Origin of the sequence: Candidatus Williamhamiltonella endosymbiont of Tuberolachnus salignus, from assembly GCF_964019775.1 — a bacterium.
Classification (GTDB): domain Bacteria; phylum Pseudomonadota; class Gammaproteobacteria; order Enterobacterales; family Enterobacteriaceae; genus Hamiltonella; species Hamiltonella defendens.
In genome coordinates, this window is sequence record NZ_OZ026471.1 from 576,715 (window position 1) to 634,385 (window position 57,671).

53 protein-coding genes, 1 tRNA gene and 3 pseudogenes (1 of these 57 running past the window's edge) are annotated in these 57,671 nt (G+C 39.3%); 22 read left to right on the top strand and 35 right to left on the bottom strand.

The window, feature by feature from the left end; genetic code table 11:
• On the bottom strand, positions 1-695 hold the 5' portion of the coding sequence (rsgA, locus tag AACL23_RS02745; RefSeq protein WP_100096124.1) for a small ribosomal subunit biogenesis GTPase RsgA. It extends 367 nt beyond the left edge of the window; the window shows 695 of its 1,062 coding nt (coding positions 1-695); its start codon is at positions 693-695; the stop codon falls past the left edge of the window.
• Positions 696-804: 109 nt separating this feature from the next.
• Between rsgA and orn the strand changes: the two genes are divergently transcribed.
• From orn to uspA, 3 genes are all read left to right on the top strand, one after another.
• Complete coding sequence (gene orn / locus AACL23_RS02750; RefSeq protein WP_012738187.1) at positions 805-1,362, top strand: oligoribonuclease; 558 nt, start codon at positions 805-807, stop codon at positions 1,360-1,362.
• Between the two features lie 340 nt (positions 1,363-1,702).
• Positions 1,703-2,518: a glutamate racemase gene (murI, locus tag AACL23_RS02755; RefSeq protein WP_100096123.1), complete on the top strand. Its 816-nt coding sequence runs from the start codon at positions 1,703-1,705 to the stop codon at positions 2,516-2,518.
• Positions 2,519-2,601: 83 nt separating this feature from the next.
• Positions 2,602-3,051 carry a universal stress protein UspA gene (uspA, locus tag AACL23_RS02760; protein ID WP_095034421.1) on the top strand — a complete coding sequence of 150 codons (450 nt, stop codon included), beginning with the start codon at positions 2,602-2,604 and terminating at the stop codon, positions 3,049-3,051.
• Positions 3,052-3,093: 42 nt separating this feature from the next.
• On the opposite strand, the gene AACL23_RS02765 is transcribed toward uspA, so the two are convergent.
• Entirely contained in the window at positions 3,094-4,227 is a 1,134-nt protein-coding gene (locus AACL23_RS02765; protein ID WP_100096122.1) for a multidrug effflux MFS transporter, read from the bottom strand.
• 32 nt (positions 4,228-4,259) lie between these two features.
• Between AACL23_RS02765 and AACL23_RS02770 the strand changes: the two genes are divergently transcribed.
• Entirely contained in the window at positions 4,260-4,772 is a 513-nt protein-coding gene (locus AACL23_RS02770; RefSeq protein ID WP_100096121.1) for a hypothetical protein, read from the top strand.
• On the opposite strand, the gene AACL23_RS02775 is transcribed toward AACL23_RS02770, so the two are convergent.
• Positions 4,764-6,443, bottom strand: a complete 1,680-nt coding sequence (locus AACL23_RS02775; RefSeq protein WP_339049996.1) for a hypothetical protein — start codon at positions 6,441-6,443, stop codon at positions 4,764-4,766. The two genes, AACL23_RS02770 and AACL23_RS02775, sit on opposite strands and share 9 nt — an antisense overlap.
• 661 nt (positions 6,444-7,104) lie before the next feature.
• Between AACL23_RS02775 and folB the strand changes: the two genes are divergently transcribed.
• Positions 7,105-7,503 carry a dihydroneopterin aldolase gene (gene folB / locus AACL23_RS02780; protein WP_100096118.1) on the top strand — a complete coding sequence of 133 codons (399 nt, stop codon included), beginning with the start codon at positions 7,105-7,107 and terminating at the stop codon, positions 7,501-7,503.
• On the opposite strand, the gene rplY is transcribed toward folB, so the two are convergent.
• Together rplY and AACL23_RS02790 are read right to left on the bottom strand one after the other, a co-directional pair.
• Positions 7,465-7,764 (bottom strand): 50S ribosomal protein L25, encoded by a 300-nt coding sequence (gene rplY / locus AACL23_RS02785; RefSeq protein WP_012738177.1) that lies wholly within the window; start codon positions 7,762-7,764, stop codon positions 7,465-7,467. The genes folB and rplY overlap by 39 nt on opposite strands.
• Positions 7,765-7,884: 120 nt before the next feature.
• Positions 7,885-8,337, bottom strand: coding sequence for an SRPBCC family protein (locus AACL23_RS02790; RefSeq protein WP_100096117.1), 453 nt, complete (start codon positions 8,335-8,337; stop codon positions 7,885-7,887).
• A gap of 311 nt (positions 8,338-8,648) precedes the next feature.
• Between AACL23_RS02790 and infA the strand changes: the two genes are divergently transcribed.
• Positions 8,649-8,867: a translation initiation factor IF-1 gene (gene infA, locus AACL23_RS02795; protein ID WP_100096116.1), complete on the top strand. Its 219-nt coding sequence runs from the start codon at positions 8,649-8,651 to the stop codon at positions 8,865-8,867.
• A gap of 83 nt (positions 8,868-8,950) precedes the next feature.
• Here the strand turns inward: infA and clpA are convergent, their stop codons facing one another.
• The 3 genes from clpA to mdh all read right to left on the bottom strand — a co-directional run bounded on the left by clpA (position 8,951) and on the right by mdh (position 12,626).
• The gene (gene clpA / locus AACL23_RS02800; protein WP_012738173.1) at positions 8,951-11,239 is read right to left on the bottom strand and encodes an ATP-dependent Clp protease ATP-binding subunit ClpA; all 2,289 of its coding nucleotides are present in this window, start codon (positions 11,237-11,239) and stop codon (positions 8,951-8,953) included.
• A 27-nt stretch (positions 11,240-11,266) separates the two neighbouring features.
• The gene (gene clpS, locus AACL23_RS02805; protein ID WP_012738172.1) at positions 11,267-11,584 is read right to left on the bottom strand and encodes an ATP-dependent Clp protease adapter ClpS; all 318 of its coding nucleotides are present in this window, start codon (positions 11,582-11,584) and stop codon (positions 11,267-11,269) included.
• A 103-nt stretch (positions 11,585-11,687) separates the two neighbouring features.
• Positions 11,688-12,626, bottom strand: coding sequence for a malate dehydrogenase (gene mdh / locus AACL23_RS02810; protein WP_339050004.1), 939 nt, complete (start codon positions 12,624-12,626; stop codon positions 11,688-11,690).
• Between the two features lie 263 nt (positions 12,627-12,889).
• Between mdh and aroC the strand changes: the two genes are divergently transcribed.
• Positions 12,890-13,954 (top strand): chorismate synthase, encoded by a 1,065-nt coding sequence (gene aroC / locus AACL23_RS02815; protein ID WP_012738170.1) that lies wholly within the window; start codon positions 12,890-12,892, stop codon positions 13,952-13,954.
• A 76-nt stretch (positions 13,955-14,030) separates the two neighbouring features.
• Here the strand turns inward: aroC and tsaD are convergent, their stop codons facing one another.
• Positions 14,031-15,032 (bottom strand): tRNA (adenosine(37)-N6)-threonylcarbamoyltransferase complex transferase subunit TsaD, encoded by a 1,002-nt coding sequence (gene tsaD, locus AACL23_RS02820; protein WP_100096114.1) that lies wholly within the window; start codon positions 15,030-15,032, stop codon positions 14,031-14,033.
• Between the two features lie 222 nt (positions 15,033-15,254).
• Here tsaD and AACL23_RS02825 point away from each other — a divergent pair, with 222 nt between their 5' ends.
• From AACL23_RS02825 to ung, 3 genes are all read left to right on the top strand, one after another.
• Complete coding sequence (locus AACL23_RS02825) at positions 15,255-15,965, top strand: Bax inhibitor-1/YccA family protein (RefSeq protein ID WP_100096113.1); 711 nt, start codon at positions 15,255-15,257, stop codon at positions 15,963-15,965.
• Between the two features lie 302 nt (positions 15,966-16,267).
• Positions 16,268-17,626 (top strand): ATP-dependent RNA helicase SrmB, encoded by a 1,359-nt coding sequence (gene srmB, locus AACL23_RS02830; RefSeq protein ID WP_339050008.1) that lies wholly within the window; start codon positions 16,268-16,270, stop codon positions 17,624-17,626.
• Positions 17,598-18,269 (top strand): uracil-DNA glycosylase, encoded by a 672-nt coding sequence (ung, locus tag AACL23_RS02835; protein ID WP_171967629.1) that lies wholly within the window; start codon positions 17,598-17,600, stop codon positions 18,267-18,269. Before srmB ends, ung begins: the two co-directional genes overlap by 29 nt.
• A 256-nt stretch (positions 18,270-18,525) precedes the next feature.
• Here the strand turns inward: ung and ptsG are convergent, their stop codons facing one another.
• The 13 genes from ptsG to rluC all read right to left on the bottom strand — a co-directional run bounded on the left by ptsG (position 18,526) and on the right by rluC (position 30,409).
• On the bottom strand, positions 18,526-19,959 hold the full coding sequence (gene ptsG / locus AACL23_RS02840; RefSeq protein WP_012738165.1) for a PTS glucose transporter subunit IIBC: 1,434 nt from the start codon (positions 19,957-19,959) through the stop codon (positions 18,526-18,528).
• A 238-nt stretch (positions 19,960-20,197) separates the two neighbouring features.
• Positions 20,198-20,995, bottom strand: a complete 798-nt coding sequence (locus AACL23_RS02845; protein ID WP_171967628.1) for a metal-dependent hydrolase — start codon at positions 20,993-20,995, stop codon at positions 20,198-20,200.
• A gap of 29 nt (positions 20,996-21,024) precedes the next feature.
• Complete coding sequence (holB, locus tag AACL23_RS02850) at positions 21,025-22,008, bottom strand: DNA polymerase III subunit delta' (protein ID WP_012738163.1); 984 nt, start codon at positions 22,006-22,008, stop codon at positions 21,025-21,027.
• A 4-nt stretch (positions 22,009-22,012) separates the two neighbouring features.
• On the bottom strand, positions 22,013-22,645 hold the full coding sequence (tmk, locus tag AACL23_RS02855) for a dTMP kinase (RefSeq protein ID WP_339050016.1): 633 nt from the start codon (positions 22,643-22,645) through the stop codon (positions 22,013-22,015).
• Positions 22,642-23,661 (bottom strand): endolytic transglycosylase MltG, encoded by a 1,020-nt coding sequence (gene mltG, locus AACL23_RS02860; protein WP_339050018.1) that lies wholly within the window; start codon positions 23,659-23,661, stop codon positions 22,642-22,644. Before mltG ends, tmk begins: the two co-directional genes overlap by 4 nt.
• A 202-nt stretch (positions 23,662-23,863) precedes the next feature.
• Positions 23,864-25,105, bottom strand: a complete 1,242-nt coding sequence (gene fabF, locus AACL23_RS02865) for a beta-ketoacyl-ACP synthase II (RefSeq protein ID WP_012738160.1) — start codon at positions 25,103-25,105, stop codon at positions 23,864-23,866.
• Positions 25,106-25,169: 64 nt separating this feature from the next.
• The gene (gene acpP, locus AACL23_RS02870; protein ID WP_100096108.1) at positions 25,170-25,421 is read right to left on the bottom strand and encodes an acyl carrier protein; all 252 of its coding nucleotides are present in this window, start codon (positions 25,419-25,421) and stop codon (positions 25,170-25,172) included.
• A 365-nt stretch (positions 25,422-25,786) separates the two neighbouring features.
• A complete protein-coding gene (gene fabG, locus AACL23_RS02875) occupies positions 25,787-26,524 on the bottom strand; it encodes a 3-oxoacyl-ACP reductase FabG (RefSeq protein WP_095034436.1) in 738 nt (245 codons plus the stop codon).
• Positions 26,514-27,488, bottom strand: coding sequence for an ACP S-malonyltransferase (gene fabD / locus AACL23_RS02880; RefSeq protein ID WP_095034437.1), 975 nt, complete (start codon positions 27,486-27,488; stop codon positions 26,514-26,516). Before fabD ends, fabG begins: the two co-directional genes overlap by 11 nt.
• Before the next feature lie 19 nt (positions 27,489-27,507).
• A complete protein-coding gene (locus tag AACL23_RS02885; protein ID WP_100096107.1) occupies positions 27,508-28,452 on the bottom strand; it encodes a beta-ketoacyl-ACP synthase III in 945 nt (314 codons plus the stop codon).
• Between the two features lie 219 nt (positions 28,453-28,671).
• Positions 28,672-28,842 (bottom strand): 50S ribosomal protein L32, encoded by a 171-nt coding sequence (gene rpmF, locus AACL23_RS02890; protein WP_095034438.1) that lies wholly within the window; start codon positions 28,840-28,842, stop codon positions 28,672-28,674.
• A 16-nt stretch (positions 28,843-28,858) separates the two neighbouring features.
• Positions 28,859-29,389, bottom strand: coding sequence for a YceD family protein (locus AACL23_RS02895; protein WP_339050023.1), 531 nt, complete (start codon positions 29,387-29,389; stop codon positions 28,859-28,861).
• Between the two features lie 69 nt (positions 29,390-29,458).
• Positions 29,459-30,409 carry a 23S rRNA pseudouridine(955/2504/2580) synthase RluC gene (gene rluC / locus AACL23_RS02900; protein WP_100096105.1) on the bottom strand — a complete coding sequence of 317 codons (951 nt, stop codon included), beginning with the start codon at positions 30,407-30,409 and terminating at the stop codon, positions 29,459-29,461.
• 418 nt (positions 30,410-30,827) lie between these two features.
• Here rluC and rne point away from each other — a divergent pair.
• The 3 genes and pseudogenes from rne to erpA form a co-directional block, all read left to right on the top strand.
• Positions 30,828-33,360: pseudogene (gene rne / locus AACL23_RS02905) on the top strand (ribonuclease E); the annotation flags it as partial.
• Between the two features lie 312 nt (positions 33,361-33,672).
• Positions 33,673-34,797 carry a dihydroorotase gene (pyrC, locus tag AACL23_RS02910; protein ID WP_407079241.1) on the top strand — a complete coding sequence of 375 codons (1,125 nt, stop codon included), beginning with the start codon at positions 33,673-33,675 and terminating at the stop codon, positions 34,795-34,797.
• Between the two features lie 57 nt (positions 34,798-34,854).
• Entirely contained in the window at positions 34,855-35,199 is a 345-nt protein-coding gene (gene erpA, locus AACL23_RS02915; protein WP_012738073.1) for an iron-sulfur cluster insertion protein ErpA, read from the top strand.
• A gap of 31 nt (positions 35,200-35,230) precedes the next feature.
• On the opposite strand, the gene cgtA is transcribed toward erpA, so the two are convergent.
• From cgtA to mutY, 4 genes are read right to left on the bottom strand one after another with little or no spacing between them, the layout of a single operon-like run.
• On the bottom strand, positions 35,231-36,319 hold the full coding sequence (gene cgtA, locus AACL23_RS02920; protein ID WP_100096103.1) for an Obg family GTPase CgtA: 1,089 nt from the start codon (positions 36,317-36,319) through the stop codon (positions 35,231-35,233).
• Positions 36,320-36,322: 3 nt separating this feature from the next.
• Positions 36,323-37,402, bottom strand: coding sequence for a membrane-bound lytic murein transglycosylase MltC (gene mltC, locus AACL23_RS02925; RefSeq protein WP_095034441.1), 1,080 nt, complete (start codon positions 37,400-37,402; stop codon positions 36,323-36,325).
• 32 nt (positions 37,403-37,434) lie between these two features.
• Positions 37,435-37,707 carry an oxidative damage protection protein gene (locus AACL23_RS02930; RefSeq protein WP_012738076.1) on the bottom strand — a complete coding sequence of 91 codons (273 nt, stop codon included), beginning with the start codon at positions 37,705-37,707 and terminating at the stop codon, positions 37,435-37,437.
• A complete protein-coding gene (gene mutY, locus AACL23_RS02935; protein ID WP_100096102.1) occupies positions 37,700-38,794 on the bottom strand; it encodes an A/G-specific adenine glycosylase in 1,095 nt (364 codons plus the stop codon). The genes AACL23_RS02930 and mutY overlap by 8 nt, the downstream gene beginning before the upstream one ends.
• Positions 38,795-38,919: 125 nt before the next feature.
• Here mutY and trmB point away from each other — a divergent pair, with 125 nt between their 5' ends.
• Entirely contained in the window at positions 38,920-39,645 is a 726-nt protein-coding gene (trmB, locus tag AACL23_RS02940; RefSeq protein WP_012738078.1) for a tRNA (guanosine(46)-N7)-methyltransferase TrmB, read from the top strand.
• 6 nt (positions 39,646-39,651) lie between these two features.
• Here the strand turns inward: trmB and AACL23_RS02945 are convergent.
• Positions 39,652-39,727: transfer RNA gene (locus AACL23_RS02945), tRNA-Asn, on the bottom strand.
• Between the two features lie 125 nt (positions 39,728-39,852).
• Positions 39,853-40,725, bottom strand: a complete 873-nt coding sequence (gene rsmI / locus AACL23_RS02950; protein ID WP_100096101.1) for a 16S rRNA (cytidine(1402)-2'-O)-methyltransferase — start codon at positions 40,723-40,725, stop codon at positions 39,853-39,855.
• Positions 40,726-40,938: 213 nt separating this feature from the next.
• Here rsmI and envC point away from each other — a divergent pair, with 213 nt between their 5' ends.
• The 3 genes from envC (at position 40,939) to AACL23_RS02965 (ending at position 44,778) form a co-directional block, all read left to right on the top strand.
• On the top strand, positions 40,939-42,186 hold the full coding sequence (envC, locus tag AACL23_RS02955; protein WP_339050033.1) for a murein hydrolase activator EnvC: 1,248 nt from the start codon (positions 40,939-40,941) through the stop codon (positions 42,184-42,186).
• A gap of 104 nt (positions 42,187-42,290) precedes the next feature.
• Entirely contained in the window at positions 42,291-42,743 is a 453-nt protein-coding gene (locus tag AACL23_RS02960) for a DUF441 domain-containing protein (protein ID WP_012738082.1), read from the top strand.
• 37 nt (positions 42,744-42,780) lie between these two features.
• Positions 42,781-44,778 carry a tRNA(Met) cytidine acetyltransferase TmcA gene (locus tag AACL23_RS02965; RefSeq protein ID WP_422389639.1) on the top strand — a complete coding sequence of 666 codons (1,998 nt, stop codon included), beginning with the start codon at positions 42,781-42,783 and terminating at the stop codon, positions 44,776-44,778.
• Positions 44,779-44,937: 159 nt separating this feature from the next.
• Here AACL23_RS02965 and gltX read toward each other — a convergent pair whose 3' ends face one another.
• Complete coding sequence (gene gltX / locus AACL23_RS02970) at positions 44,938-46,341, bottom strand: glutamate--tRNA ligase (RefSeq protein ID WP_012738083.1); 1,404 nt, start codon at positions 46,339-46,341, stop codon at positions 44,938-44,940.
• 81 nt (positions 46,342-46,422) lie between these two features.
• Entirely contained in the window at positions 46,423-46,722 is a 300-nt protein-coding gene (gene fis, locus AACL23_RS02975; RefSeq protein ID WP_012738084.1) for a DNA-binding transcriptional regulator Fis, read from the bottom strand.
• Between the two features lie 203 nt (positions 46,723-46,925).
• Here fis and rpsT point away from each other — a divergent pair.
• Positions 46,926-47,186: pseudogene (gene rpsT, locus AACL23_RS02980) on the top strand (30S ribosomal protein S20); the annotation flags it as partial.
• A 242-nt stretch (positions 47,187-47,428) separates the two neighbouring features.
• Here rpsT and nhaA read toward each other — a convergent pair.
• The 5 genes and pseudogenes from nhaA to sthA form a co-directional block, all read right to left on the bottom strand.
• A pseudogene (gene nhaA, locus AACL23_RS02985) lies at positions 47,429-48,596 on the bottom strand (Na+/H+ antiporter NhaA).
• A gap of 78 nt (positions 48,597-48,674) precedes the next feature.
• Positions 48,675-49,790, bottom strand: coding sequence for a molecular chaperone DnaJ (gene dnaJ / locus AACL23_RS02990; protein ID WP_012738088.1), 1,116 nt, complete (start codon positions 49,788-49,790; stop codon positions 48,675-48,677).
• 124 nt (positions 49,791-49,914) lie between these two features.
• A complete protein-coding gene (gene dnaK / locus AACL23_RS02995) occupies positions 49,915-51,822 on the bottom strand; it encodes a molecular chaperone DnaK (protein ID WP_100096098.1) in 1,908 nt (635 codons plus the stop codon).
• 77 nt (positions 51,823-51,899) lie between these two features.
• Complete coding sequence (ppa, locus tag AACL23_RS03000) at positions 51,900-52,460, bottom strand: inorganic diphosphatase (RefSeq protein ID WP_012738090.1); 561 nt, start codon at positions 52,458-52,460, stop codon at positions 51,900-51,902.
• Between the two features lie 112 nt (positions 52,461-52,572).
• Positions 52,573-53,979 (bottom strand): Si-specific NAD(P)(+) transhydrogenase, encoded by a 1,407-nt coding sequence (gene sthA / locus AACL23_RS03005; protein ID WP_339051564.1) that lies wholly within the window; start codon positions 53,977-53,979, stop codon positions 52,573-52,575.
• 184 nt (positions 53,980-54,163) lie between these two features.
• Between sthA and fabR the strand changes: the two genes are divergently transcribed.
• From fabR to glnQ, 4 genes are all read left to right on the top strand, one after another.
• A complete protein-coding gene (fabR, locus tag AACL23_RS03010; RefSeq protein ID WP_164703685.1) occupies positions 54,164-54,778 on the top strand; it encodes an HTH-type transcriptional repressor FabR in 615 nt (204 codons plus the stop codon).
• Between the two features lie 504 nt (positions 54,779-55,282).
• On the top strand, positions 55,283-56,026 hold the full coding sequence (gene glnH, locus AACL23_RS03015; protein ID WP_339050042.1) for a glutamine ABC transporter substrate-binding protein GlnH: 744 nt from the start codon (positions 55,283-55,285) through the stop codon (positions 56,024-56,026).
• Between the two features lie 34 nt (positions 56,027-56,060).
• Entirely contained in the window at positions 56,061-56,717 is a 657-nt protein-coding gene (gene glnP / locus AACL23_RS03020) for a glutamine ABC transporter permease GlnP (RefSeq protein ID WP_100096097.1), read from the top strand.
• Complete coding sequence (gene glnQ / locus AACL23_RS03025) at positions 56,714-57,439, top strand: glutamine ABC transporter ATP-binding protein GlnQ (RefSeq protein WP_095034449.1); 726 nt, start codon at positions 56,714-56,716, stop codon at positions 57,437-57,439. Before glnP ends, glnQ begins: the two co-directional genes overlap by 4 nt.
• The last annotated feature ends 232 nt before the right edge of the window (positions 57,440-57,671 follow it).

Sequence of the window (57,671 nt, forward strand, 5' to 3'; positions counted from 1 at the left end):
AACAAAGTGTTCAATAAACTGGATTTTCCTACGCCCGATTGACCAGAAAAAATACTGACACGGCCTAATAAATTTGCTTGTAAATCAGCGATTCCTTCACCTGTTTGAGCCGACACTTCAAGAACAGTGTAATGAATATTTCGATAAATATTCAGCCTGAGATTGATTTTTTTTCGTTCATTGGGTGTTAATAAATCAATTTTATTTAAAAGGAGGAGCGGCTTTATATTTAAACTTTCAGAGACCACCAAATAACGATCAATCATATTAAGTGATAAATCAGGGATCACTGCTGAGACTATGACGATCTGATCGATGTTCGCTGCCATCGGTTTAATACCGTCATAAAAATCGGGGCGGGTTAAGACAGATTTTCGTTCATGAACGGCTTCTACAATACCTTTTACGTTGCGGTTTTCTTGCCTTGGTATACCAGGTCTCCAGATCACTCTGTCACCTGTCACTAAAGAAAGCACGTTCCTTCGGATATGACAGCGTTGTTGTTGACCCTGATGACCTTCTACATCTGCGTGCTGACCAAAACGGCTAATGACGACCCCTTGTTGTGGTTCACCAAATTGAGCATCGTCTAATTGATTGTTTTTATCGTCCGTGAGAGATGTCGGATGGAGTCGATATTGATGATGAGCCTGAATACGGCGGTGTTGATTTTTTGAGAGTTTATTTTTTTTCACAATATCTTTATTTTTAAATTGAAATCGCCATTTGATTATAGGTTAAACTGTATCAATCATAATACATGATTATTTTTTTAATACTAAAAGTAAGGTAGTTAATATAAGTATGGTCAAAAAATCTATCAATCATCACCAAAATTTAATTTGGATTGATTTGGAAATGACAGGGTTAGATCCTGAGCGGGATAGCATTATTGAGATTGCCACTTTGGTGACCGATGCCGATCTCAATATTCTCGCAGAGGGGCCTGTGATACAAATTTATCAATCCGATCAACAGATAGCGTTAATGAACGATTGGAACATATGTGTTCATACAAAAACAGGGTTAATTGAGCGTGTCAAAAACAGTCTCTTTTCGACAGCGGATGCAGAATCCGCCACGCTTGAATTTTTAAGAAAATGGGTGCCTGAAGGTCAATCACCGATTTGTGGTAATAGTGTGGCTCAAGATAGACGTTTTCTTTATCGTTATATGCCAAAATTGGAGGCATATTTTCATTACCGCTATCTTGATGTGAGTACTTTAAAAGAATTAGCTGCCCGTTGGAAACCTGAAATATTGCCTGGATTTAAAAAGAAAAATACACATCAGGCTTTGGAAGATATAAGGGAGTCTGTTTCTGAATTAGCCTACTATCGCGAACATTTTATTCAGAGATAAACGGTCATCAATGAGAATGGGCTCTGTGAATTTGATGAAAAATTTATTAACAGACTTATCCACATTTTATTTTTTGATTCATTTTGGATGAATTATTTTTTCCGTATTGTTATTTTATTGATTTATATATTTAAAAAATTGATTTTTTTATTTTCCAAGAGGGAATTGATCAAAATATATTTATTTTATCCACAGAAAAAATTAACGTTGATTTTTATATCATTTATTCTTTTTACGAAAAGAAAAATTAATAGTAATCAATATTTTTAATAAATTGGAATTTTCGCACTAAAAAATCTGCTTACCTTTTTTAAAAACCAAGATTTTTGTATGGATTATGATGACTTCTCAAATGAATTTTTATGATCGTGTCAGTGTGTTGATTCTTGATTCTGGGATAGGTGGTTTATCCGTATATCAAGAAATGCAAAAATTATTGCCTCACATTCATTATATTTATTGTTTTGATAATGAAGGTTTTCCGTATGGCGAAAAATCTGAAATTTTCATTTTAGAGCAAATAGTCAGAATCATGACTGCTATACAAAAAAAGCATTTTTTAAATTGCGTTATTATTGCCTGTAATACAGCGAGTACTATTGTTTTACCTATTTTGCGTCAACGTTTTTCTTTTCCTATTATAGGTGCGGTTCCTGCGATCAAACCTGCTGCACATATCACCCGTAATGGTGTTTTGGGTTTGCTGGCAACGCCAGCAACGATAAAACGCCCTTATACTTTAGATTTAATAAAACGATTTGCTAAAAATTGCCAGGTGGAACTATTAGGATCATCTGAACTCGTTTATTTGGCAGAAAAAAAAGTGCTGGGAACAGAAATTTCTATCAATATGTTTAAAAAAATTTTACAGCCATGGCTGAACCTACAAAAAGTACCAGATACGATTGTACTTGGTTGTACCCATTTCCCCTTTATCATAAATGAATTAAAGCAAATTTTTTTAAACGCGAGCATGATCCATTCAGGGGCAGCAATAGCCAAACGTGCTTTTTCTCTCATTGGATCACAACAAAATACCTCTGTGCATTCATTTAAAAATAAGGCTTATTGCGTTAAAAAAAATGGGGAGACGGAAAGCTTATCCCCTATTTTAGAAAAATATGGATTTTCAGTTTTAGAAGAGTTGTCACTCTAGCATTCTGCTATAAATTTATTTATTAAAAATATCAATAAATTAAAATACAAAAATCACAATTTAATATAAAGGAGATTTTCATCATGGCCTATCAACATATTTTGATTGCAGTTGATCTTTCTGAGGAAAGTCAAATTTTGTTAGAAAAAGCAGTTTCCATGGCAAAACCCTATCATGCCAAAATTTCTCTCATACACGTGGATGTGAATTACACCGATCTTTATACAGGTTTAATAGATCCGCCTTTTGGGGATGTTCAAAAACATATTGCTGAGGAAACGAAAAAAAAATTAACTCAGTTATCCCAAAGTACCGATTATTTTATTACTGAAACCTTAATCGGAAATGGGGCATTCGCGGAAGTTTTGGTGGATGCCGTCAAAAAATATGAAGTGGATTTAGTGCTATGCGGACATCATCAGGATTTTTGGAGTAAGTTGATGTCCTCCACTCGTCAGCTGCTGAGTGTTGTCCATGTCGATATGCTGATCGTACCTCTAAGAAAAGCAGACATCACCGAGAATCAAAATTAAAACTTAATTTTGAGTGGAGGTAATCATACTATTTTTTTATTTTCAATGACTGATTGAAGATGGCCGGCATAACCAGGCTATCATCGCACAAGCGGTAAGAACAAGGCCCAACTGCTGTACCACACCAGCCAGCCCTAGCATCAGAGCTAACAATAAATAGTAAACCAGCCCGAACAGCGCTCCTGCAGCGCCTGTCTGCTCACTATATTGACGCAAAGCATGGCTCAGTATATTGGGAATCGCGATTCCATAAGCAACAACCACCCCGACTACAGGCACCAAAATCCACGGAGAGCTCTGTAAACCCCATGCGGCAATGCCGGATAATAGTGCCAAACTGCAAGCATGACGCACCAGTTGTTCCGTGTGTTTGTTTGAAGCCAACAACTTGCGGTTTAGCAGGCTGCCAAAAAGGGATGAGAACATCAGTAAAAATCCAGTCCAACCAAAAGCCTTGGAATCCCAACCGAACTGTTCGAAAAGAAATGGTGCAAGACTGTAATAACTGAATATCATTGTATTGAGCAATGAAATCAGCATGGCATTTCGCCAAAATGAGCTGTCTCGCGCCATGCGTACAGCCAGACTGAGCATACTGTGTCCGATCGTATTTTCAGGCCGCGTTTCCGGCAGAGCAATAGCCGTCAGCACGAGCAGCAATATCGAGAACGATGACAGAGCAATAAACACCCCCATATGCCCGTAAAGACTCACCAGCCAGCCTCCGCTCAACAACCCAAACACCGGGCTCACTGCCAGCGCTGCGCCTATGATCGAAAATACGCGAGCCAATGCGGTTGACTTATAACTGTCTCTCAACATGGTTTGCACCAAGACCGAACCTGCAGCGGCACCCAAAGCTGCCACCATACGAGCCAGTAGCAACATGTTGAAATTGATAGCCACTATCGCGAGGGCTTCCCCTAAAGCATAGAAGGTCAGACCAATCATCATGGCGGGGCGTCTACCAATGCGATCGCTCAACCAGCCCCATAATACGACTCCGATGGCAAAGGAGACAAAGTAGACTGACAGTGTTTGAGCCGCTTGCTCACTGCTGACTCTGAACGAAGAAGCAATATCTGGTAGCGCCGGGCTGTAAATGGTTTGCACCAATTGTGGAAACATGATCAACAATATTAATAGCCACAGTGGAGGCTGATTTATGTTTTGCATGAAAAATCCTTAATCGTAGTGAAATGAGTGCCATGATAACGAAACCAAATATGTTAATGGAAATCACAAAGAGTAGACAGGTTGTTATAAAAAAGGATAATTCAAAAATTGAATGTTTTAATACCAGTTTGGAAGAAAAAAAGTTTTCATTGCTTATTCGGGCAGAAAAAGCAGCGCAAAAAACAACAGATGCAAAAACTAAAGTAATGGCACTTGTTAATTCAGAAAAAAATCGCGGAATGGACAAGATGCAAGAAGGCGGGGTCTCCACATTGGCCTTTATTTGGGCCGTTATCGACAACAGAAAAGCCAGAGAATTTAAGGAAAGTTTTATTTTACCCTATCTGTTACAGGAAATGACCCAGGTCTTGAGCACTACCCTCTCCGCCGACCACCTGGCCCTCAAATATGGTTTGTCTCAACGGCAAGTCTTGAATGTGATTCGATGGGCTCAAACATCCTCTGATTTAACTCAGGCACACCCCCCTATACTCGATAAAACAGATGAGGGGCGTCATAATCTGATGTCTGTTAAATCAGGTTGAAGCTGACGATGCTCTCTTAATCTCAGACACAATAAATGTTTCAGGCGTTACATATTCAGAGTCAGCATATTTCAAAAAAAAGTCATTTAATTGATTGGAGTTTTCTTTTAGCCAAATTCTAAAGATACCGATATTCGGTTCAGCAAAATATACGGCTTTTTCTTGCTTATCATTTTTTTCATCGCTAATGACAAAAGAAATTGCATGACCATTTCCAGGTTTATAAAATAAACGGATGTCTAATGATTTGTTTTCAGTAGTAGCCCAAACCTGTTTTTCTAGAAAAGCAACGGTTGACTTTAAGTTTTCTGCTGGGGCATCTTCAACCCAAAAATGATCGAGTTCTTTATACTCTATATCTCTTTCTTTAAGGTATTGTTTGGCTTTGTGCAATGAGTTTACCCTGTGGTGTAATTCATTTAACCCATGCACATATGGCAAATTAATTTTCCCTTTTCTCTGACCTTCTGAGGGATCCAGATAGAGCTTTTTTAGGAATACTTCAACCCTCTCGCCTGCTAAAACACTCAGAGAAATTGCAGTGGAGATGCCAGCGCAGATCCCATCACCAGGGCAAGCTATATCAAAACGACCTTTACCTTGACTGAACGGCATGATCAACTCAACGCCTGGGGCTGATTTAAGTAAGCCTTCCCTTTGTGCTCTTAATTTTGAACGAATAGATTCAGCCTTTGAAGAAAAAACTTTTATCGACCCATCTTTGGACAATTTCACTGTGTTTCCCCTAAGCCCCTTATTCTGCTCGAAAATAGATGTCATCTTATCTCTGTATTCATCTGCTGTTACCGGTGTACCAGCTAACTCAATGATGAACAAATCAGTTCTCCTTAAAAGGCGAAATATGCCAGCCGAATCTATTGCATTGATACCAGTCCTACTGATGTTCAGATGGGCTAATTTTGGAAGCAGCTTATCCATGTTGTGAGGCAACTGAGTCAGAATAGGATTGTCATTCAATTGTAATGAAGTTAGGTGGTTAAACTTTTTCTCCAGTAATAGTGTAGGCAAATGTGTTAAATGGCACTCAGATAAATCGAGCGTACGGATTGGGAGGTGCGCCTTACGAATTTTTCGTAAAGCTGAATGGATTAAACTTTCATCTGTAATACCTTTACAGTCCAGTTTTCCTGTTCGGGCTACCTCGTCGAGCTTATCTTGCAAAAACTTATTTTTAGTCCTTGTTCTTGGTGGCACTGGCGGTTTCTGTAGCCTTGGTGTCACTGACTTTGAGAGTAGGTTCGCTTCGTGTTCTTGTTTTAACTCTTTGTATTTTTGCTTTGTTTCTCCTGTTTTTTCTGGTACCGATGGGGGGATCTTTTCCCCTTCAGTACTTGTTGCTCTTGGCAATACTGGCTTCTGTAGCTCTGGTGCCACTGACTTTGAGAGTAGGTTCGCTTCGTGTTTTTGTTTTAACCTGTCGTATTCTTTCTTTGTTTTTGCTGTTTTTTCTGGTACCGCTGGGGGACGCTTTTTCCCTTCAGTACTTGTTGCTTTTGGCGATGGCAGTTGCGCTTTCGGTTCAGTGGTATTTGTGACAGACTGTAGGCCTTCAAATGCTTTTTCGGATGGTTTTTTTGTTGTAAGGCCTTCAAACATAGTCTTTATTTCAAAAAAATTGCTACTGTTAGGATTTACACTAGTTGGAGCCATAATATCTTCTCTTATATTTTATGTTAGTAAGTTAAATGAATAAGACTTAGGCAAAATTGAGGATTAATATCCCATCGAACACACATGTAGTGCTTATTTAGATATTTTTTCTTAAAATATATGAGGCTTGCTTAAGTTCTAATGAAAATAAATTTTAGAGAAGAGTTTAAGATTTTTTAAAAAAATCCACTTTCAAAAACCGCTCATTTTCTTTTTTTTAATTTTTTTCATTAAAATTCCTTTCGTAATAAGTGAATCACCCTAAGGTTTTTTGTCCTTAGGAGTCTTAATGTCTTTGCTCAGCACCCTGTCTCGCTCTGCCACTATTAACAAAGTCAATCTTAGGATAATCTCTGTTTTTTTGAGGAGGATGATAAAAAATGAGAAACAGGAATTATCATCCATCAAACATCAAAGATGTGTGATTTTATCAAAATTGAGCATGATATGATTAAGTATCATAAGAGAACAGGCCTTTCCGTACGATATTTGGGCACCAAATACTAAACCAAAACAATCTCATTCAGGCAATAAGGTAATGACAACACTGATGTCAGGTTTCAATAAAAGCAATAACCATCCATTAAAACAAGGAATGCCTCAGCGTAGCCATGAATTCATCTCTCAAATGCTGACGGCTTTAGAAAATTAAAAGGGGAAAATGGACATTTTATTTATCGAGGCCTTGCGCATATTCACACTGATAGGAGTTTATGATTGGGAAAAAACCCTACGACAAGAGCTGATATTTGACATCAAAATGGGGTATGAGAACAGAAAGCCTGCCAGCAGCGATAAGGTCGAAGATTGCTTAAATTACGTCGATATTTGTGATTCGGTGCAGCAACACGTCACAAGACAGCGTTTTGAATTAATTGAACGGGTGGCAGAAGAGGTCGCCGATCTTTTATTGCAGCGTTTTTCTTCCCCTTGGGTGTGGATCAAAGTCAGCAAACCCCGCGCAGTCTCCAGCGCGGGCAATGTGGGGGTTATTATTGAACGATCAAAATTGGCTACGTCATCAGACTTCATTCGCCCGTATGAAATCCATATGCGTTAATTTAGGCTTAAACGGATGTCTCTGAATAGCTTGAATCTTTACTTTCGTTTTTTCTTCTCCAACCTCAAGTGTCAGTATTTCATTATAAAACGCGGGATTGGCTTCAAGGTTTTTCACGACATCATGATCCAGGACAATAGACACAGGAGGAAGGCTACCTCCATAAACAGTGGCGGGGAATAGGCCGGCTTTACGGAAGCGACGACTGGCCGCCGTGCCTTTTTCTTCTTTTTGACGTAATTTAGCATTAATGACGATCATTTTTTTCTCTCTTTTTGAAGCGTGAATCAACTTTGATGATACTGAGGAAATTTTTATAAAAAAGTGGCGCATTCTAACGAATGCTTTGCCCGGCAGCAAACTTATTTGAAAAGATCTCTTTTAAAAGGCAATTCTTTCATCAACCCCGTAAATTACTTTGGCACGCTTGGTGAAGGCCTCCAGCATATTTTCACCCAAATCTTTAAATAGTCCTCCAAATGCTAATGCAAGTAATTTGTTAGTGAATTCAAAATCAAGATGAAAGTCAATTTGACAGGCCCTGGGGCTTAAGGCTGTCAATTTCCAACTTCCTGTCAGTGCTCGGAAAGGACCTTCAATCAATTCAATATTGATACTACGATTAGTCATTAAAGTATTACGGGTGATAAAAGTTTTATGTATACCCGCTTTAGCAATTTTTACTGCGGCTATCATTTCATTATCAGTGACATTGATGACTTTACTGCCTACACAGCCTGGTAAAAATTCAGGGTAAGCACACACATCATTAATCAGTTTATACATCTTATCAGCACTAAAAGGGATCAATGCAGAACGATGAATTCCTAGCATCATAATTTCCTAAAAAGATAACGTATGATAAATCAAAAACGAATCATACTATTTTCCGTGCTTCAATAAAAATCAAGCTACACTTGATGTCCGGTTTTTTAGAGGGCTGCAATGTCTTAATAGGCGTCACTGAAAACATTCAAAAACAATTCATAAATAAAAAACAAAATAAATCAATTTATTATTCATATATCAAGTTTTTTTCAGATGCGATTGCCCTGGAATAATTCCACGATCCTTTACAAAATCGGCATTTTTCGGCATTATCTGCCCGCATTTTAAAATGAAGGTAATGATATTAAGAGGAGCTTATGGCTAAAGAAGAAAATATTGAAATGCAAGGAACAGTGCGAGATGCCCTGCCGAATGCGATGTTTAGGGTTGAATTAGAAAACGGCCACCATGTCACGGCGCACATTTCAGGCAAGATGCGTAAAAACTATATCCGTATATTGACTGGTGATAAAGTCACTTTAGAACTCACACCTTATGACCTCAGCAAAGCCCGCATCACTTTCCGTAGCCGGTAAAAAGTGTTTCGTGTTTCGCTTTTCGAAATAGCTACAGGATAGGCTCTGTCTTTTTTATCTCACTATTAGTGAGTGATTTTCGGCTAATGAAGAACGTTTTCCTTTTTGGTTTTAAGTTCTTCGGTACTACAAAACTGACAAAGCAGCTGGTTTTTTTCTTTATCTAATACCACAGTGACCGATCCCCCTTCTACCAAGGCCCCAAATAAAAGTTCATTCGCAAGAGGCTTTTTGATGTGCTCCTGAATAGTTCTTGACATTGGCCTGGCTCCCATGGATTTATCGTAACCCTTCTCAGCCAGCCAATCACGAGCATCGTCACTGACTTCCAGTGAGACGCCTTTTGCATCAAGTTGTGCCTGCAATTCAACAATAAATTTATCCACTACCTGTTGGATCACGTTTATAGAAAGACCATTAAACCAGATGATATTATCAAGTCGATTACGAAATTCAGGGGAAAAAATTTTTTTCACTTCCAACATGGCATCAGGGCTGTGATCCTGCTCAGTAAACCCAATCGATTTTCGCTCTGTTTCTCTTACACCTGCATTGGTTGTCATCACAAGAATGATATTGCGAAAATCCGCTTTTCGCCCATTGTTATCAGTTAACGTACCGTTATCCATCACTTGTAAAAGCAGGTTAAAAATATCTGGGTGCGCTTTTTCAATTTCATCTAATAATAATACGGCATACGGATGCTTGATAACAGCATCAGTCATTAGGCCGCCTTGTTCGTAACCCACATAGCCTGGAGGCGCTCCAATTAAACGACTCACTGTGTGATGCTCAATATATTCCGACATGTCAAAACGTAATAATTCGATATCCAGCGCTTTAGATAGCTGTAAAGTGACTTCTGTTTTTCCTACCCCTGTAGGGCCCGCAAATAAAAAAGCACCCACAGGTTTGTTCTCATTGCCTAACCCTGCCCTGCTCATTTTAATGGCTTCTGTCAGCATAGAAATGGCTTCATCTTGACCAAAGACCAACATCTTTAAACGATCATTCAAATTTTTTAATACTTCTTTGTCATTGACTGAAACCGCTTGTTCGGGTATACGCGCGATACGAGCAACTACAGATTCAATATCTGATACATTGACCGTCTTTTTTCGCTTACTCAGTGGAAGCAATCGGCTAGAAGCTCCTGCTTCATCTATGACATCAATGGCTTTATCCGGTAAATGACGATCATTGATATATTTCGCAGATAGAATGACGGCCGCTCGCACTGCTTTTGAGGTATAACGGACATCGTGATGTGCTTCATATTTTGTTTTTAATCCATTAATAATCTGGATCGTTTCTTCTGTTGTGGGTTCAATAATATCAATTTTTTGGAAACGACGCGCTAAAGCCCTGTCTTTTTCAAAAATCTTACTAAATTCTTGATAAGTCGTTGAACCCATCACACGAATTTTTCCGTTAGAAAGAAATGGTTTTAATAAATTGGCGACATCTATTTGCCCCCCTGAAGCTGCACCTGCTCCAATAATGGTATGAATTTCATCAATAAATAAAATACTGTTTTCATCCTCTTGCAGGGTTTTTAACAAGGCTTTGAAACGCTTTTCAAAATCTCCTCTATATTTTGTGCCAGCTAATAAAGAGCCAATATCTAAAGAGTAAAGAACGCATTTTTTAATAATCTCAGGTACATTTTCTTGTACAATTTTCCACGCCAAGCCTTCTGCAATCGCGGTTTTACCTACCCCAGATTCCCCTACCAACAAAGGATTATTTTTTCGACGACGACACAATACCTGTACAGTGCGTTGTAACTCTTTGGCTCGGCCAATTAAAGGATCAATATGACCAGATTGAGCCAGATGATTTAAATTAATGAGCGCGCTTTCAATATTCTCGCTGGATGATGAAGCGCCAGGATCTTTAATCACGGAATTTTCTGTGGTTTCTTTGTTTTCTGAAAAATCTTTACGTATACCATGAGCAATAAAATTGACGACATCCAAACGAGTGACATCATGTTTACGCAGTAAATACACTGCTTGTGATTCCTTTTCGCTGAAAAGAGCGACTAAAACATTAGCACCTGATACTTCGCTGCGCCCAGAGGACTGAACATGAAAAACGGCACGTTGCAATACGCGTTGAAAGCCCAGGGTAGGCTGAACATCACATTCTTTATCGCTTAAAGGAAATACAGGTGTGGTTTTTTCAATAAAAATTTCGAGTTCTTTGTGTAAAACCAGCAAATCAACGTGACAGGCTTCTAAAGTTTCTTTTGCTGATGTATTCGTTAACAGAGCCTGTAATAAATGTTCCAGGGTCATGAATTCATGTCTATTCCTACGTGCCGTAGCAAAAGCAATATTCAAAGTCAGTTCAAGTTCTTGATTAAGCATATTCTTTCCTCTCAATAGATACGTTGCTCAGGCTTTTTCCAGGGTGCAAAGAAATGGATGCTCGTTTTCTCTGGCATATTGATTTACAGATGCTACCTTCGTTTCCGCCACCTCTGCCGTAAAAGTGCCGCAAATCGCCTTTCCCTGATAATGAACTTTAAGCATCAATGCTGTTGCCTGTTCAAGGTTATAAGAAAAGAAGTTTTGGAGCACATCAACCACAAATTCCATCGGAGTATAATCGTCATTATTCAATATCACTTTATACATATCAGGTGGCTTGACAGCACTTATTTCCTGCTCATTTAATAGGTGTTCAAAATTCAACCCGCCGTTTTTATTCATTTTGTTACTCTTTAACTATGTTTGATATTTTAATAAAAAGGTTAGATTTTATCTCTCACAAAAAAACGAAAAAATTATTTGAAGCTCTTTTTTTTAAAAATTTTTATTGATTAAATTGTTCAGCGAGCTCTATGTCTTTGTTTAATTCATCCAACATTTTTTCTAAATGCTTTTGTTCAAAAGCGCTTAACGCCCCTATTTCTTTATATTCGGCAATACCATTTTCATTTAAAAGAACAGGTTGTACAAAAAAACGAGGATACTGTTTACGATCGCTTTCAACATAAGCGTATTCTACAATCCCTTTTTCACCATTTAATGCACGAACTAATGAAAAACAAAATAAGGCAGCTGCATAAGCCATGGACAAAGTAGCAGACCCTCCCCCTTCTTTTGCTTTTACGACCTCTGTACCTGCATTCTGGATACTCTGAGTCAGAGTCTTTATTTCGCTTTCAGTCAAACTGATATCAGGTATTTGGGATAATAAAGGTAAAATAGTGACACCTGAGTGCCCACCAATCACAGGCACTTTAATATTTTCTGATACCTTGTTTTTTAGTTTAGCAATGAAACTCCTTGCTCGAATAATATCTAATGTCGTGATACCAAATAATTTATTTTTGTTATAAACACCGGCTTTTTTAAAAGTTTCGGCCGAAATAACAACTGTGCTGTTCACTGGATTGGTGATAATCCCGACCAATGCTTTTGGACAAGTATGTGCAATGTCTTCTGTTAATTTTTGAACAATACCTGCATTTACGTCAAATAAATCTGAACGCGCCATTCCTAGCTTACGTGCTATACCCGCTGCAATTAAAACAATATCTGCACCTAAAAGTGCAAGCGTCGGATCTTTACCACTAAAACCATTCACCGTCACATCTGTTGGGATATGGCTAAGATCAACTGCAACCCCTGGGGTAATCGAATTAACATCATAAAGCGCAAGCTCTGAACCTACAGGAAGCTGGGCCTTTAGTAAAAGAGCAAGCCCTTGACCAATGCCTCCTGCTGCACCAAGAATAACTATCTTCATTTCACTGATTCCTCATTATTTAAAATAATATTAGACCTGTTTCAAAACTTATTGTAAACGTGCGACTGACTGTCGGAATTCCTATCTTATTTTTAGGTGAAAATTAAGTGAGTCCAAGGTAAAATAAAAATAATTTGAATGCCTTTTTGAGCGAAAAGATAAGGCGATTTATCTGACACAATTCATCTTCATAAAAATAAAAATTCATATCCTCCAGATTAAGTGTGAGTCACTACAAAATCAGCTTTAAAAAGGGAGCTTAAATGGCAGGCAATAGTATAGGGCAAATTTTTCGTGTGACTACATTTGGTGAATCTCATGGTGTCGCTTTAGGCTGTATTGTTGATGGTGTTCCTCCAGGATTATGGCTTTGTGAAAATGATTTACAGATAGATCTAAATCGCCGACGCCCAGGCATGTCACCCTATACCAGTTCGCGTCGCGAATCCGATCAGATTCGTATTCTTTCAGGCATTTTTGAAGGTAAAACCACAGGTTCTAGTATTGGATTGCTGATCGAAAATAAAGACGCTCGTCCACAAGATTATCAATCGATAAAGGATCTGTTTCGACCGGGTCATGCAGATTACACCTACCAAAAAAAATATGGCATACGGGATTATCGTGGCGGAGGGCGGGCCTCTGCACGTGAAACAGCAATGCGTGTTGCAGCAGGTGCGATTGCAAAAAAATATCTTTTTGAGCATTTCAGCATTGAAATACAGGGCTATTTATCTCAGATAGGTACGATTTGTTGTGAATTTAAAGAGAAAGAATGCATTGAAGCTAACCCTTTTTTTTGCCCCGATCCTCATAAGGTGGAGGAAATTGCCGAATTAATATGTGCTCTAAAAGAAAGAGGGGATTCCATCGGAGCTAAAATCACAATAATGGCTAAGAATTTGCCTGTCGGTTTAGGCGAGCCTGTGTTCGATCGCCTTGATGCAGATTTAGCTCATGCACTCATGAGCATTAATGCGGTTAAAGGGCTAGAAGTAGGTGAGGGGTTTTCTTTTGTGAACAAATTGGGGAGTGAAAGTCGTGATGAAATGACGTCTTCTGGTTTTTCAACGAATTATTCAGGAGGCATTTTGGGTGGGATCAGCAGTGGGCAACCTTTGCTGGTTCATCTGGCACTAAAACCCACTTCCAGCATTGCAATACCCGCCAAAACGATTAATCAACAAGGCGAAACAGTTGAAATGACTACTTCTGGCCGCCACGATCCCTGTGTGGGTATTAGAGCAGTGCCTATCGCTGAATCGATGCTCGCCATCGTGTTGATGGATCATTTGTTACGTCATAGAGCTCAATGTGGTCATTTTTAAAGACCTAATGTATTGCTATTTGATTCTGATATCGACTCTAAAGTTGACAATAAAAAAATTACGTCCTCTTTTGGGGCTACTGTGAAAGTGCCCATTTTGGATGTACACAAATACTCAAATCACTTCGGCTGCCTTCTTGAATATGCCGCCACCCTGCATAAGCTATCATGGCTCCATTGTCCGTACAAAATTGAGGCCTTGCATAAAATACCTTTCCTTGTCGTTCGTGCATGATGACACTGAGTTTGCTTCGTAGTTTTTCGTTTGCACTCACCCCTCCTGCTAAGACTAATCTGGTTAAACCCGTTTGCTCTAATGCGCGTTCAGATTTGATCGCCAAAGTATCGATAACGGCTTTTTCAAAAGCGTAAGCAATATCACAGCGAGTTTGCTCGTCTTGGTGGTTCGCACGAATAGTAAGAGATGCCGCAGTTTTTAAACCTGAAAAACTAAAATCAAGCCCGGGTCTATCGATCATCGGGCGTGGAAATATAAAACGATCAGGATGTCCCTGCTGGGCTAAATGTGCCAACATTGCGCCTCCTGGATATTCCAGGCCCAGCAATTTCGCCGTTTTATCAAAAGCTTCTCCGACTGCATCATCTAAAGATTCCCCTAAAAGCGCATATTTTCCTATCGCATTCACCTGGACCAACTGGGTATGACCTCCAGAAACGAGCAGTGCAATAAAAGGAAAATCTGGCACCTGATCCTCAAGCATTGGCGCCAATAAATGGGCTTCCATATGGTGTACCGGCACTGCGGGAACATTCCAAGCGAAAGCCAATGCGCGTCCAACACTTGCACCGACTAATAACGCGCCGATTAATCCCGGCCCTGCCGTATAAGCTACGGCATCGATTTCTTGAGGAGAGACGCAAGCTTCCTTTAGCGTGGCTTGAATGAGAGGGACGATTTTACGAATATGATCTCGTGATGCCAATTCAGGCACAACCCCGCCGTATTGCGCATGTAATTTCACTTGACTGTACAATTGATCGGCCAATAAGCCAGATTCTGAATCATAAATCGCAACGCCTGTTTCATCACAGGATGTTTCTATACCTAAAACACGCATCATTTTCCTATCTTGTTATTGAAAAAGAGGTTTAACATCCACATTATCTCACTTAAACAGGCAGAATATGATATTGATTCATAGAGACTCTCTGCTTTAAATGAAGAATTTCGCCTTAGCTGTGAAATTTCTATGGTATTCTTACCATAAAGGTGAGTTTTGATTATAAAATTCTCCTCTTACTTCAAATCTTATTTATTCACATCATTAAAGGTAACCATCATGAATCGCTATTCAAAGTCTAATGGTTCTATTATTGAGGGCCGTAGCACAGGTATACAGGCGTATATGTCTCAAGTATACGGCTGGATGACCTGCGGTTTATTGTTGACCGCATTCGTTGCTTGGTATGCGGCTAACAACCCAGCCATCTTAAATTTGATCTTTTCGAGCCAAATCGTTTTTTTGGGTCTTATTATTGTGCAGCTAGGATTGGTTTTTGTGATTTCAGGTATGCTCCACAAGCTCAGTGGGGCTATGGCCACCAGCCTTTTTATGTTGTATTCCGCATTAACAGGCTTGACGATATCCAGTATCTTTGTTGTTTACACCCAGTCGTCTATCGCCAGCACTTTTGTGATCACAGCAGGCATGTTTGGTGCGATGAGTTTTTATGGTTATGTCACAAAGAGGGATCTCACTGGTTTAGGTAATATGTTATTTATGGGTGTTATTGGTATTTTACTGGCTTCCATCGTTAACATCTGGCTTAAAAGCAGTGCACTGATGTGGGCTGTAACCTATATCGGCGTTGTGCTATTTGTAGGTTTAACGGCTTACGATACCCAAAAATTAAAAAATATGGGTGAACAATTAGACAGTAATGATAAAGAAGGGTTTCGTAAATATTCTATCGTAGGTGCTTTAACGCTTTACATTGATTTTATTAATTTATTCTTAATGTTAATACGGATTGTAGGTAATCGACGTTAATTCTTAACCCATCTTACTGGGCTGATCTGCAGCCCTATCAAGAAAACTCTTTCAAATCAGAAAAATGAATATTCTATATACAAATTTCTACCCACGTTACGGAGATGGTCATGATATTTACATAAAAAATTTGGCTAGCATCACACAGGCGGACCTTTATTTTGCTTGCCCTGGATCTAGCAATCTCTATATGGATTTAAAACAAGCTGATAAATAACTTTATCCTAATCTCAAAGGTTATATCCAATTTTAGATGCCCTCAATTCCATAAAGACTTAAAAACACCACCAGGTAAAAAAGAGATGATGAGCCCGCCTTTTTGTGAATTTGATTTAGATCCCTGTTTACTGCGCGCGTTAGAAGATAAAGGTTACCTTTCCGCCACAGCGATTCAAACAACCGTGATCCCAAAAGCAATGGAAGGACGAGATCTATTGGGCTCAGCTCCAACGGGCACCGGCAAAACGATCGCTTTTTTGATTCCAGCACTTCAACATCTTCTTGATTTTCCTAAAAAAAAACCAGGCCCCCCTCGTATTTTGATACTCGCCCCTACACGTGAATTAGCCATTCAAGTAGCAGATCAAGCGACTGAACTGGCAAAATACACCTCATTAAAGGTCGCCAAAATCACAGGAGGAGTGGCATACATGAACCATACGGAAATCTTCAGTACAAATCAGGACATTCTGGTGGCCACTACAGGGCGATTGCTGCAATACATCAAAGAGGAAAATTTTGATTGCCGGGCAGTGGAAATATTAATACTCGATGAAGCGGATCGCATGCTGGACATGGGTTTTGCTCAGGATATTGAAGTTATTTCTGCTGAAACTCGTTGGCGTAAACAAACTTTACTTTTTTCTGCCACGCTAGAGAGCGCCACGATTCGTGAATTTTCTGAGCGTGTGCTCCGTGATCCCATTTACTTAGAAGCGGCGCCTTCAGTACGAGAACGAAAAAAAATCCTTCAGAGTTATTATCGTGCAGACAATCTGCCGCATAAGATCGCTTTACTCTGTTACTTATTGAAAACCCCTTCTGTACAAAAATCCATCATTTTTGTACGTACTCGTGAAAAAGTACATGAACTTGTTCATCGCCTTCAATCAGAAGGCATTCATAGTGTATATTTGGAAGGGGAGATGGTGCAAACCAAACGTACAGAAGCTATTGCTCGTTTAAATAGTGGTCGCATTCAAGTTTTGGTTGCAACCGATGTTGCGTCTCGTGGCTTAGATATTGAGGATATTAGCCATGTCTTCAATTTTGATATGCCCTATACCGGAGATGTTTACTTACATCGAATCGGCCGAACGGCTCGTGCAGGTCGTAAAGGGACAGCTATTTCACTGATTGAAGCCCATGATCACTTATTATTAAAAAAAGTAGAGCGATATCTTAAAAAAACGATAAAACCAAGAATAGTGGATGAATTACGGCCCACAACGAAAGCACCAAATGAAAAACAAGCAGGGAAACCTTCTAAAAAAGTGTTAGCAAAACGTGAAGAACAAAAAAAAGCCAAAAAAGAAAAAACGAAAGTGAAAGTGAAAATACGTCATCGTGACAAGAAAAACCTCGGTAAGCGTCGAGAGCCTAAAAATTTAAAAAAAAATAAGGAAAATGGCAATGCCAGCTTCTCTTCTCACCTGGCGTGATGTGATAGGCGCAGAAAAAAAAGAATTTTATTTTAAGGATACTTTGGCCTCTGTAGCTGCCGAACGTCGTGCAAATAAAATGATTTACCCTTCTCCAGAAAATGTATTTAATGCCTTTCGTTTAACGGAATTTGGAGAGGTAAAAGTCGTGATTATTGGGCAAGATCCCTATCATGGGCCTAATCAGGCACATGGTTTATCTTTTTCTGTTTTACCAGGTATTGTTTTGCCGCCTTCCCTGGTGAATATCTATAAAGAGCTGCTCAATGACATTATAGGTTTTGTATACCCTAATCACGGTTGTTTAGAAAACTGGGCAAAACAAGGGGTTTTATTGCTGAATACTGTTCTGACAGTCGAAGCGGGGCGAGCGCACTCTCATGCGCATCTTGGCTGGGGTATTTTTACTGATCGTGTGATTGCAGCTCTGAATCAGCATAATCATCGGATTATTTTTTTACTCTGGGGTTCTCATGCACAAAAAAAAGGAGAAATCATTGATACTCAGCGTCATTTTATTTTAAAAGCGCCGCATCCATCGCCTCTATCTGCTCATCGAGGATTTTTTGGATGCAAGCATTTTTCAAAAACGAATCAACTGTTAGAACAGCAGGGATTATCACCTATCAGCTGGCAACCCTAATACCAAAAGCACCGATATTTCTGCCTCTGAATCGGTTAGAGTTTATAAAACCATGACAATTAAATTTATAAGATAAATCATCAATCATTTTTTAAAATAAAATTAATTATCATACTGTATTTATTTTCAATTACTTAAATACAGTTGCCGCCATCATGATAACTCCTAAATAAAAAAATTTTTATCTAATATTTCAATAACTAACATGTTATTCAAAGAATTCATCAAAAATTTAAAAATAATTTAATTTTTAAAATTAATTATTACGAATATATTCATCCATATCCGTTTTTAAATTATCAGATTGAGTTCCAAAGATAGCCTGAACCCCTGAGCCGGCGATCACTATTCCTGCAGCGCCCAGCTTTTTTAAGCCTGCTTGATCTACTTTAGAAACATCGGCCACACTGACACGTAAACGGGTAATACAAGCATCTAAATTGATGATGTTCTCTTTTCCTCCAAAGTTTTCAACTAAGGCCTCAGACATTTGCTTACCATTTTGAACATCTATTATGGTTGAGATCAGTTCTCGGCCAGGTGTTTTTAAATTCCATTTAGTAATCAAAAAACGGAAGCTCGCGTAATACACTAAGGCATAACAAGCACCAACCAGAGGAAATAGCACAGTTCGATGGCCATTACCGCTCAAAAGAATAAAATCAATTAAACCTTGAGAAAAACTAGTACCACTGGTCATACCGAGAGCAATACAAAGAGGAAAAGCCAATCCTGATAAAATCACATGAATAACATATAAGACAGGGGCTACAAACATAAATGAAAACTCTATTGGTTCCGTGATCCCTGTCAAAAATGAAGTCAATGCCGCAGAAATCATAATACCGCTGACCTTTATGCGATTTTCTGGCTTTGCTGAATGCCAAATTGCAATCGCAGCAGCAGGGAGGCCATACATTTTAAAAAGAAAAGCGCCTGCCAGTTTACCCGCTGTCGGATCACCGGCCATGTAACGAGGAATGTCGCCGTGAAAAATTTGTCCAGCAGAGTTCGTGTATTCTCCCACCTGCATCTGAAAAGGCACATTCCAGATATGATGTAGACCAAAGGGAATGATGGCACGCTCAACAAATCCATATATAGCAAAGGCAATACTCGGATTTTGATATGCCGCCCATTCTGAAAAAATCTGTATTTTCTTTCCAATAGGAGGCCAGATAAAAGCTAATAATACCCCAAGAAGAATAGCGAAAAATCCAGAAATAATGGGAACAAAACGCTTACCTGAAAAAAAACCAAGATATTCAGGTAATTTAATACGATAAAAATGATTAAACATATAGGCGGCAAGCCCACCTGCAATAATACCCCCCACGACACCAGTGTCATTTAAATGATGCTGATGTATCTGATCAGATGAAATATTTAATAACAGAGATTCAAGTACAGCGATTGTTTTCGCCATAATGGAGTAAGCAACGACAGCAGCTAATGCCGCAACACCATCGTTATTAGTAAAACCTAATGCCACCCCAATGGCAAAAATTAATGGCATATTGGCAAAAATGGCGCCGCCCGTTTCTGACATAACATCAGAAACCACATCAGGTAGAAAGCTGAAATGAATGGAGCCTAAACCTAGTAAAATACCCGCTATGGGCAATACTGACACTGGAAGCATAAGCGATTTACCCACTTTTTGCAGGTTTGCAAATGCATTTTTAAACATAATTCAAGAGGCTCCTAGTAATAAAAAAGAAAATCAATTTCTATATGTAAAAATGAAAATTCCTTTTTAATTATTTTAAAACAAATGAAAAATAATATTTTGAATATTTAATATAAATCATATTATTTTCATAAATAAAACATATCATATTAAAATAACTTAATTAAATATGTTATCGTTATATTAAATTAATTAAAAATTGATAATATCATTTTTATTGAAGCTTATACTAAAATATTTACATTATATTAAAAAATATTGATTCGCTTAAATGAAATAATTGAATAAAGTTACTTGTTGTCGTATCAGCTAATTTTTCTAAATTTACATTTTTTAATTCTGCAATATACTCAGCAATTTCTCGCACATAAGCGGGCTGATTTTCTTTTCCGCGATAAGGCACAGGGGCTAAATAAGGTGAATCAGTTTCAATTAACATTTTATCTAAAGGAATATAACGAACAACATCACGTAACACTGACGCATTGCGAAATGTCACAATACCTGAGAAAGAAATGTAAAATCCTAAATCTAATAGTTGCTGCGCAGCCATTTTATCTTCAGTAAAGCAATGCAAAACGCCACCACAATCCCGTGCATTTTCTTCTTTTAAGATGTTTATAGTATCTTTAAAAGCATCACGGGTGTGCACAATGACAGGCTTGTTTAATTGACACCCAACCATAATATGCTCTCGAAATACTTTTTTCTGTAGCGCGATTTGATCTGATGAGTAATGATAATCTAAACCTGTCTCCCCAAGCGCTATGACTTTTTTTAATTGACATAATTGTTTCAATTTTTGCATGTCATAATGTTGATCAAGATTCAGAGGATGTGCTCCACAAGAGAATGCGACATCATTGCGTTCGCCAATCACAGAAAAAAAATGCTCAAAACCCTCCAGAGTGGTCGCCACACAGAGCACAAATTTGACGTTACGTTCTCTTGCTTTTAGTAGTACGTCAGCAACGCTTTGATGTAATTTTTTATAATCTAAACTATCCAAATGGCAGTGTGAGTCGACTAATAACATGATATGAATCCTGGATATTGACTTGCAGATCAGAGCTCATTCAAGGCATTTTCAAAATTTAAAAGTTGCTCTGTGAGCAATAATTCTTTATTTATCCCCACTATCGATAATAGTTGGTGACGGCAATAAATCGATTGGCGGAGTATTTTAAATAATCCGCTAATAGAAAATAAAGTTGCTAACTTTTCAACTAAAGGTTGTTGATCTTCATTAATCATAGAGAACGTTATTCCGTGGTGATATTTTAAAGCATCCAACAATAATGAAATCAACCAGTGAAGAGTATCCTCGATATTGTCATGGTTCAGTTGAGGTAACAACGCCAAAAAATTTTGGCGAGACAAGACATCACTTAATGTAAGACAAAAAAAAACTCTTTCATTCCAACGATCTTTTTGCAGAAGAGATAAAGCGGATAATGGAGCACCAGAACTTAATTTCAATGCTGTTGATACAAGGATTGGATCTGCGCCTGTTTTTTCTGCTAACCATGTTAGAGTTAAATTTGTTGGTGGATTAAACAAACGCCAACAAAAACAACGGCTTTTTAACGTTGGCATTAAAACTGAAGGGGTATGACAACCTAAAAGGAAATAGGTATTTTTTGGAGGTTCTTCTAACGTTTTTAATAACGCGTTCACTGCAGCAACAGTGAGATCGTGGACATTAGGGATAGAAATGACCCTGGCTCCTCCCTGTTGTGGATGGTGTGACAGTTTTTCGATCACCTGTCTGATGGAATCGATACCTAAATTTCTTTGGTTTTCTTTTATTTTAAACAGGTGACAGTCTGGATGATGTCCGGCCAACATTAAATGACAGCTATGGCACTGACCACAACTTTTTTTGCCTTGTCTTTTCTGGCAAAGCAACCAGCGGCTTAAACCGTAAATAAGGGCGTTTTTACCATTTCCTCGTAATGCATGAATCAGTAATGCATGATGCCCACGTCCTAAAATGTGCTGCTCTACTAATTGATGATAATGAGCATTGAGCCACGGATACCAATTCATTCAATTATTTTTCCAATAAAGATAGCAAAGCATTTTGAATATCCGCTGTGACTTTTTTTATGGGTTTTGAGGCATCGATCATTTTAATACGAGGATCATCATATGTCAGTTCGAGATAACGTGCCCGAATGCGTTCGAAAAAAACCAACGATTGCTGTTCAATACGATCAAGATGGCCTCTTTTACGAGCGCGTTGTAGCCCTAATTCAGGCGGCAAATCTAAGTATAAGGTTAAGTCAGGACGAAAAGAAGAACCTAAAGTAAAATCAGCTAAAGATTTGATAAATTCAGATTTTATCCCTCGTCCGCCTCCTTGATACGCTTGAGATGAAAGATCATGACGGTCGCCTATTACCCAGGTTCCAGAAGATAAAGCCGGTTTGATGATATTTTCGAGCAATTGCACTCGAGCAGCATATAAAAGCAATAATTCCGCTTTATCGGTTAAAATCTCTTCATTTTGGCTCTTTTTTTTAATTAAATGACGTATTTCTTCACTTAATGCGGTCCCGCCTGGCTCACGAGTACAGATCACATCCTGAATTTTAAAATGCCTTAAGAACTGTTGTACAGTATTGACAGCAGTGCTTTTTCCTGCTCCCTCCAGACCTTCAATAACAATAAATTTACCTTTCATTTTTTTTTCTTTAACGCCTCGCGATAAGCTCGTACAGCTCGATTATGGCCTGCCAAATTAGTGCTAAATGTATGCCCGCCTTCACCATTTGCCACAAAATAGAGATAATCTGTTTCTTCAGGATGAGCCGCCGCGTTAAGTGATGCTAAACCTGGCATGGTAATGGGAGCAGGGGGCAAGCCAGGTATAATATAAGTGTTATAAGGCGTTACTGTGAGCAAGTCTTTATGCGTAATGGCCTCTGTATAATTTTTGCCTAAACCATACATCACTGTAGGATCTGATTGTAAACGCATCCCTAACCTTAGGCGATTAATAAATACTGATGCAATTATTTTTCTCTCTGCATTAATAGAGGTTTCTTTTTCAATGATGGAAGCCATAGTCACTAACTCATCGGGGGTTTTATAAGGCAGTGATTGATTTCTTTGCTCCCAAATTTGGTTTACTGTTTCGTTCATTTTTTGATGGGCGCGTTTGAGTATCAATAAATCTGAGTTTCCGAAGGAATAAAAATAAGTATCCGGATAAAAAGCGCCTTCTATATGCCCTTCACTTTGTAGCTTAAATAGCTGAGCAACCTCTGCATTCGTTTTATTTTGCAATAAGTGTTTGATGTTGTCTTTTTTGTCCATCTCATTCTTCCAAAGATGCCAATGAGTTCCTTCGATAAAACGAATAGCAAATTGTGCTTCTTTACCACTGGCAAATAATTCCAGCATCTCTTTGACACTCATGCCAGAAAGCAGGTAATAAGTGCCTGCTTTAAATTCAGCTAATTGAGGCTCAATAATCAGTAAACAACGCAATAACCAAGTTTTAACTAAAAGATGATTTTTTAATAAGATGGTTTCTAATGCTATTCTTCCCGTTCCTGGAGGAACCGTTAAGATAGTATCTTTTGTTATAGGTAATGGTGAATGAGCAAAATGTTGAATTTCATAGTAGACATAAAGGCTTATTAATAAACAGATTGGGATAAAAAATGTACATGCTCTAAAATAGATTTTTTTCATTTACGTTCATTAAGCTTTTTTAAAATTTTGGGCAGAGGAAACATAAATACTGTAAGAACGCAGCCAATCAGGCATATTATTGTATTGATTAGAGTTTTTTCAAAACTGTAGCGAGGTTGAAGTGAAATCGAACGGAGCATCCCGAATTTTGCAAAGTCTCACCAAGATAAATAAAGATTTCAAGCGAGTTTTGACTATAAAATCATATTTTTTTAAACACTACAGAGCCGTTTGTGCCACCAAAACCAAAGGAATTACAAAGAGTATATTCCATATTTTTTAATGAACGAGTTTCATTGGGAACAAAATCCAGGTCAAAGCCTTCGTCTGGATTGTCTAAATTAATAGTAGGGGGGGCAACCTGATCATGTAAGGCTAGAATTGAAAAAATAGATTCTATTGCACCTGCCGCACCTAACAAATGGCCTGTCATGGATTTGGTCGAACTTATCATCACGTTTTGTGCATCTTCAGAAAAAACGGTTTTGATAGCTTCAACTTCTGCCTTGTCTCCTGCAATAGTAGAGGTGCCATGCGCATTAATATAGTTAATTTTTGAAGCCGACACACCCGCATCTTTTAATGCATTTTTCATCGCCAACGCTGCTCCATAACCATTTTCTAGTGGATTGGTAATATGATGAGCATCACTGCTCATACCAAAACCGACCAGTTCGGCGTAAATTTTAGCATTACGTTTTTTAGCATGTTCGTATTCTTCTAAAACAAGAACGCCTGCGCCATCACCCAAAACAAAACCATCACGATCTTTATCCCAAGGACGACTTGCTGCCTGAGGATCATGGTTTCGTTTTGATAAAGCTCGAGCAGCAGCAAAACCCGCAACACCCAATGGCGTAGTGCTTTTTTCCGCGCCTCCTGCCAGCATGACATCAGCATCGCCATAAACAATGATTCTAGCGGCATGCCCAATATTATGAACACCGGATGTACAGGCTGTAGAAATTGCAATGTTAGGTCCTTGTAGACCATAAATAATACTAAGATGACCGGATATCATATTTACAATAGTAGAAGGCACAAAAAACGGGCTTATCTTTTTAGCCTCTTTATCAACTAAAAGAGAATAATTATCTTCAATCAGGCCTAATCCACCAATACCAGAGCCGATAGCCGCGCCGATACGGGATTGATTTTGTTCGGTGACGTCAAGCCCAGAATCACGCATTGCTTGAACGCCAGCCGCGACACCATATTGTATAAAAAGATCCATTCTTCGAATATCTTTAGGTGGAATGTAATCTTTAGCCTCAAAATTTTTGACTAAGCCAGCAAAACGCGTTTCATAGAGGCTGGTATCAAAATGATTTATTAAAAAGATGCCACTTTGACCTAAAAGGACTGCTTTCCATGCAGATTCTACTGTGTTACCGACAGGAGACAACATACCAAGTCCAGTGATTACCACTCGGCGTTTAAACAAATTTTTCTCCTAATATAGGAACGATAACGATGGTAAAAATAAGGCGATCATAGATCGCCTGAATTTATTTATTTTTTGCATGTTGATCAGATATATATTTAATAGTTGCTTGAACAGTAGTAATTGTTTCTGCATCTTCATCCGGAATTTCAGTATCAAATTCTTCTTCTAATGCCATAACCAGTTCCACAGTGTCAAGAGAATCAGCACCAAGATCGTCTACAAAAGAAGCACTATTAGTAACCTCTTCTCTTTTGACGCCTAGTTGATCAGCGATGATTTTTTTTACACGTTCTTCAATATCATTAGTGCTCATACTGTTAAATTTCCTATCAAAATTCGCTTACGCGAGAGTATCGGTAGTTTTGAAATTGCTTTAAAAACGAGGATTTTCCTGTTTGGATTAAACGTTGACTCGCTTCAGTGGGTATTCTGCTTCATCAAACAGCCTAACTGCAGCGCTCCTCCAGCAGGCCGTACAGCATTATCGTCATTGAAATCACGGAGCAAGTGCTGCTGGCGCGGCATTTTAACAAAGATATTCTGCAAAATCACGCCTTATATCCCTCATACTAAAGGAAGAATTGCTGTTAAGACAAACAAAACAGATTTTATAAAATCAGTATTTTATTTAATTTTATAGTGGTGAGTACACAGAACAAGAAATTACTTTTTCTTTTATTAAATCATATACATGCCTCCATTAATATGTAAGGTTTCACCGGTAATATAACTGCTTTGATCAGAGGCTAAAAAAGCCACTGCATTCGCAATATCCTTAACATCACCCAATCGATTCATGGGAATTTTTTTTAAAATTTCAGTGCGTCGAGTTTCTGTTAACGCCTGTCGAGACATATCCGTTTCAATAAATCCAGGTGCGACCACATTAACCGTGATGCCTCTTTGAGCGACTTCTTGAGCAAGAGATTTACTAAAACCAATTAGGCCGGCTTTAGCAGCAGTGTAATTGGTTTGCCCTACATTTCCCGCACTGCCTACTACGGATCCTATATTGATAATACGACCAAAGCGCTTTTTCATCATGGGGCGTAAAGCGGCTCGTGAAAGATAAAATATGGATGTTAAATTTGTGCCCAAAACCTCATTCCAACTGTTTGTTTTCATACGCATCAGCAAACCATCACGTGTAATACCTGCATTATTGACCAAGATATCAGGGCCACAAAATTCCTCTTCAATGCTCTTTATTAATGCTTCAATGGATTCCTCGTCAATCACGTTTAAGGTGACGCCTTTACCATAGTCACCTAAATCATCGCTGATTTTTTTTGCACCCTCTTCAGTGGTCGCCGTGCCTATTACAAAAGCACCCTCTTCTGTTAATGATTGGGCTATAGCGCGACCAATCCCACGAGTTGCGCCAGTAATCAATGCAATTTTTCCTTTAAATCTCATATATATCCTCTTTTAAAATCTTGTTCACAGATTTTCCTGAAACATAATTAAGAGCATGAGCCAATGAATGAGCGTCATTGACTGAAAAAGCAGGTGCTTTATGCACAATGCGTTTATTCAGACCGGATAAAATGTTTCCCGCCCCCAACTCTAAAAAAGATCCCACACCTTTTTGAATCATAAATTGGATACTTTTAACCCAAGGTATTGGAGAATACAATTGACGTACTAATGCCTCTCGGATATGTTCAGGTGAATTTTCTACTTTGACATCTGCATTGTTGAGCACCGGAAATTTTGACGTTTTAAACACCATTTTATTCAGCTCAGCCAACAACTTATCCGCCGCCGGCTTCATCAAGGCACAATGAGAAGGCACACTCACCGATAAGGGGAAGACCTTTTTTGCTCCCGCTGCGATACAGGCAATATTAGCTCGTTCTACTGCTTCTTTATGGCCAGAAATCACGACTTGCCCTTGAGAATTAAAATTTGCGGGTGAAACAACCTGATTTTGTGCTGTTTGTTTGCAAATTTTCACTATAGTTTCATCATCGAGTCCAATGATAGCAGACATGGCTCCCTCGCCTGCGGCGGCTTGCATTAATTTTCCTCTTAATTCAACCAGCTTTACTGTTTCTGTCAAATTCAAGACACCGGCACACACTAAGGCGGAATATTCTCCTAGACTATGGCCTGCCACCATAAATGGAGAGGGGCCGCCTTCTGCTTTCCAAACCCGCCAGATGGCCACAGAAGCCGTGAGTAAAGCGGGTTGTGTTTTCCATGTTTTATTTAATTCTGATACAGGCCCCTCTTGTGTGAGCGCCCAAAGATCGTAACCAAGAGCATCACTGGCTTGAGAAAAAGTTTTTATTATCAAAGGAAATGTTTTCGCCATACTCGAAAGCATCCCCAATGATTGAGAACCCTGACCTGGAAAAAGGATTGCAAATGTTGTCATGACTTTTTTCCTTTAAAAGCTAAAAACGAACTAACGCAGATCCCCAGACAAAACCACCCCCAAAGGCTTCCAAAAGAAGTAGTTGCCCTCGTTGGATCCGGCCATCGCGTACCGCTTCATCTAATGCGGATGGCACTGATGCAGCAGAAGTATTACCGTGCCGATCTAAAGTAATGACCACTTTTTCCATGCCTATATTCAACTTTTTAGCTGTGGCGTTAATAATACGGATGTTAGCTTGATGGGGTATCAACCAATCTAGTTCTGAAGCATCCAATTGATTGGACTTTAAGGCTTCATGAACAACGCTTGCTAATTCAAGTACAGCCACTTTAAATACTTCATTTCCAGCCATGCTGATAAAAGGCGAATTTTTTTCTCTGGGATAAAATAGGGTGAGTAGTTTTCCGTAGTGCCCATTTGCGTGTAAATGAGTTGAAATAATACCTGGTTGATCTGAGGCACCTAAAACGACTGCCCCTGCCGCATCCCCGAATAAAATAACAGTACTGCGATCTTTAAGATCAAGAGATTGTGTCAGCAAATCAGAACCGATCACCAATGCATAGGATATTGCGCCACTTTTAATATATTGATCAGCAACACTGAGAGCGTAAATAAAACCCGCACAGGCGGCAGCCAAGTCAAAAGAAATGCTGTCTTTAATGCCTAACATCTCTTGTATTTGACAGGCTGAACTTGGAAAAGCATGACTTGAAGAAGTGGTAGCCACAATAATTAAGCCAATGTCATTTTGGTCAATTTGAGCCATTTTTAAGGCTTCTGTTGCAGCATAAAAACCCATGCTGGCGACTGTTTCAGAAGAGGCAGCGATCCGCCTTTCTCGAATGCCTGTTCTGGTGAAAATCCATTCATCTGAAGTGTCTACCATTTTTTCTAAATCTGAATTGGTACGCACTGTTTCAGGTAGATAACTCCCTGTACCGAGTATGTTAGTCTGCATAATTACCTTCGATAAGACACTTTACTCTTTAGCATTAGCACTTTTTTCATTAGACTTTGTTTAAAACTGGCGTGAGTCTCACCCTACGTTTGTGCGCTAACCGTTTTTTATCAATCATTAAACGGTTTTCTCGCTTCCCGCGATTTAAAAAAAACTCAAGAAAAAACCGCGCATATGCGGCTTTGACAGGGGGTTTTAAAATTGAAGGATAAGCTGAAATCAGCGGTTGATCACCTTACGCCCGCGATAATAACCATCGGTAGTGATGTGATGGCGTAAATGAGTTTCGCCGGAGGTTTTATCTACAGACAATAAAGCAGTTGTCAATGCATCATGTGAGCGACGCATACCACGCTTGGAGCGAGTGGGTTTATTTTTTTGTACGGCCATAAATTGGATTCCTTAATTACTTTTTCTTTAAACGGGATAACACTGAAAATGGATGAGATTTTTTTTCCTGTTCTTTTACAAGGCCCTCTCCCATTTTTGTGAAAAATAAATGACAATCTTTGTCTTCATGAACCGGAAAAGCAGGGATTGAAAGAATCAATTCGTCTTCAATCATAGACAGCAAATTTAATTCACCTGCTTCGTTCATTTCTATAAAGTCATACAATGACCTGCAGGTTTCACTCAGCTTATCATAAGTACCACTGGTGACAGGGATAAAACAATATTCTGTCTTCAGATGATACAAAAAGGTGCTGCAGCAGCGCTGACAGGTTAATTTCAAATCGACATTCGCATGGCCTTTTATAAAGGCTCGCTGTTTTTCATCAATTCTAAATAAGAGAAAAACATCAATATCACTCTCTATAGAGTCTACAGATTCTGCGATTCGCACAAATTGATCAGATTCACAAAACCCCCTGTACTCTAGCCCTTTATCAGCGGCAAAAATCGGATCAATGGTCAAGGGTAATTTTATTTTTTGCATAGGGCCGGCATATTAGCTTTGTCATCAAAAAGAGTCAAAAAAAGAAAAAAGTCATCCTCAAAGAAGAGGTTATTTTTGATGACGTAAAAATTGGAGGCAATGCCGTAATGAATTGTCCAAAGGTGCTTTTATTTGTATGGTTTCTCCAGAATGAGGATGTACAAATTCGAGGGATAATGCATGTAAAAATAAGCGATTTAAATGGCACCCCTTTAATTTTTTCTCAAATTCAGGATCACCATAACGATCATCAAAAACAATCGGATGCCCCGCATGTAATGCGTGGACACGAATTTGATGGGTTCTTCCTGTTAATGGCCTTACTTTCATCAAAGTCGTATTGGTAAAACGTTCTTCAATTTCAAAATGGGTTTGTGATTCTTTGCCTTGATGGCTCACTTTCACGATTCTTTCACCGTTTTGCAAAATATTTTTTTGTAACGGAGCTTGTATCAGTTTGCAGGATAAAGGCCAGTCACCAGCAACCAAGGCCAAATATTCTTTTTTCATTGTTTTAAGACGCAATTGTTCATTCAGAGAACGTAATGCAGAGGGTTTTTTGGCAACCATTAATATCCCTGAAGTCTCGCGATCCAATCGATGCACTAAATGTAAAAAACGTTGGTCTGGACGCAGCGCACGAAGTGCTTCTATCACACCAAAGCTCAGACCGCTTCCGCCATGAACAGCCATACCTGAAGGCTTATTTAAAATCAATATATCAGGATCTTCAAACAAAATAGACTGAGCCAAAGCCACAACTTTATTGCATTTTATTGAGATTGGTTTGTTTTGAATGATTGCGGTTTTGATAGGGGGAATTCGGAGCATATCGCCGGTGAGAAGCTTATAACAAGGCTTGATGCGTTTTTTGTTCACTCGTACTTCACCTTTTCTTAAAATACGGTAAAGCATACTTTTCGGAACTCCTTTTAAAAAGCGAATTAAAAAGTTGTCAATTCTCTGACCTGCATTATCGTCAGAAATAGTAATGGATTGTACTGATGATGAAAATTCCAAACGGTTTCTCTCTTAATGTTAATAATATTCTTAATATTAACATCATCCTTTAAGAGATATTAGACTTATCGTACAACAAAAAATGGCCACATAAAGAGTGGCTCAGCCAGTAGTGAGTTTTTCAACAGGGTTATTAGAGAAAGAGTGTCCTAATAAGGCTGGTATTCAAAAAAGAGGAGAAAGGATACAATACGTCTTAATGTTGAAATGACCCATCTTGAGCGTTGTCAAAATCTTTGAAGAGATCAAAATAAACAGATAAGGTGTTTTTAGATAACGATTTGAAAAACAGTATCCTCGAAACTGTTTTGTAATATCTAGCATAAATGGAGTAACAAACGCTGCAATGGCATAAGACGTTTGTTGCTATAAAAAACAGACCTACACTACTAATCAAAAAATAATGAGTAAATGTCAAATGAAAAGAATGTTAATTAATGCCACTCAGCATGAAGAATTGAGAGTTGCACTCGTAGATGGACAAAAATTGTATGATTTAGATATTGAAAGCCTGGGTTATGAACAAAAAAAGGCCAATATTTACAAAGGCAAAATTACTCGAATTGAGCCTAGCTTAGAAGCCGCTTTTGTTGATTATGGTTCTGCAAGACAAGGTTTCCTTCCATTAAAAGAAATTTCACCTGAATATTTTTCACCGAATTATTCCAATCATGGCGCTCGCCCTAATATCAAGGATGTGTTATCTGAATCCCAAGAACTGATTGTTCAAATAGATAAAGAAGAGCGCGGCACAAAAGGGGCGGCATTAACGACTTTTATTAGCTTGGCGGGAAGTTATCTGGTCTTGATGCCGAATAATCCTGGAGCCGGAGGGATTTCCCGACGTATTGAAGGCGATGATCGAGCGGAGTTAAAAAAGGCGATGGCCTCTTTAGAGCTACCAGAAGGTATGGGTTTAATCGTCCGTACTGCGGGTTTAGGTAAATCCTCTGAAGCATTGCAATGGGATTTGTCATTACGACTTAAACATTGGGATGCCATAAAAAAAATAGCAGAAAATCGCAAGGCACCTTTTTTAATTCATCAGGAAAGTAACGTGGTCGTTCGTGCTTTCCGTGATTATTTACGCCCTGATATCAGTGAAATTTTGATTGATAATCCCAAAGTGCTTGAGCTCGCAAAAGATCACATCACAGCGCTTGGACGGCCTGATTTCAGCAATAAAATCAAACTTTATACAGGTGAAGTCTCGTTATTCAGCCATTATCAAATTGAATCACAAATTGAATCTGCTTTTAAACGCGAAGTACGTTTGCTGTCTGGCGGCTCTATCGTGATCGATACCAGTGAAGCTCTGATTGCAATTGATATCAATTCGGCCCGGGCGACCAGCGGTGGGGACATCGAAGAAACCGCGTTGAACACAAATTTAGAGGCCGCTGATGAAATAGCGCGCCAACTTCGTTTAAGGGATTTAGGTGGGCTGATTGTCATCGACTTTATCGATATGGGCCCTATTCGGCATCAACGTGAGGTAGAAAATCGCTTACGTGAAGCCTTGCGTCAAGATAGAGCCCGTATTCAGATTGGCCGTATATCTCGATTTGGTTTACTTGAAATGTCTCGCCAGCGGCTGAGTCCCTCTTTAGGCGAATCGAGTCATCATGTCTGCCCACGTTGCAGTGGTACAGGTACTGTCCGAGATAATGAATCTTTAGCACTGTCAATTTTAAGGCTCATTGAAGAGGAAGCGCTCAAAGAAAATACGCATGAAGTACATGCGATTGTTCCAGTAGAAGTGGCTTCATATCTGCTGAACGAAAAACGAGATGCTGTGAATGCAATTGAAAAACGCCAAGAGGGTGTCCGTGCTGTGATTGTGCCTAATGCTCAAATGCAAACTCCTCATTACACAGTGTTACGGGTTCGTAAAGGTGAGGAATCCCTGACCTTAAGTTATATGCTGCCTCAACGTTATGAAACAGAAATGCCTCAAACGCAAGATGACCCATCAAATGGACGTAAGCACTGCGAAGAGCCCGCGCTTTCCAGCTTATCATTCCCAATCAAAAGTACTGATATATCCAATAAAAATGGCGCTCACGGGCTCAACAATGCACGGCCAGAAAGAAGTTTCTTTCAAACGTTGATAACTGTGATTCAACGTTTGCTGGGATGGATCAAGAAAAAAGAAACCCACGGCCTTGAATCTAAAAATACAGCAGCTCAACCTCAAGAGAACGCCTATGTAAATCGGAAAACTGATACACGTAAGGAACGATCTCCAAGAGAACCTCGTGAAGATCTGGGGCGCAATAAGCTTTCTCGTTCGCAAACCGCGACTAGAGACAAAACTAAAAACAAAAATAATAGAATTCAATTAGAAGAAGACGAGAATGTGCAGGCGAATAAACCCCAAGCTGCTGAACGCCCACGTCGTCGTCAACAGGATAGACGTACGAATACACCTCATCCTCAAATAATAGAGCAAGAAGCGAAAAGTCTGATTGAGCCTCTTTTAACTCAAGAGGAAGAAGTGCCACATGAAGAAGTGCCACATGAAGAAGTGCCACATAAAGAAACACCGAAAAAAATCCCGCCACGTCGTTCGCAACGCGCATTGACTCAAAAAATACGTTTAAATCAGACATCTCATCTGACAAACGCGGTCGATATCACCATTCGAGATCAAACGCCCCATGAAACACCTGTGATGATTGAAGAACAGCAAAATGCACCGCCGATACCAGAAGAAGCCACTGGTTTGACAGAGAAGGCAAATGAGACCATGGCAGAAGAAGTGGAAAAACACATGGCCCCTACCTCGGTCAATGAAAATAGTACATTCCCCCGCCGCTCACGTCGTTCACCTCGTCATCTTCGTGTCAGTGCTCAAAAGCGCCGGCGTTATCGTGATGATCCTGATACTGTTCAATGTACAATGCCTTTAAAAAGTGCGGTGGACTCACCAGAATTCGCTTTTGGTAAAATTTGTCTGAGTGCCTTTTCTGAGCAGATGATAAACCCCGATATTCTGTTCAATGATGATGTTCATCTAAAGGAAAAGAAACAAGAGAGACAGGAAGACAAACAGGAAAAATCAGCATCTGTTGAATATGTAGAAAATTCGAAAAATGAGCAAATTGCCGCCACAGAATCTGAAAAAAAACAGGTTTTCGCCCCTGTAACAAAAGTCTTTGTGATCGATCAAGCGGTGTCTTTTCCGACGAATTGGAGGTGGCAGCCTTCTTCATTTATTTCTGAAGACAGTACACCGGCAGGAACACAGAATGCCATCCATCATGCCAGTGTTCCTGCCGGTAGGCCAGAAGAAGTCAAGTAGCAACGATACTAGACCTGCTTCACATTTGAAAACTGAGATAACTATAGTGTCGAAAATACTTAAAATTCGTCGCCCAGATGATTGTCATGTTCACTTGAGGGATGGTGACATGCTTCAAGCAGTACTGCCTTATACCAGTGCGGTCTTTCGTCGTGCAATCATCATGCCAAATTTAATATCCCCCATCAAAACGGTGCAAGAAGCGGTTGAGTATAAAAACCGCATTCTAAATGCGTTGCCTTCTGGGCACTCTTTTCTCCCTTTGATGACTTGTTACCTGACAGATGACTTTCCTGTTAAAGAATTGACATCTGGTTTTGAACAAGGAATATTCACTGCCGCTAAATTATATCCTGCTCACGCTACGACAAATTCCTCAAAAGGGGTTTCTGATATTCCGGCCCTCTATCCCTTATTTGAACAGATGCAAAAGCTGGGGATGCCATTGTTGGTGCATGGCGAAGTGGCTTCTCAACAGGTAGACATTTTTGATCGAGAAGCTATTTTTATCGAACAGGTATTAGAGCCCCTTCGAAAACATTTTCCAGCGCTTAAAATCGTTTTTGAGCATGTAACAACAAAAGAAGCGGTGAATTATGTTAAGGAAGGAGGGCGCTTTTTGGGAGCGACCATCACGCCTCAGCATTTATTATTTCATCGTAATGATATGCTGGCAGGCGGGATCCGCCCGCATTTATTTTGTTTGCCCATCCTGAAAAGGAGTGAGCACCAAAAAGCATTACGTGACGCAGTTTCTAGCGGACACCCTCGTTTTTTTCTTGGCACGGATTCGGCACCGCACACTCAAAAAAATAAAGAGTCCGCCTGTGGTTGCGCTGGTGTTTTTAATGCGGTTTCCGCTGTGCCTATTTATGCCTCTATTTTTGAAGAGATGAACGCATTAGAACATTTAGAAGCTTTTTGTTCTCTTAATGGTGCTCATTTTTATGGATTACCAGAAAATCAAGATTTCATTGAATTAATCAAGGTTCCTTTTATTCAGCCGAAAGAAATTTTGATTGGAAAAGAGTCTCTCATTCCTTTTTTAGCGGGTGAGCAAATAAATTGGTCTATCAAAAAGTAAAACCCGCCGTATGGATAAATTAACTGTAAAACAACTGATCAAATTTGAGTACACAAAATGAATCATCCAACCCGATTGCCTTTAGATTTTACAGAAGCTGCGGCTCGTAAATTTAAAGAGTTGATTGCCAATGAACATAATTCCAATAAAAAACTTCGGGTTTACGTTGAGGGGGGTGGCTGTAATGGTTTTAAATATATGTTTACTTTAGACGATAAAGTTAACGAAGGAGATCTGGCGATTAATAAGCAGGGTGTTTCTCTTGTCGTCGATCCCTTGAGTTTGGGGTACTTAATAGGGGGTATCGTAGATTATGTTGAAAGCATAGAATATTCACGTTTTATTGTAAAAAATCTCAATGCTAAAACCACCTGTGGTTGCGGCTCTTCTTTTAGCGTTTAGTCCCGCATTTTTGACACCCTGAATCTTTCCATCACTTTTCATGAGTCTCATGCTGATTATCCCAGATAAATTCAGATTTATCGGGTGCATTTTTTGAGTCAGATAATATTCGAGGATGAGATTTTAAGAAATTCATAATATCCCGGCATAAAGGATCAAGACCCGTACTCTTTGTGGCAGAAATGATGTAGTATTTTTCGTTCCATCCTAAGGATTTGACGATATTTTTGGCCGTTTCTTCTGTTGCTTTTGAACACAAAACGTCGGCTTTGTTAAACACAAGCCAACGGGGTTTCTCAGCAAGATTGGTATTATATTGCTCTAATTCGTTGACGATCATTTTTACATTCTCAGCAGGATCTGAGCCATCAATAGGCACGATATCCACTAAGTGTAATAATACTTGGCAGCGTTCCAGGTGTTTTAGAAAATGGATCCCTAAACCGGCTCCTTGTGCGGCACCTTTGATGAGCCCTGGGATATCAGCAACCACAAAGCTTTCTGCTTGATCCACCCGAACAACCCCCAAACTCGGAATTAAGGTAGTAAAAGGATAATCTGCGACCTTAGGTTTTGCAGACGAGATGGATCGAACGAAAGTGGATTTCCCTGCATTTGGCAAACCTAACAAACCGACATCTGCCAGCAAAAGTAATTCTAAAGTGAGATCTCTTTTTTCACCGAGGCTGCCTAATGTTCTTTGACGCGGCGCTCTATTGATAGAAGACTTAAAGCGGGTATTTCCCAATCCGTGAAAACCTCCCTTTGCAACCATGACCTTTTGTTCTCGACGGACCATATCAGCCAGAATTTCACCAGTGGCGCAATCCAGTACCCTCGTCCCCACGGGCACTTTAAGGGTAATGTCTTGGCCTCTTTTGCCTGTGCAATCACAACTTTGCCCGTTATGACCGCTTTCAGCACGAAATATTCGGACAAAACGATAATCAATCAGAGTATTAATATTCTCATCCGTGATAAGATAAACATGCCCACCATCACCTCCATCACCTCCATTAGGGCCACCATAAGGGATATACTTTTCTCTTCTAAAGCTGACACAACCATTGCCTCCATCCCCTGCTTCAACCTGAATACTGGCTTCATCAACAAATTTCATCTTTTATCCCTTATATAGATATTTTTTTTGAAGACGGTTCACTTTCAGCAAATAACGACGTGACTCGCTGGCTGAATGCCGAGTGCTGAGTATATGAAACACATCATCTGGTTTCATTCGGTTAATGACCTGAATGGCTTTGTTTTTATCTTTGGCAAATACGCGCAATACACTACCCACTCCCCCATTATAACCCGTAATAATCGCGTAACGACGAGAAATGGGGTTTCTGATGGCTTTTAAATAGCTGTTTTTTAAAATAAACAAATAAGCGGTACCAACATCAATGTTATTTTTAGGATTGAACAGATAGCTTCGACTCGGTTGCCCATTTTTGCCTTTCATCTGAAAAACATCTTTCCCTGCGGTGTGTCTCATCACCTGCATTAAACCTAATGCGTCAGAAGAGCTGACAGCGTAAGGGTTAAAACTGGATTCAGTCTGAATAATCGCCAAAATCAAGGAGGTTTCAATCCCATATTTCACTGATGCATGCTTGATGAAAGGCCAATATTTTCTGGCTCGTTGATCGATATGATTGGGTACCAGCTTTAACGTGATTGACCAGATCAAGTGTATCCCAGAGCGCCTTTTCTGTATTTTTGTCTTTAACAGATAATCGGCAAAATGCCGTGCAGCCCATTGGGAACGAATGGGTTGGTGATGGTTATCCAATACTTGGCCATATAAAAATGGATGTTGACTGATGGTGATGTCGTTGAGGTCTGAATACAGATCAACAGAAGTGGGATCATCTCCCATCAGTAAGGTTGCAATCATAGCGTTACCTAAATGGCTTTTAGGATCTATGGTGGCTATGGTCTCAACTGTAATACTGCCTGCTTTAAAATTAATATGACTGCGAGTTTGATATTGATCTGTATATTTGACGTAATCTTGAGGACCTGCCATTAATATTTCATTAAATCCCCAAATGTTTTCAATATTGTGTGCAAATTGCCCCATTAAAATATCAAAGCTATTTGTGTCTTTGATGTAATCTAAATGATTTTCTTGATTTTTTTTCTTTGAACAAGAAATCAATAGGAGGATCATCAGAAATAAAATCGCTATTTTCTTCATTTTATGAACCAGATTTAAACAAAAAAAGAGGTCTAGTCTTTAGGTGGAATGTATCCCGAGACATGTACATCCTTACCTTCAAACAAAAACTGAATCATTTCACGCTCTAGTAATGCCCTATCTTCGTGATGAATCATGCTCAGCTTTTTTTCATTGATCAGCATAGTCTGTTTGTTTAACCAAAGTGACCAGGCTTCTTGAGATATGTCATCATAAATACGTCGCCCTATATCCCCTGGATAAATTTGAAAATCCTGTCCAATTGCCTCTTTTTTTAAAAAAGTACAAAAAATAGTTCTACTCATATCTGTTTTCCCTTTTTTTATTTTTATGCGAGCATTTTTTATTGTTCATATTCAGCTGTAGTAGCAAACGTTTCACCGGAGCCGCCAATCCTATTGATGGAGGCTCAGATAAGTGATACCAAAGACCTCTTTCCTTCTCCATACATCTGTTGTTTAAGCCTTTTGTTTTGAGTAAAAAAGGCAGAATATCTAAATGAAAATGTGTGAAAGTGTGACGAAAGCGCGCCAGAGGAGATAAATCTTCTTCTTTCAGCCCGCGAATGTTCAACCAAAGAGCGAGCTCTGAAGCTTTGTTAAACTCTGGAAAACAAAATAAACCACCCCATAAGCCGATAGGTGGGCGTTGTTCAAGCCAAATCTGTTCTCCATTTTGTATCAAAAGAAAATACGCGGTTTTTTCAGGGCGTATTTTTTTAGGTTTTTTAGCAGGATAATCAGCCCAGCTGTGATTCGCAAAGGCCAAGCAACCGATCTGTAGCGGGCAAATCGTGCATTTAGGCGTAGAGCGAGTACATATCATCGCGCCAAGATCCATCATCGCTTGATTAAATGCCGCAGCATCAGAAAGCAACATCCTTTCTTCACTGAGGTTCCATAATGTTTGCTCCACTTCTTTTTTGTTTGGCCAACCCTCTATTGCATAACAGCGGGCCAATACTCTTTTCACATTTCCATCCAGAATAGGAAAAGATTGCCCCATCGCCAACGACAAAATAGCACCGGCGGTCGATCGGCCAATACCTGGTAATGCAATGATATCTGAAAAAGCCAAAGGAAATTGCCCTTGATGTTGAGCAAAGATCGTTTGGGCGGCCTTATGCAAATTTCGCGCACGAGCATAATACCCCAGACCTGTCCATAGATGTAATACTTCATCTAAAGAGGCTTGAGCGAGGGCTTTGATATTTGGGAAGCGCGTCACAAAACGCTGAAAATAAGGGATCACGGTTGCAACCTGTGTTTGTTGCAACATGACTTCCGAAAGCCATACACGATAAGGGGTTTTATTTAATTGCCATGGCAAAGTTTTCCGGCCATGTTGGTGATACCAGTTAACTAACATTTCTGAAAATTTTTTTGCCTGCATCCCAATTGGTATCCAACCAATAAACTCAATGAGTTCAAATCATACCGTTTTTTTCTGATATTGCAGCATAGAGTCTTGAAACTGTAAACTGGCGCTTTTTTTATTTCTCAAAGATAAAACACAATATGTTATCAATTTTAAAAGAAACAGAGGCGTTAAGACCCATCCGTAGTTTTGTACGTCGTCAGGGGCGTTTAACAAAAGCGCAAAAATGGGCTTTAGATCAATACTGGCCCCAAATGGGTGTGGACTACCAAAACAGCTTGATTGACACGACTCAATTATTTAGGCGCAAAGCGCCACTTGTATTAGAAATCGGTTTTGGTATGGGGGATTCTCTGGTCACTACAGCGACACTGAACCCAGAACAGGATTTTTTAGGGGTGGAAGTTCATATACCTGGCATAGGCGCCTGTTTGAGATCAGCTCATGCCGCCCATGTGACGAATGTGCGAATTATTTGTCATGACGCCGTTGAGGTACTCAAACATATGATTGCAGATCATTCTCTGGAAAAAGTGCAATTATTCTTCCCTGATCCATGGCATAAAGCACGACATCATAAAAGGCGTATTGTACAACGCCCTTTTCTAGAGTTGGTGAAACGCAAATTAAAAGTGGGAGGATGGTGTCACATGGCGACCGATTGGCAGCCTTATGCCGAACATATGCTCAAAGTTATTTCAACGATCGACGGTTACAAAAACCTTTCTGTTAGTGAGGACTATGTAGAACGACCTGAATCAAGACCTTTAACCAAATTTGAAACCAGAGGTAAAAAACTAGGTCATGGTGTTTGGGATTTGGTATTTGAAAAAATAACTAAAGAAAGCCTGAAAAAGGGGGAGTAAAAAATTTGGCTCCTCTGACTGGATTCGAACCAGTGACATACGGATTAACAGTCCGCCGTTCTACCAACTGAACTACAGAGGAATAGATTGAACGAGGCGCATGATATCCAGTCGCTTTTGTACTGTCAACGCTAAATTATGGCAAGAAATTTAAATATAAATTGAGGCTCAATAGTTTAATGATGACAGATCGGTTTTATTTTCATCTTAATCTTGCCAGTTATTATCCAAGGCATAACGATAAAGCGCATTTTTTTTGACATGATGAATTTTAGAGGTCAAAGCCGCTGATTTTTTGATGGAAAGCTCAGAATGTAATAAACGAAAAGTTTCTAATGCCGCATGAGGCAAAGAATTGTCGGATTTGATTCGATGGCCTTCCATGATAAGCACCATTTCCCCACGATGACGATTTTTATCCTCTTTTATCCAATTGAGTAATTGTTGAACAGGCGCCCCATAAATCGATTCCCAAGTTTTAGTGAGCTCCCGAGCAAGCACCACATAACGTTCTTCCCCAAATATTGAGGCCATATCTTGTAAACTGTCGAGTATACGATGGGGTGATTCATAAAAAATCAGGGTCCTCTTTTCTTCAATTAATGCCTTGAGCGCGTTTTGACGCGATGGAGCTTTTGACGGTAAAAATCCTTCATAACAAAAACGATCTGAAGCAATTCCTGAAGCAGATAACGCCGCAATCGCAGCGCAAGCCCCAGGTAATGGCACAACACGAATGCCTTCCTCTCTGCAACTGCGAACCAGGTGATAACCCGGATCACTGATTAATGGTGTGCCCGCATCCGAAACCAGCGCAATACTCTGACCATTTTTTAATTTTTCAAGCAAGACACCTGTTTTTTGATTTTCGTTATTGTCATGCAATGCAAATAGCCGAGTGGCCTTAATATTAAAATGCTTTAGTAAAAGACCTGTATGACGGGTGTCTTCTGCTGCAATCAGATCAACATGATTTAGTACACCTAAAGCTCGATGTGTGATATCACCTAAATTTCCGATGGGGGTGGCAATGACATAAAGCGTGGAAGCAAAAACGATTTGCTCATTATATTGATGCATTTTTTATCCCAAAAAATATATCGTAAAATAATTATTATTTTTAATAAATAAAATATGATTAATAATAAAAAAATTTTTTAAGATGATTCGAAATAACATGTTTTTCGCCATTAAAAAAAGCAAATGAATGAAAAAAATCGATCATGGTTTCAAAAATATAAAAACACCCTGCAATATATTGAGCTCAATTTCAAAAAGTCTCTAAGGAGATGCATGTTTTATAGGGCATATTTTAAATCGAAGCCGATGATTAAGGTTTTATGCCCCTTTTTTTTATTGGGCATTTCCCTGTTAGCCTCCTCTTTTTTGGGAGCCTCTGATCTATTGCTCTATAAAAAAAACAGTGACAACAAAGTACAACTTGAAACACTTCAACAGGAAATCGAAAAAAAAGAAAAAACGGTTCAGGAGAAACAGAAAAAACGGCATCAATTATTGAGTCAATTAAAAAAACAAGAAAAAGAGATTGAAAAACTGAAGCGAACATTAGCTCTTTCAAAAAACGCCATAAATAAAATCAATGAAGAAATCACTGAATTTTCAGAGTCTATTGATGCCTTAAAAAACAGCCTGAAAGCACAACAGTTGATGCTTGCTCAACAACTCGATTTTGCTTTTAAGCAAGGGAAAACGCACGGTGTACAATTTTTATTAAAAGGTGAAGAAAGCCAGCTTTCTCGGCGTGTGCTTGCCTATATAGATTATTTGAATCAGGCCCGAGTCAACTCTGTTAATGAGTTAAAAAATACTCAAATCAATTTAAGCGAAAAAAAAAGCATATTAATAAAGAAAAAAAATCAACAGAACACATTATTAGATCAGCAAAAAACGCAACAGATAAAATTTAAAAAAATTTCGCTGGCACATGAAAAAAATTTATCATTATTAGAATCCTCTATTGAAAAGGAGAAGATCTCTCTTGATCATTTGAAATCATATGAAACACAATTGATAAATGCCATCCTCAAGGCACAACGAGAAGCTCACATTCGTCATGAATATGAAGAAAAAAAAGGCAAGAAATATCAGCCTAATAATCGTGAGCGTTTTCTCGTATCTCTCACCTCAGGAATAGGAGCACCCAAAGGGAAAATAAGCTGGCCCGTAAAAGGCACTCTGCTTCATCATTTTGGTGAATCACTACAGGGTGAACTGCGTTGGAAAGGGATGGTCATTGCCACAAATGAAGGTGAACCCGTAAAAGCCATCGCTGATGGCTATGTTTTATTGGCTGATTGGCTACAGGGATACGGTCTGGTGGTAGTCATAGAGCATGGTAAAGGGGACATGAGTTTATATGGTTATAATAAAAAAATATTGGTTAAATTAAATACACAGGTGAAAGCAGGGCAAACCATCACGTTAGCGGGCAGCAGCCCTTTGGAAGGGAAACCTGCGCTTTATTTTGAAATACGTCGACAAGGTCAAGCGGTCAATCCACGGCTTTGGCTTAAAAAATAACAACGATTCATTATTCTGTTGATGATTTCATCGTCAATATTGTTTGTTCACTTTTTTGATTACCTTACATTGTCATTTCAAATTATAGCCATCAAGGATCTTAAATGATGTTTTTTAGTTCCACTTTCTTTGTTTTATTACTATTTGCAATACTGGGTCTAATCAGCAAAAACATGACGTTGAGCATCTCTGTAGTGTGCTTGTTTTTTCTGTCTTTTATTTATCCAAACCTGATTTTTCCCTGGGTTGAAAAATATGCATTAAAAGCCGGGATCCTCATTTTAACTATCGCTGTGTTAGCGCCGATTGCCAGTGGAAAAATCAATGCGCGGGACATTTTTAATTCTTTCACTCACTGGCAATCCATCCTGGGCATTCTCATTGGTGTCTTCGTTTCTTGGTTAGGAGGGCGAGGGGTTTCATTGATGAGTCATCAACCTTCAGTGGTGACAGGTTTGCTGGTGGGCACCATTTTAGGTGTGGCGTTTTTTAAAGGCGTGCCTGTGGGGCCTTTGATTGCAGCGGGGCTGCTTTCACTCGCACTTGGCAAGTTTTAATTTAGTGAAAACGCAATGGGTCACGCATCAAATAAAAATGCGAGCACAAGGTATCCGTCGTTTATTAATCATCAGCGGCGACACGCGCTGGTGCTTAGAAACCGCCGAAGCTTTTTGCCAGTGGTTACAGGGCGATTGGATATGGGTGGGTGACGCTCGTTTAAGCACAGATCCCCTGATTGGCGCTAAGTCAGTGAAAAAGTTACTGGGCCAAGAACGATTGCATGGCGTTTTTGATGCCACAAAAGGGTTAGATATCGATGCCTTGGCCGTGTTAGCAGGCGTTCTGAAAGCAGGGAGTTGGTTGTTAATGTTGGTGCCACACTGGGATTCCTGGCACAGGATGCCAGATCGGGATAGCCTTCGTTGGAGCGGGCAAAAACATCCTATTCCTACTCCTTATTTTATCTCTCATTTTCAAAGGATACTGTTATCTCACCAAGAAGTTGCCTATTGGCGGCAAGGATCGTCACCTCAGCTCCCCATAGACATAAAACGGCCAAAATGGAGAGCGCCTATAGGGCAGCCAACTTCAGAACAACAAACCATTTTAAATACATTGCTGAGCGCAAAAACGGGCACCTGGCTACTGACTGCGGCTCGAGGACGTGGAAAATCGTCTTTAGCGGGGATGTTTCTTTCACAATGTTCCGGTGTTTGTTGGGTAACAGCGCCGAGACAATCTGCGATTCAAATTTTAAAAAATCACTCTGGTAAAGAGATCACTTTTGTAGCGCCTGATGCACTGTTGAATGACTGTCTGAAACATCAGGTGGACCACGTCAATTGGTTGGTGATTGATGAAGCGGCTTCTTTCCCTATTGCGCTCTTATCGAAATTATTAGGCTATTTTCAGCGGATTTTGCTGACCACGACCATAGATGGCTATGAAGGCACAGGATATGCCTTTGTATTGAAATTATTTTCTCAGTTTCCAAAGGCGCAATGGTTGACTTTAAACCAACCTATACGATGGGCAAAAAGTGATCCACTAGAGCAGATGTTAAATGAAATAATGATGTTGAATACAATCCCGACTGAGCTCGAAGAGCATCTACCCAAAAAAATCATCGCTTTTACGCAATCAGACGAGTTATCTCAACCTCGTTTTTTGCAAGCATTTTATAGATTGCTCTCTGATGCCCATTATCGGACTTCAACAAGAGATTTACGTCGTCTTATGGATGCGCCCGGGATGCATTTTTCGGCGACTTTATCCGGAGATTGTATTTTAGCGGTTTTATGGTTACTCGATGAAGGAGGCTTAGATGAGAGATTAGCGAGAGAGATTTGGGCTGGACATCGTCGCCCTCCCGGGAGTTTGGTTGCCCAATCATTGTCGGCACACAGTGGGCAGTGGTGGTCACCTACATTACGCTCAAGACGCATCAGTCGAATTGCTGTCATGGAAAAATATCGCCGGCAAGGCATTGCCAAGCAAATGATCTTATTTGAAATCACACGTGCAAAACAGGCAGGTTTGGATTTTATTTCTGTCAGTTTTGGTTATGAACGTGAATTAAATGATTTTTGGATGGCCTGTGGATTTAAAGTGGTACGTATAGGATCCCACAATGACACCTGTAGTGGTTGTTGCACGTTGATGGCCATATTCCCACTCAGCCGGGCAGGAGAGCATCTTTATGAAGCCGCAAAAAAACAAATGATTCGAGATGCCCCGTGGTTAAAAGCGAACTTCCCATTTGTTTTGGAAAAGAAAGAGGAGTCACAAGAACTGAATGAAGAAGATTGGCGTGAGCTCGCAGGTTTTGCTTTTGCCCACCGCCCCTTATCTGCAAGTTTGGCGTCATTACAACGTTTATTAAAACAACGATGCATAAAAAGCGCTTGTTCTCTTATTCATTTACGCAAGCACTTACAAAAACATACATCACAAAGTCACCCCATTGGATCCCTTGATTTCACTGGCCGAAAAGCACTTATTGTCTGTTTGCGAAATGAAGTCAAGCAAGCTGTATCTTGTTTAGATAAAGAGAAATCGATTGCCTGGGCAGCTTGGGTGGAAAACAAATAATTAATGTGGGTTGATTATTTTCAAATTTGTGGCCCTGAACGGCCAATGCTCTTTGCTAGATATGATACCGATGAGATACAAACAGACAATAGCTCAAAAAAATCTCTCGATTACATCAAGAATTTATGTAGGGAAGTCAGAGATTGTCAGGGAGTAAATTTATCCAGAAGCAATCAGCGTCAGTGCTTTTTCAATACGAGCTAATGTTCGGGCTTGACCGATGGCATGGATAGTCAGATGTAAAGCAGGAGATTGAGCTTGGCCTGTAGCCGCAACCCGTAATGGCATCCCTATTTTTCCCATCCCTATTCCAAGTTCCTTTGCAGTACTTTCAATTGCATTCTGGATCTCTTCTTTTGCCCATTCAGAAAGAGCAGCCAATTTGATGCGAACCTGTGACAAAGGCTCATATGCCTGCGCTCGCAGGTGTTTTTTTGCTGCATTTTCATCAAATTGTTCGAACTCCTCATAGAAATAACGGCAGGATTCAGCCATTTCTTTCAAAGTTTTACAGCGCTCGCCTAGTAATTTGACTATTTCAACCAATTCAGGGCCTTGATCAGTATTGAATCCTGCTTTTTCAATATGCCAGGCAAGATGTACCGCCACCTCTTCTGTTGGCAAATGATTAATATAATGATGGTTTAACCAAAGTAATTTTTCTGTATTAAAACTGGCCGCAGATTTACTGACCGCCTCCAGGGTAAAAAGCGTTTTCATCTCATCAACAGAAAAAATTTCCTGGTCACCATACGACCAGCCTAAACGAACCAGATAATTGAGTAGTGCTTGAGGGAGATAACCTTGATCACGATATTCCATGATACCAACAGCATTAAAACGTTTTGATAATTTTTGACCGTTTTCTCCGAGAATCATGGAAACATGAGCATATTCTGGAATAGGTGCATTCAACGCTTTTAAAATATTGATTTGCCTAGGCGTGTTATTAATATGATCTTCACCTCGAATCACATGAGTAATACCCATTTCCCAGTCATCAATCACGACACAAAAGTTATATGTGGGTAAACCATCGCTGCGACGAATAATGAGATCGTCCAATTCTTTGTTGCTAAATTTAATTTCTCCACGGATCTTATCTTTAAAAATAACAAAACCTTCTTCTGGATTACCAAAACGAATAACCGAAAGTGTTTTATCAGAGGGCGGATTTTGATGATGTCTACATCTCCCATCGTAACGAGGTTTTAAACCCTCCATCATCTGTTTTGTACGTAATTTTTCTAAACGTTCTTTACTGCAATAACATTTGTACGCCGTTCCATTATTCAGCATGGATTCGATGACGCTATTGTAGCGATCCATTCGTTTCGTTTGGAAGTAGGGTCCTTCATCCCAGCCTATATTTAACCAATTCATGCCATCCATAATTGCATCAATGGCTTCTTGAGTAGAACGTTCGAGATCAGTGTCTTCAATACGAAGTACAAATTCACCACCCATATGATGCGCAAATAACCAGGAATAAAGCGCTGTGCGTACTCCACCTATATGAAGATATCCTGTAGGGCTGGGAGCAAATCGGGTTTTTATTTTCATTAAGATTGATGCCTTTATTTCTTTATTTGAGCCAGGCAGAAGAGATTTCTGCCTGCTTTTAATAAAGTGATTCAAATGGATTCACTGATCCATGGCATATTTTTTTAATTTTTTACGTAGAGTGCCACGGTTAATACCCATCATGTTGGCAGCAAGAGTCTGGTTACCCTCAGTATATTCCATTACCATCTCAAGGAGAGGTTGTTCCACTTCAGCTAATACCAAAGAGTAAAGTTTGGTCACATTTTGAGCGTTTAATTGAAAAAAATAATTTTTCAATGCCTGTCTTACTGAATCACGAAGAAGTGTTTTCATGGAATGATTTTCCATATTGGTGCTGTTAGAAATGAATACGTCGTAATTTTCACGATATTCGAACATAGCTCAGCTCTTTTGGATTGATATAAAATTTTTTAAAGGGACGACATAGTACGCATTTTCATCTTAAGAATAAAGAATCGGTTTTGAAAAAAATAGCATTAAGTTTTCTTTATTGAGGATAAAATTTATTGACAAGCAAACAGTAAAAAGGCAAATTTTACGGCTTTTAACTTATATTCAATCAATTTATTTGGGAGTTAGCTTTGGCCAATATCAAATCAGCGAAAAAACGTGCTATTCAATCTGAAAAACGTCGCAAACATAATGCCAGTCGTCGTTCCATGGTGCGTACTTTTATCAAAAAAGTATATGCCGCCATTTCTTCTGGCGATAAAAAAGCAGCAGAGACAGCGTTTGCTCAAATGCAGCCCATCATTGATCGTCATGCTTGCAAAGGATTAATACACAAAAATAAGGCCGCGCGTCATAAATCAAACCTAACAGCGCAAATTAATGCAATGTCTGAGGATAGCCTGTTGAAAAAGAGAAGAAGCGAGGGCTGTGAATTCAAGGCACCTGAAAAGCCTGTTTGAAATAATTGCACGCTAGGCCCAAACGAGTGAAAAGCGCAGTTAACGTAGAGTAAATGCGCACTTTGAGTGCGCTTTCGATGTAGGATAAGCAACAAACAAAAGGTTTCAAACAGGCACGGAGGTAATTTTTTATTTTTCAAGTCAAATGCTTAATGTCTTCCCTTCTTGGCTTTTTAGTGTTTTTTCGGTAAAAATACCTTTAAAAGGCTATAACCTAAAACAGCAGATACCGTCGAGCCCAGTAAAATACCCAGTTTCGAATAGGTATTTAATTCTAAATGGGAGCTGTCAAAAGCCAATGACGCGATAAATATCGACATGGTGAATCCAATACCACAGAGCACAGAAACCGAAAAAATATGTTTGAAATGAATTGAATTAGGTAATTTTGCAATCCCCGTCTTAACCGAAATCCAGCTAAAAATGAAAATACCTAAAGGTTTGCCGATTATTAGTGCAGTGGCAATGCCCAACGGCAGCAATGAAGTCAATCCTGAAAAAGAAACGCCAGACAAAGAAACGCCGGCGTTAGCAAAAGCGAACAAAGGCAAAATCAGATAAGCCACCCAAGGATGTAAACCGTGTTCTAATTTCTCTAAAGGTGAATGTTTTTTTTTTGGTGCGCAAAGGGATCATAAAACCAATCAGCACTCCTGCCAAGGTGGCATGAATACCCGACTTTAAAATACTGACCCACAATATAAAACCAATCAATAAATATAATGAAGTTTTATCGACCCCTCGCCAGTTCATACAAGCCAGAAAAACCGTCGCAACAACAGCAATACCAAACGCCAGCCAAGAAAGATTCGCCGTATAAAAAAGAGCAATGATAATGATGACTCCAAGATCATCAATAATCGCTAATGCCAATAAAAATACTTTTAAACTGTTAGGGACACGATCTCCTAAAAGTGCCATCACGCCTAAAGCAAAAGCAATATCTGTCGCTGCAGGAATAGCCCATCCCTGACGAGTAAGCTCATCTGAACCGTTAAACAGCAAATAAATGATGGCGGGTGCTAACATTCCCCCCAAAGCGGCAATTGCAGGGAAGAGGGCTTTATCACGACCTGCAAGAGAACCTTCTATTAATTCACGCTTTACTTCTAAGCCCACTAAAAGAAAAAAAATGGCCATCAAGCCATCATTAACCCAGAGCAGTAAAGGTTTGCTGATATCTAATGTGGAAATTCTGAATGTGATGGGGATATCAAGAAATGATTGATACAGATCTCGCAAGGGACTGTTTGCCATCCCCATTGCAATGACGGCAGCGATGATTAAAATAATCCCACCAGAGGCTTCTAGGCGTAAAAATTGACGAATCACATTTTTCATAAAAACTCCTATTAATCAAAAAAATAAAAAGTGGCCATATTGACTTTTTTGACGCAAACAGAAAAAAATCATGATTGATTAATGAGTTAAATTATCGAAAAATTTTTTCATACTTTCCAAAAACTTTTTAGTTTCAGGGGTATTTTTTTTAGAGGAAGTTTCACAAAAGCTTTGATCTAGATCCCTTAGTAGCTTCTTTTGTTTTTCATTGAGATGAACAGGTGTTTCAATAAAGACCGTACAGAATAAATCACCTGGCGTCTTTTTTTCAGGTTTAATGCCTTTATTAGGGATACGAAAACACTGACCTGTTTGAGTTTCTGGAGGTATTTTTAATTTTATGGCGCCATCCAGAGTGGGGACTTCGATTTCTCCTCCTAGAGCAGCAGTCGTGAAATTGATAGGCACTTTACAGTATAGATTATTCTTTGAACGTTCAAAAATATGATGACGATCTACATGAATTTGAACATAAAGGTCACCACTGGGGGCACCCATTTCTCCGACTTCGCCTTTACCGTTTAAACGGAGGCAATCATTCGAGTCTATTCCCGCCGGGACTTTAACAGAAAATGTTTTTGGTTCTTCGACTTTGCCTTGTCCACGACATTGACGACAAGGATCTTTGATCATTTGACCCTGGCCATGACAACGAGGACAGGTTTGTTGTATTGTAAAAAACCCTTGTTGCATATGCACTTCTCCTACACCTCGGCAGGTCGTACAGGTCACTGGGCGAGTGCCCTGTTTAGCACCACTTCCTTTACAGTGCTCACAGTGTACTAAAGTAGTGATATGAATTTCTTTGCTCGCCCCACGTACTGCTTCTTCTAAGGTTAAATTGAGGGTATACCTCAGATCTCTGCCACGTTGTGTTCTTTGTTGATGTCCTCCAAAAAAATCACTAAAGACATCATTAAAAACGTTGGAAAAATTTGAAGAATTGTGAAATCCACCTCCCATTCCGCTCTGTTCAAAAGCCGTATGACCATGTTGGTCATAAGCCGCTCTTTTTTGTTGATCAGAAAGAACTTCATACGCTTCTTTCATTTCTTTAAATTTTGTTTCTGCGTCTTTATCTTTATTACGATCGGGATGATATTTTTTCGCTAAGCGTTTATAGGCATCTTTAATGTCTTGCTCGTTTGCATTTTTAGCAATACCTAAAATTTCATAATAATCTTTCTTACTCATTTTTTCCGCCTTGAGATAGCATACACGGGCGCAGAGTTTCCTCAACGCCCGTGATGGCTTTTAACGTAGCATTATTTGACGATTCGTAGGCCCGAACACTCAGGGAGCTTGGCCTTAAGGGCAGTTATTTTTTATCTTTAACTTCTTCAAACTCAGCATCAACAGCATCTGCTTTTACATCGCTACTGTCGTTTTTTTCTGCATTATTAGAAGACGAATTTTGCTGCGATGCTTCCTCTAACTTAGCAGAAACCATCGTCAGTGCATTGGCTTTACTCTCTATGTCTGTTTTATCTTCACCTTTTATGGCGGTTTCTAATGCTTTCAATGCTTGTTCAATAGACGTTTTCTCTTCAGGAGACACTTTATCTCCTGCTTCCTTCAATTTTTTATTTGTAGCATGTATTAAATGATCTGCCTGATTACGGACTTGAATTAATTCCTCAAATTTTCGGTCTGTTTCTGAATTGGATTCCGCATCCCGTACCATTTTTTCAATCTCAGCTTCACTTAAACCAGAAGACGCCTTGATGGTGATCTTTTGTTCTCGGCCTGTGTTTTTATCTTTCGCTGACACATGCAAAATGCCATCTGCGTCAATATCAAAGGTCACTTCAATTTGTGACGTACCACGAGGCGCAGGCTGAATGCCATCTAAATTAAATTGACCCAAGGATTTATTATCGCTTGCTCGCTTACGTTCCCCTTGAAGCACATGGATGGTCACGGCAGATTGATTATCTTCAGCTGTTGAAAACACTTGGCTGTGTTTCGTTGGAATTGTGGTATTTTTAGAGATTAAAGAGGTCATCACACCGCCCATGGTCTCAATACCGAGCGAAAGAGGAGTGACGTCTAATAACAATAAATCTTTCACTTCACCGGATAAAACACCCCCTTGAACAGCGGCTCCAATAGCGACAGCTTCATCAGGATTCACATCTTTACGAGGTTCTTTACCAAAAAAATCTGCCACTTTTTTCTGAACCATGGGCATACGTGTTTGGCCCCCGACCAGTATGACATCATCAATATCAGAGACAGATAAACCGGCGTCTTGTAAAGCGACCTTCAACGGTTCAATAGAGCGTGACACCAAATCTTCTACCAGTGACTCAAGTTTGGCACGGGTCACTTTCATATTCATATGCTTAGGACCAGTCGCATCTGCTGTAATGTAAGGAAGATTCACATCTGTTTGCTGAGCAGAAGACAATTCAACTTTCGCTTTTTCAGCCGCTTCTTTTAAACGCTGCATCGCCAAAGGATCTTTTCGTAAATCAAACCCTTGTTCTTTTTTGAATTCATCCACCAAATAATTGATTAAACGATTATCAAAATCTTCACCACCCAAATGGGTATCACCATTGGTTGCCAACACTTCAAAAGTTTTTTCGCCGTCTACATCATCTATTTCAATGATAGAAATATCAAAAGTCCCTCCTCCGAGATCATAAACCGCAATGGTGCTATTCCCTTTTCCCTTATCTAAACCGTAGGCAATGGCCGCGGCAGTGGGTTCATTAATAATCCGCTTGATTTCTAAACCAGCGATCCGGCCTGCATCTTTCGTGGCTTGACGTTGCGCATCATTAAAATAAGCAGGCACAGTGACCACAGCTTCAGTGACAGTTTCGCCCAAATAATCTTCTGCTGTTTTTTTCATTTTTTTCAATACTTCAGCCGAAATTTGAGGAGGCGCTGTTTTTTGCCCTTTCACGCTGAGCCATGCGTCGCCATTATCTGATTCAATAATGTCAAAGGGCATAATATCCTTATCACGCTGTGTTTCTTGGTCTGAAAATTTTCGACCCACCAAACGTTTGATCGCAAAAAAAGTATTTTTTGCATTGGTCACCGCCTGACGCTTGGCGGGCTGACCGACAAGTGTTTCACCATCGTGTGTATAAGCAATGATGGAAGGCGTTGTACGATCACCTTCACTGTTTTCGAGTACACGAGGCTTGCTACCGTCCATAATAGCAACACAAGAATTGGTGGTACCTAAATCAATTCCGATAATTTTAGTCATCTAACATCTCTCCAGTCAAAAGCATCATTTATAAAGTTACTTACGAATATGTGGGCAGGTTGTTTATTTTCAACTATCTATTTTAAATTAGGTTGTTTGTCTGTAAATGAAGACGACTTAGCTCTTCTAAAAGAATCCATAATTTCTTTTTCAGCCGCCTCGGCATTTTCCCAACCTTTAATTTTGACCCATTTCCCTTTTTCTAAATCTTTATAATGCTCGAAAAAATGTTTAATCTGTGCTTTTAGCAATTCAGATACGTCATGTATATCTTGAACCGCTTCATATTCTTTAGTCAGTTTACTATGCGGAACGGCAATGACCTTAGCATCTTGACCGGCATCATCTGTCATCCTGAGCATGCCCACTGGCCGGCAACGTATCACTGATCCTGGCTGCAATGGATGAGGAGTAGGCACTAATACATCCACCGGATCACCATCCAAAGATAAGGTCTGGTTAATGTAACCATAATTACAGGGGTAAAACATGGCAGTGGACATAAAACGATCCACAAACAATGCCCCCGTTTTTTTATCCACTTCATATTTAATCGGATCAGCATGAGCGGGGATTTCAATCACAACATAAATATCTTTAGGCAAATTTTCGCCCGCATCGACAAGATCTAAACTCATAATGATTTGTTCCTTTTTTTGTAAAAAATAACAACTGGACCCTACTGGCCAGGCAATGCCTTTCAAATTACCTTCATGCCCCTTATGCGAAAAATCATCATGAGGAGCCCTATCAAAACAAACGATTTAAACCATTTAATGCAGCGACGCGATAGGCTTCTGCCATCGTAGGATAATTAAAAGTTGTATTGACAAAATAGTCGATCGTATTACCGCCGTTTTTTTGTTCCATAATGGCTTGACCAATGTGAATAATTTCTACTGCCCTTTCTCCAAAACAATGAATTCCTAAAATTTCTTTACTTTCACGATGAAATAAAATTTTTAAGCTTCCCGCTTCCATGCCTGCTATTTGAGCTCGAGCGAGATGTTTAAATTGAGCGCGCCCCACTTCATAGGGCACTTTTAAATCAGTCAGCTCCTGCTCTGTTTTCCCTACAGAACTGATTTCAGGAATGGTGTAAATCCCAGTTGGGATATTTTCGATCAAACGCACACTATTAATGCCTTGAGTAATCGCCTGTGATGCAATGCGCCCTTGATCGTAAGCGGCTGAAGCCAAACTAGGATATCCAATTACATCTCCAACAGCATAAATATGAGAAAGGGCGGTCTGATATAGATTACTGACTTGCAAAAATCTTCGTTCATCTGTTCTTAAACCAATATTTTCAAGTAATAATTCCTTGGTGTTGCCCGTACGCCCATTAGCATAAAATAAACAATCTGCCTTTACTTTCTTCCCTGATTTTAAATGAACAACGACGCCTTGATCCAGGCCTTCAATTAAATCAAACTCTTCATTATGCCTGATCACCACCCCGTTGTTCCAAAAATGATAAGAGAGCGCATCTGAAATTTCTTGATCAAGAAAAGCCAGCAAATGGTTTCGAGTATTGATCAAATCGACCTTGACGCCTAAACCTCGAAAAATAGAAGCATATTCACAACCTATCACCCCTGCTCCGTAAATAATAATATGCTTTGGCTGCTGTTCTTCTTTCAATTCCAAAATGCTGTCGCTGTCATAAATTCGGGGATGTGTAAAATCAATACTTTCTGGATGATAAGGACGAGATCCTGTCGCAATCACAATATGATCAGCACTTAGGGTATTCAAAGTACCATCTGGGCGAATGACCTCAAGTTTATATGGATCAATAAAACGGGCATGACCAAAAAACAGATGACAATGATTGCGCTGATAAAAATCAAAGCGCATGGAGACCTGCTTACGAATGACATGATTAGCATGTTGTAAAATATGATAAAAAGAGGGATGAATGCTTTGAAGGTGCTCACTGTAAAGCGGGTTTTGATTAAATTCAATAATACGACTGATGACATGACGCAAGGCTTTCGAAGGGATTGTGCCCGAATGAGTGCAGCCTCCTCCGACATTTTTATAGCGTTCAACGACAGCGACAGACTGCCCTTTTTTTGCAAGGCCCATGGCCGCGCCCTCACCACCAGGCCCTGAGCCAATGACAACGGTATCAAAATTAAAATGTGTTTTCATCATTTAAAAAACCTATGGTTCTTGCCAGGACAAATTATTTAAATATTAGGATCATTTTTTCGATACCCAAATTAAAGACGGACTTTATGATTATTTTAGTGTACTAAAGTGCATGAAGATGACGAAATACTGGTTTTAAAAAACAAGGTTTTTCAAAAAATTTATTGAATATTTGGTGAATATAATGGGCGTCAGAGCAGAGCAAAAAGCAAGGACACGTCGTTCTCTTATTGAAACGGCTTTCAACCAACTCAGTTCTGAACACAGTTTTTCGAACCTCAGCCTAAGGGAAATATCCAGGGAAGCCGGTATTGCTCCAACCTCTTTTTATTATCATTTTCGAGATGTGAACGAACTGGGTTTAACGATGGTCGATGAAAGTGGATTGATGCTAAGACAATTAATGCGCCAAGCACGTCAGCGTATCGATAAAGGAGGCAGTGTGATCCGTACTTCAGTTTCAACTTTTATGGAATTTATCGGTAATAATCCCAATGCATTTCGTTTGTTGTTACGCGAACGCTCAGGTACATCCGCCGCCTTTCGGGCCGCCGTTGCACGAGAAATTCAGCATTTTATTGCTGAATTGGCCGATTATTTAGAATTTGAAAGTAATATGTCTCGTCGTTTTATAGAAGCAAAGGCAGAAGCCATGGTGACCATTGTATTTAGTGCAGGGGCTGAGCTGCTGGATTTGGAAACGGAACAAAAACATAAATTAAAAAAACGGTTGATTTTACAGCTAAGAATGATTGCTAAAGGCGCTGATCATTTGTATAGACCTGAAAAAAAATCTTAGAATGAGAGGTAATTTTTAAAATGTTTTTTGTTAAAAATATTTAAAAATTATCATAAATTCTATCATTATTAATGATAAACCATCTTGGGATTTTAAGTATGTGATAAATTATTTTAACTTAAATTGATTTAATATAAATATTTTTAAATATAAATTTATTAAAATTTTATATTGATTAACAAATGAATTAATTGAGTAATATTAATCAATAACAACTTTAAATTAATATATTAAAGTCATGATTTTTTTCTTTTTTCATAAAAGCGTGTAAACTCCTTCTTGGTATTATCATTACATGCAAAATATTTTTATTACATTTAAAACAAGAGACAATTCACATTGTTGTGAACAATATATAAGTCATTTGCAATTGAAACCTGGATAAGTTGATATTCATCAAATCATTATTGATTTATTATTCGATTAAATTTTTGTCAATCATCTTACTATCCTATGATTGTAGAAGAGGTGGAATATTCTTATCATAAAAAGGAACTATCACATATGAAATCATTAATAAAAATCATATTAATTACATTTGCTTTTCTGTTTACATTAAACGTTTCAAGTGCTGAAAAATCACTGATTGTAGCGATAGATACGGCTTTTGTTCCGTTTGAATTTAAGCAGGGCGATAAATATGTCGGTTTTGATATTGACATTTGGGATGCTATCGCCAAAGAGCTTAAGTTAAATTATACTCTCAAGCCGATGGATTTCAGTGGTATTGTTCCTGCTTTACAAACCAAAAATGTCGATCTGGCTCTTGCAGGAATCACTATTACGGAACAGAGGAAAAAGGCAATAGATTTTTCTGATGGCTATTACAAGAGCGGCTTGTTGGTCATGGTGAAAAGCAATAACGATAAAATCAAGAATGCCGAAGATTTAAAAAATAAAATCGTTGCAGTTAAAAGTGGGACAGGATCTGTCGATTACGCAAAAGCGAACATTAAAACGAAAGATTTGCGTCAGTTTCCTAATATTGATAACGCCTATCTGGAACTAGGCACGGGGAGAGCGGATGCTGTTTTACATGATGCGCCGAATATTTTATTCTTTATTAAAACTGCAGGTGATAAAAAATTTAAAGCAGTGGGCGAAATGCTCGAATCACTACAGTACGGAATTGCTTTTCCCAAAGGCAGTGTACTTCGTGAAGAAGTCAATCTGGCTTTAAACACGCTCCATAAAAATGGAACTTACCTCGCAATTTATAAAAAATGGTTTAATACAGAACCAAATTGATTAATTTCTCAATTTTTTCATCAGGAGAATTCCGATGCAGTTTGAATGGAGTGTTATTTGGCCCGCTATGCCAATCTTGCTTCAAGGTGCCAAGTTAACGCTTTGGATTTCTATTCTCGGCTTACTTGGTGGCCTTATTATCGGAGTGATTGCTGGCTTTACTCGCGCTTATGGAGGAAAGATCAGCAGTAACGTCGCTTTAATATTTATAGAGCTGATTCGTGGAACCCCTATTGTTGTTCAAGTGATGTTTATATATTTTGCCCTTCCTATGATGGTGCCAATACGCATCGATCCTTTTACCGCGGCTGTTGTGACCATCATGATTAATTCTGGGGCTTACATTGCAGAGATTACTCGTGGCGCCGTGCTGTCTATTCATAAAGGTTTTCGAGAAGCCGGTCTGGCTTTAGGTTTATCGAGGCGCGATACACTAAGATATGTTGTTGCTCCTTTAGCGCTGCGTAGAATGCTACCTCCTTTAGGGAATCAATGGATTGTCAGTATTAAGGATACTTCTTTATTTATCGTGATTGGTGTTGCTGAGTTGACACGTCAAGGACAAGAAATTATTGCGGGCAACTTTCGTGCTATGGAAATATGGAGTGCAGTCGCGGTGATGTATTTGATTATCACCTTAACACTAGGTTTTATCCTACGTAGACTGGAAAGAAAACTGAAAATAATATGATAAATTTTAAAAACGTTTGTAAACACTTTGGCCAAACCGAGGTTCTTCACAATATCAATTTAAATATCAAAATTGGGGAAGTGGTCGTCATTATTGGCCCATCAGGTTCAGGGAAATCCACTTTACTACGTTGCATCAACAAATTAGAAGTGATCACTTCAGGTCAATTGATTGTAGATGATTTAGATGTCAACGATCCTAAAGTAGATGAGCGCCTTATTCGTCAGGAAGCAGGCATGGTTTTTCAGCAATTTTATTTGTTCCCTCATCTTACCGCTCTTGAAAATGTCGCTTTTGGGCCAACCCATATCCGAGGCGCCACTAAAAAAGAGGCAAAAGAGCTGGCACATGAACTGTTAAAAAAAGTGGGTTTATCAGAACGTTCTCATCACTACCCATCAGAGCTTTCAGGTGGTCAACAGCAACGTGTAGCAATTGCTCGGGCTTTAGCTGTGAAACCTAAATTAATGCTTTTTGATGAGCCTACCTCTGCATTGGATCCTCAATTGCGTCACGAAGTACTAACGGTTATGAAAGATTTAGCCGAAGAGGGCATGACCATGGTCATAGTCACTCATGAAGTTAATTTTGCTCACAAAGTAGCCTCTCGCCTTATTTTTATCGATAAAGGCCGCATCGCTCAAGATGGAAATCCTAATACTCTTATATCTAATCCTCCTAGTGAGAGATTACGTGAATTTTTACAGCATCATGTCACCTAATCATATTACAGAACAGTTTTACTCAGCATGAATGCCTTGAGTTCATAAAATTTTTTTATTAAGTGAAAAGTCAGATTCATTGCTCAAGACCAGCACTAAATGGGGTAAACCGGTCAAACCTTTAGAGATGCTGCTGCTCCTGATTGGTTAGAAAAATATTATTTAAACGAAGCCCTGTTTGAAGAAGTGAATACGCATTTATCGGAGCGTGGGCTATTTATCAAGCGGGGGA

What these genes read in the sequence shown, in the direction of transcription:
- orn (WP_012738187.1), top strand. Translation starts at nt 805, where the DNA reads ATGGTCAAAAAATCTATCAATCATCACCAAAATTTAATTTGGATTGAT.
- murI (WP_100096123.1), top strand. Translation starts at nt 1,703, where the DNA reads ATGACTTCTCAAATGAATTTTTATGATCGTGTCAGTGTGTTGATTCTT.
- uspA (WP_095034421.1), top strand. Translation starts at nt 2,602, where the DNA reads ATGGCCTATCAACATATTTTGATTGCAGTTGATCTTTCTGAGGAAAGT.
- AACL23_RS02765 (WP_100096122.1), bottom strand. Translation starts at nt 4,227, where the DNA reads ATGCAAAACATAAATCAGCCTCCACTGTGGCTATTAATATTGTTGATC.
- AACL23_RS02770 (WP_100096121.1), top strand. Translation starts at nt 4,260, where the DNA reads ATGATAACGAAACCAAATATGTTAATGGAAATCACAAAGAGTAGACAG.
- AACL23_RS02775 (WP_339049996.1), bottom strand. Translation starts at nt 6,443, where the DNA reads ATGGCTCCAACTAGTGTAAATCCTAACAGTAGCAATTTTTTTGAAATA.
- folB (WP_100096118.1), top strand. Translation starts at nt 7,105, where the DNA reads ATGGACATTTTATTTATCGAGGCCTTGCGCATATTCACACTGATAGGA.
- rplY (WP_012738177.1), bottom strand. Translation starts at nt 7,764, where the DNA reads ATGATCGTCATTAATGCTAAATTACGTCAAAAAGAAGAAAAAGGCACG.
- AACL23_RS02790 (WP_100096117.1), bottom strand. Translation starts at nt 8,337, where the DNA reads ATGCTAGGAATTCATCGTTCTGCATTGATCCCTTTTAGTGCTGATAAG.
- infA (WP_100096116.1), top strand. Translation starts at nt 8,649, where the DNA reads ATGGCTAAAGAAGAAAATATTGAAATGCAAGGAACAGTGCGAGATGCC.
- clpA (WP_012738173.1), bottom strand. Translation starts at nt 11,239, where the DNA reads ATGCTTAATCAAGAACTTGAACTGACTTTGAATATTGCTTTTGCTACG.
- clpS (WP_012738172.1), bottom strand. Translation starts at nt 11,584, where the DNA reads ATGAATAAAAACGGCGGGTTGAATTTTGAACACCTATTAAATGAGCAG.
- mdh (WP_339050004.1), bottom strand. Translation starts at nt 12,626, where the DNA reads ATGAAGATAGTTATTCTTGGTGCAGCAGGAGGCATTGGTCAAGGGCTT.
- aroC (WP_012738170.1), top strand. Translation starts at nt 12,890, where the DNA reads ATGGCAGGCAATAGTATAGGGCAAATTTTTCGTGTGACTACATTTGGT.
- tsaD (WP_100096114.1), bottom strand. Translation starts at nt 15,032, where the DNA reads ATGCGTGTTTTAGGTATAGAAACATCCTGTGATGAAACAGGCGTTGCG.
- AACL23_RS02825 (WP_100096113.1), top strand. Translation starts at nt 15,255, where the DNA reads ATGAATCGCTATTCAAAGTCTAATGGTTCTATTATTGAGGGCCGTAGC.
- srmB (WP_339050008.1), top strand. Translation starts at nt 16,268, where the DNA reads ATGATGAGCCCGCCTTTTTGTGAATTTGATTTAGATCCCTGTTTACTG.
- ung (WP_171967629.1), top strand. Translation starts at nt 17,598, where the DNA reads ATGCCAGCTTCTCTTCTCACCTGGCGTGATGTGATAGGCGCAGAAAAA.
- ptsG (WP_012738165.1), bottom strand. Translation starts at nt 19,959, where the DNA reads ATGTTTAAAAATGCATTTGCAAACCTGCAAAAAGTGGGTAAATCGCTT.
- AACL23_RS02845 (WP_171967628.1), bottom strand. Translation starts at nt 20,995, where the DNA reads ATGTTATTAGTCGACTCACACTGCCATTTGGATAGTTTAGATTATAAA.
- holB (WP_012738163.1), bottom strand. Translation starts at nt 22,008, where the DNA reads ATGAATTGGTATCCGTGGCTCAATGCTCATTATCATCAATTAGTAGAG.
- tmk (WP_339050016.1), bottom strand. Translation starts at nt 22,645, where the DNA reads ATGAAAGGTAAATTTATTGTTATTGAAGGTCTGGAGGGAGCAGGAAAA.
- mltG (WP_339050018.1), bottom strand. Translation starts at nt 23,661, where the DNA reads ATGAAAAAAATCTATTTTAGAGCATGTACATTTTTTATCCCAATCTGT.
- acpP (WP_100096108.1), bottom strand. Translation starts at nt 25,421, where the DNA reads ATGAGCACTAATGATATTGAAGAACGTGTAAAAAAAATCATCGCTGAT.
- fabG (WP_095034436.1), bottom strand. Translation starts at nt 26,524, where the DNA reads ATGAGATTTAAAGGAAAAATTGCATTGATTACTGGCGCAACTCGTGGG.
- fabD (WP_095034437.1), bottom strand. Translation starts at nt 27,488, where the DNA reads ATGACAACATTTGCAATCCTTTTTCCAGGTCAGGGTTCTCAATCATTG.
- AACL23_RS02885 (WP_100096107.1), bottom strand. Translation starts at nt 28,452, where the DNA reads ATGCAGACTAACATACTCGGTACAGGGAGTTATCTACCTGAAACAGTG.
- rpmF (WP_095034438.1), bottom strand. Translation starts at nt 28,842, where the DNA reads ATGGCCGTACAAAAAAATAAACCCACTCGCTCCAAGCGTGGTATGCGT.
- AACL23_RS02895 (WP_339050023.1), bottom strand. Translation starts at nt 29,389, where the DNA reads ATGCAAAAAATAAAATTACCCTTGACCATTGATCCGATTTTTGCCGCT.
- pyrC (WP_407079241.1), top strand. Translation starts at nt 33,673, where the DNA reads ATGCCAGTGTTCCTGCCGGTAGGCCAGAAGAAGTCAAGTAGCAACGAT.
- erpA (WP_012738073.1), top strand. Translation starts at nt 34,855, where the DNA reads ATGAATCATCCAACCCGATTGCCTTTAGATTTTACAGAAGCTGCGGCT.
- cgtA (WP_100096103.1), bottom strand. Translation starts at nt 36,319, where the DNA reads ATGAAATTTGTTGATGAAGCCAGTATTCAGGTTGAAGCAGGGGATGGA.
- mltC (WP_095034441.1), bottom strand. Translation starts at nt 37,402, where the DNA reads ATGAAGAAAATAGCGATTTTATTTCTGATGATCCTCCTATTGATTTCT.
- AACL23_RS02930 (WP_012738076.1), bottom strand. Translation starts at nt 37,707, where the DNA reads ATGAGTAGAACTATTTTTTGTACTTTTTTAAAAAAAGAGGCAATTGGA.
- mutY (WP_100096102.1), bottom strand. Translation starts at nt 38,794, where the DNA reads ATGCAGGCAAAAAAATTTTCAGAAATGTTAGTTAACTGGTATCACCAA.
- trmB (WP_012738078.1), top strand. Translation starts at nt 38,920, where the DNA reads ATGTTATCAATTTTAAAAGAAACAGAGGCGTTAAGACCCATCCGTAGT.
- rsmI (WP_100096101.1), bottom strand. Translation starts at nt 40,725, where the DNA reads ATGCATCAATATAATGAGCAAATCGTTTTTGCTTCCACGCTTTATGTC.
- envC (WP_339050033.1), top strand. Translation starts at nt 40,939, where the DNA reads ATGTTTTATAGGGCATATTTTAAATCGAAGCCGATGATTAAGGTTTTA.
- AACL23_RS02960 (WP_012738082.1), top strand. Translation starts at nt 42,291, where the DNA reads ATGATGTTTTTTAGTTCCACTTTCTTTGTTTTATTACTATTTGCAATA.
- AACL23_RS02965 (WP_422389639.1), top strand. Translation starts at nt 42,781, where the DNA reads ATGCGAGCACAAGGTATCCGTCGTTTATTAATCATCAGCGGCGACACG.
- gltX (WP_012738083.1), bottom strand. Translation starts at nt 46,341, where the DNA reads ATGAAAATAAAAACCCGATTTGCTCCCAGCCCTACAGGATATCTTCAT.
- fis (WP_012738084.1), bottom strand. Translation starts at nt 46,722, where the DNA reads ATGTTCGAATATCGTGAAAATTACGACGTATTCATTTCTAACAGCACC.
- dnaJ (WP_012738088.1), bottom strand. Translation starts at nt 49,790, where the DNA reads ATGAGTAAGAAAGATTATTATGAAATTTTAGGTATTGCTAAAAATGCA.
- dnaK (WP_100096098.1), bottom strand. Translation starts at nt 51,822, where the DNA reads ATGACTAAAATTATCGGAATTGATTTAGGTACCACCAATTCTTGTGTT.
- ppa (WP_012738090.1), bottom strand. Translation starts at nt 52,460, where the DNA reads ATGAGTTTAGATCTTGTCGATGCGGGCGAAAATTTGCCTAAAGATATT.
- sthA (WP_339051564.1), bottom strand. Translation starts at nt 53,979, where the DNA reads ATGAAAACACATTTTAATTTTGATACCGTTGTCATTGGCTCAGGGCCT.
- fabR (WP_164703685.1), top strand. Translation starts at nt 54,164, where the DNA reads ATGGGCGTCAGAGCAGAGCAAAAAGCAAGGACACGTCGTTCTCTTATT.
- glnH (WP_339050042.1), top strand. Translation starts at nt 55,283, where the DNA reads ATGAAATCATTAATAAAAATCATATTAATTACATTTGCTTTTCTGTTT.
- glnP (WP_100096097.1), top strand. Translation starts at nt 56,061, where the DNA reads ATGCAGTTTGAATGGAGTGTTATTTGGCCCGCTATGCCAATCTTGCTT.
- glnQ (WP_095034449.1), top strand. Translation starts at nt 56,714, where the DNA reads ATGATAAATTTTAAAAACGTTTGTAAACACTTTGGCCAAACCGAGGTT.